The 55,981-nt window shown below is 67.4% G+C and carries 53 protein-coding genes and 1 tRNA gene (2 of these 54 cut by a window edge); 29 read left to right on the top strand and 25 right to left on the bottom strand.

Annotated elements, in window-relative coordinates; all coding sequences use genetic code 11:
* From ACIQC9_RS06070 to purM, 4 genes are all read right to left on the bottom strand, one after another.
* On the bottom strand, window positions 1-1,830 hold the 5' portion of the coding sequence (locus ACIQC9_RS06070; RefSeq protein ID WP_400613462.1) for a M13 family metallopeptidase. 231 nt of this gene lie to the left of the window's left edge; 1,830 of the gene's 2,061 nt are visible here — the first part of the coding sequence; its start codon is at window positions 1,828-1,830; its stop codon lies off the left edge, out of view.
* Between the two features lie 82 nt (window positions 1,831-1,912).
* A complete protein-coding gene (gene purN, locus ACIQC9_RS06065) occupies window positions 1,913-2,509 on the bottom strand; it encodes a phosphoribosylglycinamide formyltransferase (protein ID WP_400613460.1) in 597 nt (198 codons plus the stop codon).
* Window positions 2,506-3,885 (bottom strand): M28 family metallopeptidase, encoded by a 1,380-nt coding sequence (locus ACIQC9_RS06060; RefSeq protein ID WP_400613457.1) that lies wholly within the window; start codon window positions 3,883-3,885, stop codon window positions 2,506-2,508. The genes purN and ACIQC9_RS06060 overlap by 4 nt, the downstream gene beginning before the upstream one ends.
* 65 nt (window positions 3,886-3,950) lie before the next feature.
* On the bottom strand, window positions 3,951-4,988 hold the full coding sequence (purM, locus tag ACIQC9_RS06055; protein WP_400613455.1) for a phosphoribosylformylglycinamidine cyclo-ligase: 1,038 nt from the start codon (window positions 4,986-4,988) through the stop codon (window positions 3,951-3,953).
* A gap of 81 nt (window positions 4,989-5,069) precedes the next feature.
* On the opposite strand from purM, the gene rnd reads away from it, so the two are divergent.
* Entirely contained in the window at window positions 5,070-6,218 is a 1,149-nt protein-coding gene (rnd, locus tag ACIQC9_RS06050) for a ribonuclease D (protein ID WP_400613453.1), read from the top strand.
* Between the two features lie 35 nt (window positions 6,219-6,253).
* Here rnd and ACIQC9_RS06045 read toward each other — a convergent pair whose 3' ends face one another.
* Window positions 6,254-6,718 carry a peptidylprolyl isomerase gene (locus ACIQC9_RS06045; protein ID WP_400613451.1) on the bottom strand — a complete coding sequence of 155 codons (465 nt, stop codon included), beginning with the start codon at window positions 6,716-6,718 and terminating at the stop codon, window positions 6,254-6,256.
* A gap of 62 nt (window positions 6,719-6,780) precedes the next feature.
* Window positions 6,781-7,371 (bottom strand): SOS response-associated peptidase family protein, encoded by a 591-nt coding sequence (locus tag ACIQC9_RS06040; RefSeq protein ID WP_400613449.1) that lies wholly within the window; start codon window positions 7,369-7,371, stop codon window positions 6,781-6,783.
* A 65-nt stretch (window positions 7,372-7,436) separates the two neighbouring features.
* Between ACIQC9_RS06040 and ACIQC9_RS06035 the strand changes: the two genes are divergently transcribed.
* Window positions 7,437-8,147: an RlmE family RNA methyltransferase gene (locus ACIQC9_RS06035; protein WP_400613447.1), complete on the top strand. Its 711-nt coding sequence runs from the start codon at window positions 7,437-7,439 to the stop codon at window positions 8,145-8,147.
* Here the strand turns inward: ACIQC9_RS06035 and ACIQC9_RS06030 are convergent, their stop codons facing one another.
* Complete coding sequence (locus tag ACIQC9_RS06030) at window positions 8,148-9,695, bottom strand: cation:proton antiporter (RefSeq protein ID WP_400613444.1); 1,548 nt, start codon at window positions 9,693-9,695, stop codon at window positions 8,148-8,150. It lies immediately after the preceding gene.
* Window positions 9,696-9,725: 30 nt separating this feature from the next.
* Window positions 9,726-10,283, bottom strand: a complete 558-nt coding sequence (locus tag ACIQC9_RS06025) for a DUF2061 domain-containing protein (RefSeq protein WP_400613442.1) — start codon at window positions 10,281-10,283, stop codon at window positions 9,726-9,728.
* 130 nt (window positions 10,284-10,413) lie between these two features.
* Here ACIQC9_RS06025 and guaB point away from each other — a divergent pair, with 130 nt between their 5' ends.
* From guaB to ACIQC9_RS05960, 13 genes are all read left to right on the top strand, one after another.
* The gene (gene guaB, locus ACIQC9_RS06020; RefSeq protein ID WP_400613440.1) at window positions 10,414-11,871 is read left to right on the top strand and encodes an IMP dehydrogenase; all 1,458 of its coding nucleotides are present in this window, start codon (window positions 10,414-10,416) and stop codon (window positions 11,869-11,871) included.
* A gap of 17 nt (window positions 11,872-11,888) precedes the next feature.
* Complete coding sequence (locus ACIQC9_RS06015) at window positions 11,889-12,290, top strand: MAPEG family protein (protein ID WP_400613438.1); 402 nt, start codon at window positions 11,889-11,891, stop codon at window positions 12,288-12,290.
* Between the two features lie 8 nt (window positions 12,291-12,298).
* Window positions 12,299-13,711, top strand: coding sequence for an RsmB/NOP family class I SAM-dependent RNA methyltransferase (locus tag ACIQC9_RS06010; RefSeq protein ID WP_400613436.1), 1,413 nt, complete (start codon window positions 12,299-12,301; stop codon window positions 13,709-13,711).
* Complete coding sequence (locus ACIQC9_RS06005; protein ID WP_400613434.1) at window positions 13,708-14,421, top strand: 5'-methylthioadenosine/S-adenosylhomocysteine nucleosidase; 714 nt, start codon at window positions 13,708-13,710, stop codon at window positions 14,419-14,421. Before ACIQC9_RS06010 ends, ACIQC9_RS06005 begins: the two co-directional genes overlap by 4 nt.
* Entirely contained in the window at window positions 14,418-15,977 is a 1,560-nt protein-coding gene (gene guaA / locus ACIQC9_RS06000; protein WP_400613432.1) for a glutamine-hydrolyzing GMP synthase, read from the top strand. The genes ACIQC9_RS06005 and guaA overlap by 4 nt, the downstream gene beginning before the upstream one ends.
* 1,024 nt (window positions 15,978-17,001) lie before the next feature.
* Window positions 17,002-17,088, top strand: coding sequence for a potassium-transporting ATPase subunit F (locus ACIQC9_RS05995; RefSeq protein ID WP_303697136.1), 87 nt, complete (start codon window positions 17,002-17,004; stop codon window positions 17,086-17,088).
* A 12-nt stretch (window positions 17,089-17,100) separates the two neighbouring features.
* The gene (gene kdpA / locus ACIQC9_RS05990) at window positions 17,101-18,810 is read left to right on the top strand and encodes a potassium-transporting ATPase subunit KdpA (protein WP_400613430.1); all 1,710 of its coding nucleotides are present in this window, start codon (window positions 17,101-17,103) and stop codon (window positions 18,808-18,810) included.
* A gap of 36 nt (window positions 18,811-18,846) precedes the next feature.
* On the top strand, window positions 18,847-20,895 hold the full coding sequence (kdpB, locus tag ACIQC9_RS05985) for a potassium-transporting ATPase subunit KdpB (protein ID WP_400615401.1): 2,049 nt from the start codon (window positions 18,847-18,849) through the stop codon (window positions 20,893-20,895).
* A 29-nt stretch (window positions 20,896-20,924) separates the two neighbouring features.
* Window positions 20,925-21,662 carry a TorF family putative porin gene (locus ACIQC9_RS05980; RefSeq protein WP_400613428.1) on the top strand — a complete coding sequence of 246 codons (738 nt, stop codon included), beginning with the start codon at window positions 20,925-20,927 and terminating at the stop codon, window positions 21,660-21,662.
* Complete coding sequence (kdpC, locus tag ACIQC9_RS05975; protein ID WP_400613425.1) at window positions 21,662-22,246, top strand: potassium-transporting ATPase subunit KdpC; 585 nt, start codon at window positions 21,662-21,664, stop codon at window positions 22,244-22,246. Before ACIQC9_RS05980 ends, kdpC begins: the two co-directional genes overlap by 1 nt.
* 77 nt (window positions 22,247-22,323) lie before the next feature.
* Window positions 22,324-24,912, top strand: coding sequence for a DUF4118 domain-containing protein (locus tag ACIQC9_RS05970; protein ID WP_400613423.1), 2,589 nt, complete (start codon window positions 22,324-22,326; stop codon window positions 24,910-24,912).
* 6 nt (window positions 24,913-24,918) lie between these two features.
* Window positions 24,919-25,602 (top strand): response regulator, encoded by a 684-nt coding sequence (locus ACIQC9_RS05965; protein ID WP_400613420.1) that lies wholly within the window; start codon window positions 24,919-24,921, stop codon window positions 25,600-25,602.
* 249 nt (window positions 25,603-25,851) lie between these two features.
* Entirely contained in the window at window positions 25,852-26,196 is a 345-nt protein-coding gene (locus ACIQC9_RS05960; protein WP_400613418.1) for an ArsC family reductase, read from the top strand.
* On the opposite strand, the gene bglX is transcribed toward ACIQC9_RS05960, so the two are convergent.
* From bglX to ACIQC9_RS05945, 3 genes are all read right to left on the bottom strand, one after another.
* A complete protein-coding gene (gene bglX, locus ACIQC9_RS05955) occupies window positions 26,193-28,475 on the bottom strand; it encodes a beta-glucosidase BglX (RefSeq protein ID WP_400613417.1) in 2,283 nt (760 codons plus the stop codon). The genes ACIQC9_RS05960 and bglX overlap by 4 nt on opposite strands.
* A gap of 89 nt (window positions 28,476-28,564) precedes the next feature.
* The gene (locus ACIQC9_RS05950) at window positions 28,565-28,804 is read right to left on the bottom strand and encodes a DUF2188 domain-containing protein (RefSeq protein WP_400613415.1); all 240 of its coding nucleotides are present in this window, start codon (window positions 28,802-28,804) and stop codon (window positions 28,565-28,567) included.
* A 24-nt stretch (window positions 28,805-28,828) separates the two neighbouring features.
* Window positions 28,829-29,320 carry a hypothetical protein gene (locus ACIQC9_RS05945; RefSeq protein ID WP_400613413.1) on the bottom strand — a complete coding sequence of 164 codons (492 nt, stop codon included), beginning with the start codon at window positions 29,318-29,320 and terminating at the stop codon, window positions 28,829-28,831.
* Between the two features lie 219 nt (window positions 29,321-29,539).
* Here ACIQC9_RS05945 and ACIQC9_RS05940 point away from each other — a divergent pair, with 219 nt between their 5' ends.
* The 8 genes from ACIQC9_RS05940 to ACIQC9_RS05905 all read left to right on the top strand — a co-directional run bounded on the left by ACIQC9_RS05940 (window position 29,540) and on the right by ACIQC9_RS05905 (window position 36,195).
* Window positions 29,540-29,917, top strand: coding sequence for a DUF6249 domain-containing protein (locus tag ACIQC9_RS05940; protein ID WP_400613411.1), 378 nt, complete (start codon window positions 29,540-29,542; stop codon window positions 29,915-29,917).
* A 25-nt stretch (window positions 29,918-29,942) separates the two neighbouring features.
* Window positions 29,943-30,503: an RNA polymerase sigma factor gene (locus ACIQC9_RS05935; protein WP_400613408.1), complete on the top strand. Its 561-nt coding sequence runs from the start codon at window positions 29,943-29,945 to the stop codon at window positions 30,501-30,503.
* The gene (locus tag ACIQC9_RS05930; protein WP_400613406.1) at window positions 30,493-30,918 is read left to right on the top strand and encodes a hypothetical protein; all 426 of its coding nucleotides are present in this window, start codon (window positions 30,493-30,495) and stop codon (window positions 30,916-30,918) included. Before ACIQC9_RS05935 ends, ACIQC9_RS05930 begins: the two co-directional genes overlap by 11 nt.
* A gap of 63 nt (window positions 30,919-30,981) precedes the next feature.
* Window positions 30,982-31,818, top strand: a complete 837-nt coding sequence (gene panB / locus ACIQC9_RS05925; protein ID WP_400613404.1) for a 3-methyl-2-oxobutanoate hydroxymethyltransferase — start codon at window positions 30,982-30,984, stop codon at window positions 31,816-31,818.
* 78 nt (window positions 31,819-31,896) lie between these two features.
* Window positions 31,897-32,700, top strand: a complete 804-nt coding sequence (locus ACIQC9_RS05920) for a tetratricopeptide repeat protein (RefSeq protein WP_400613402.1) — start codon at window positions 31,897-31,899, stop codon at window positions 32,698-32,700.
* Between the two features lie 23 nt (window positions 32,701-32,723).
* Complete coding sequence (locus tag ACIQC9_RS05915; RefSeq protein ID WP_400613401.1) at window positions 32,724-34,148, top strand: PQQ-binding-like beta-propeller repeat protein; 1,425 nt, start codon at window positions 32,724-32,726, stop codon at window positions 34,146-34,148.
* 32 nt (window positions 34,149-34,180) lie between these two features.
* A complete protein-coding gene (gene der, locus ACIQC9_RS05910; protein ID WP_400613399.1) occupies window positions 34,181-35,803 on the top strand; it encodes a ribosome biogenesis GTPase Der in 1,623 nt (540 codons plus the stop codon).
* A 95-nt stretch (window positions 35,804-35,898) separates the two neighbouring features.
* The gene (locus ACIQC9_RS05905; RefSeq protein ID WP_400613397.1) at window positions 35,899-36,195 is read left to right on the top strand and encodes a hypothetical protein; all 297 of its coding nucleotides are present in this window, start codon (window positions 35,899-35,901) and stop codon (window positions 36,193-36,195) included.
* Here the strand turns inward: ACIQC9_RS05905 and ACIQC9_RS05900 are convergent.
* Genes ACIQC9_RS05900 through radA form a run of 5 tightly spaced genes read right to left on the bottom strand, consistent with a single transcriptional unit; the run spans window position 36,192 to window position 40,856 of the window.
* Window positions 36,192-36,944, bottom strand: coding sequence for an SDR family NAD(P)-dependent oxidoreductase (locus tag ACIQC9_RS05900; RefSeq protein WP_400613395.1), 753 nt, complete (start codon window positions 36,942-36,944; stop codon window positions 36,192-36,194). The genes ACIQC9_RS05905 and ACIQC9_RS05900 overlap by 4 nt on opposite strands.
* Window positions 36,945-36,982: 38 nt before the next feature.
* Window positions 36,983-37,333 carry a VOC family protein gene (locus ACIQC9_RS05895; protein WP_400613393.1) on the bottom strand — a complete coding sequence of 117 codons (351 nt, stop codon included), beginning with the start codon at window positions 37,331-37,333 and terminating at the stop codon, window positions 36,983-36,985.
* A gap of 6 nt (window positions 37,334-37,339) precedes the next feature.
* A complete protein-coding gene (gene purF, locus ACIQC9_RS05890) occupies window positions 37,340-38,845 on the bottom strand; it encodes an amidophosphoribosyltransferase (protein ID WP_400613390.1) in 1,506 nt (501 codons plus the stop codon).
* A gap of 21 nt (window positions 38,846-38,866) precedes the next feature.
* Window positions 38,867-39,463, bottom strand: a complete 597-nt coding sequence (locus tag ACIQC9_RS05885; RefSeq protein ID WP_400613388.1) for a CvpA family protein — start codon at window positions 39,461-39,463, stop codon at window positions 38,867-38,869.
* Between the two features lie 28 nt (window positions 39,464-39,491).
* Complete coding sequence (radA, locus tag ACIQC9_RS05880) at window positions 39,492-40,856, bottom strand: DNA repair protein RadA (protein ID WP_400613387.1); 1,365 nt, start codon at window positions 40,854-40,856, stop codon at window positions 39,492-39,494.
* A 141-nt stretch (window positions 40,857-40,997) separates the two neighbouring features.
* Between radA and ACIQC9_RS05875 the strand changes: the two genes are divergently transcribed.
* A complete protein-coding gene (locus tag ACIQC9_RS05875) occupies window positions 40,998-41,624 on the top strand; it encodes a Yip1 family protein (RefSeq protein WP_400613385.1) in 627 nt (208 codons plus the stop codon).
* Here ACIQC9_RS05875 and alr read toward each other — a convergent pair.
* Both alr and ACIQC9_RS05865 read right to left on the bottom strand, forming a co-directional pair.
* The gene (alr, locus tag ACIQC9_RS05870) at window positions 41,621-42,658 is read right to left on the bottom strand and encodes an alanine racemase (protein WP_400613382.1); all 1,038 of its coding nucleotides are present in this window, start codon (window positions 42,656-42,658) and stop codon (window positions 41,621-41,623) included. The two genes, ACIQC9_RS05875 and alr, sit on opposite strands and share 4 nt — an antisense overlap.
* A gap of 47 nt (window positions 42,659-42,705) precedes the next feature.
* Complete coding sequence (locus ACIQC9_RS05865) at window positions 42,706-43,788, bottom strand: ABC transporter ATP-binding protein (protein ID WP_400613381.1); 1,083 nt, start codon at window positions 43,786-43,788, stop codon at window positions 42,706-42,708.
* 200 nt (window positions 43,789-43,988) lie between these two features.
* Between ACIQC9_RS05865 and ACIQC9_RS05860 the strand changes: the two genes are divergently transcribed.
* A complete protein-coding gene (locus ACIQC9_RS05860; protein WP_400613378.1) occupies window positions 43,989-44,762 on the top strand; it encodes a PPC domain-containing protein in 774 nt (257 codons plus the stop codon).
* Between the two features lie 4 nt (window positions 44,763-44,766).
* On the opposite strand, the gene mdoH is transcribed toward ACIQC9_RS05860, so the two are convergent.
* The 3 genes from mdoH to ACIQC9_RS05845 form a co-directional block, all read right to left on the bottom strand.
* Window positions 44,767-46,656, bottom strand: a complete 1,890-nt coding sequence (gene mdoH, locus ACIQC9_RS05855) for a glucans biosynthesis glucosyltransferase MdoH (RefSeq protein WP_400613375.1) — start codon at window positions 46,654-46,656, stop codon at window positions 44,767-44,769.
* A 109-nt stretch (window positions 46,657-46,765) separates the two neighbouring features.
* A complete protein-coding gene (locus tag ACIQC9_RS05850) occupies window positions 46,766-48,568 on the bottom strand; it encodes an acyltransferase family protein (protein ID WP_400613374.1) in 1,803 nt (600 codons plus the stop codon).
* Between the two features lie 19 nt (window positions 48,569-48,587).
* Window positions 48,588-48,662 (bottom strand) — tRNA-Val (locus tag ACIQC9_RS05845).
* A gap of 107 nt (window positions 48,663-48,769) precedes the next feature.
* Between ACIQC9_RS05845 and ACIQC9_RS05840 the strand changes: the two genes are divergently transcribed.
* Entirely contained in the window at window positions 48,770-50,020 is a 1,251-nt protein-coding gene (locus ACIQC9_RS05840) for a DUF418 domain-containing protein (protein WP_400613371.1), read from the top strand.
* Here the strand turns inward: ACIQC9_RS05840 and ACIQC9_RS05835 are convergent, their stop codons facing one another.
* From ACIQC9_RS05835 to ACIQC9_RS05820, 4 genes are all read right to left on the bottom strand, one after another.
* Window positions 50,021-51,310 carry a dicarboxylate/amino acid:cation symporter gene (locus tag ACIQC9_RS05835; RefSeq protein ID WP_400613369.1) on the bottom strand — a complete coding sequence of 430 codons (1,290 nt, stop codon included), beginning with the start codon at window positions 51,308-51,310 and terminating at the stop codon, window positions 50,021-50,023.
* Window positions 51,311-51,372: 62 nt separating this feature from the next.
* The gene (locus tag ACIQC9_RS05830; protein WP_400613367.1) at window positions 51,373-52,074 is read right to left on the bottom strand and encodes an HAD-IA family hydrolase; all 702 of its coding nucleotides are present in this window, start codon (window positions 52,072-52,074) and stop codon (window positions 51,373-51,375) included.
* On the bottom strand, window positions 52,071-53,024 hold the full coding sequence (locus ACIQC9_RS05825; protein WP_400613365.1) for a glycosyltransferase family 9 protein: 954 nt from the start codon (window positions 53,022-53,024) through the stop codon (window positions 52,071-52,073). Before ACIQC9_RS05825 ends, ACIQC9_RS05830 begins: the two co-directional genes overlap by 4 nt.
* Window positions 53,014-53,394, bottom strand: a complete 381-nt coding sequence (locus ACIQC9_RS05820; RefSeq protein WP_400613363.1) for a DUF6165 family protein — start codon at window positions 53,392-53,394, stop codon at window positions 53,014-53,016. The genes ACIQC9_RS05825 and ACIQC9_RS05820 overlap by 11 nt, the downstream gene beginning before the upstream one ends.
* A gap of 277 nt (window positions 53,395-53,671) precedes the next feature.
* Here ACIQC9_RS05820 and ACIQC9_RS05815 point away from each other — a divergent pair, with 277 nt between their 5' ends.
* The 3 genes from ACIQC9_RS05815 to rpiA form a co-directional block, all read left to right on the top strand.
* Window positions 53,672-54,469, top strand: a complete 798-nt coding sequence (locus tag ACIQC9_RS05815; protein ID WP_400613361.1) for a hypothetical protein — start codon at window positions 53,672-53,674, stop codon at window positions 54,467-54,469.
* A 73-nt stretch (window positions 54,470-54,542) separates the two neighbouring features.
* Window positions 54,543-55,886: a bifunctional UDP-N-acetylglucosamine diphosphorylase/glucosamine-1-phosphate N-acetyltransferase GlmU gene (gene glmU / locus ACIQC9_RS05810; RefSeq protein WP_400613359.1), complete on the top strand. Its 1,344-nt coding sequence runs from the start codon at window positions 54,543-54,545 to the stop codon at window positions 55,884-55,886.
* A protein-coding gene (gene rpiA / locus ACIQC9_RS05805; protein WP_400613356.1) for a ribose-5-phosphate isomerase RpiA crosses the window boundary here: on the top strand, window positions 55,883-55,981 show its beginning. The gene runs 585 nt beyond the window's last position; only the first 99 of its 684 coding nucleotides appear in the window; it begins with the start codon at window positions 55,883-55,885; the stop codon falls past the right edge of the window. The genes glmU and rpiA overlap by 4 nt, the downstream gene beginning before the upstream one ends.

The following is a 55,981-nucleotide window of genomic DNA, read 5'->3' as shown; positions in this document are numbered from 1 at the left end:
CACCGGGGCCGGCTGGCCGTTCAGCGACATATGATAGGCGTCCAGCGCCAGCAGCAGGCCACCCAGATCGGCGATGTTCTCGCCCATCGTCAGGTCGCCGTTGACGTTCGCGTTTTCCAGCGGCGACAGCGCCGAATACTGGTCGCCCAACACCTTGGCCCGCGCTTCGAAGCGGGCGGCGTCCTCGGCGGTCCACCAGTCTCGCAGCACGCCGTCGCCGTCAACCTTGCGGCCCTGATCGTCGAAGCCGTGCGTGATCTCGTGGCCGATCACTCCGCCGATGGCGCCATAGTTGATGGCCGGATCGGCATGCGGGTCAAAGAACGGCGCCTGCAGGATGGCGGCCGGGAAGACGATCTCGTTGCGCGGCGGATTGTAGTAGGCGTTCACCGTCTGCGGGGTCATGCCCCACTCCAGCGGGTCGACCGGCCGGCTCAGCTTGCCGACGTTATAGGCCCACTCGAACGCAGATGATCGCTCGACGTTGCCGTACAGGTCGCCGTCCACCAGCCGCAGGCCGTCATAGCTGCGCCACTCTTCCGGATAGCCGATCTTCACGCCGAAGCGGCTCATCTTGTAGAGCGCCTGCTGGCGGGTCTCGGGGCTCATCCAGTCCAGCCGCTCGATGCGGGCGGTCATGGCCCGGCGCAGGTTGGCGACCAGATCTTCCATCTGGGCCTTGGACTCTGCGGGGAAGTGGCGAGCGACGTATTCCTTGCCCAGAGACTCGCCCAGCGAACCGTCGACCAGCGTCACGCCCCGCTTCCAGCGCGGCCGGTTCTCCGGCTGACCGCTCAGCACCTTGCCCCGGAAGTTGAAACGGGCGTCGACGAAGGCCTTGGACAGATAGGGCGAGGCCTGATCCACGATCTGGAAGGCCTGCCACGCCTGCAGCGTTTCGATCGGCGTCTCGCCATAGATGCGCGCCATGCCCGGGAAGGCGGTGTCGTTCATCGCGATCAGGGTCGGCGCAGCCTCCACGCCCGCGCCCCGAGCCCATGCCGTCCAGTCGAAGCCGGGCGCCGAGGTGGTCAGGTCCGCAACCGTGGTCGGGTTGTACATCTTGTCGATCTGGCGGCTCTGGACCTGCGTCCAGTGCTGCTCGGCGATCCGGGTCTCAAAGGCGACGATGTCAGCGGCGGACTTCTCGGGCTCGGGCCAGCCCGCCAGCGTCAGGGCTTCGGCGACGTAGGCCTGATAGGCGGCCTTCTGCGTCGCGAAGCTCGCTTCCAGATAATAGTCCCGGTCCGGCAGACCGATGCCGCCCTGGGCGATGTAGGCGCTGTATTTGTCGGGCGTCTTAAGGTCCTCGAAGATCTGCAGGCCGAACAGGCTGCCGCCGAAGCCGGCCTGGGTTTTGCCCATCAGCTCGGCCATCTTCGCATGGGTGTTCGCCGCACGAACCTCGGCCAGATCGGCCTGCAGCGGACTGGCGCCCAGGCGCTCGATAGCGGCCTCGTCCATGAAGCTCTTGTAGAAGGCGCCGATGCGGCCCGCGTCTGGGCTGGTCGTCGGGTTGGCGGCGCTTTCCTCGATCAGGGTCTTCAGATTGTCCTGCGAGCGGTCGTACAGCATGTCGAACACGCCGAACGAGACCTTGTCCGCCGGGATCGGCGAGTTCCGCAGATAGGTGCCGTTGGCGTAGCGGTTGAAGTCCGCGCCCGGCGCGACGGCCGTGTCCATGCCGGCCTGATCGAAGCCGAACTCACCGATCTCGGCCTGATCGGTGGCGGGGATTTCGACGATCGGCGGCGTCTGGGCAGTGGCCGTTGAGGCGCACAGCGCCAGCACGCCGACGGCGGCGCAGGTGAGAAGACGAAGCTTGAGCATGATGGAACCCTGATGAAGTCGCCGGAAGGTGTGACTCAGGGCGGGGCTCGTGTCTGCGACAATTTGTGCAGATTACAGATTTCTAATCCAGCGTTCGGCAAAACGCGGAGAGGGCGTGGGGGTAGAGCCGGTGCTCCGCTTCGAGCACGCGCTGCGCCAGACCGGGCGGTGTGTCTCCAGCGACGATCGGTACGCTCGCCTGCGCCAGTATCGGCCCTTCGTCCACGCCTTCGGTGACCAGATGGACGGTGCAGCCCGCTTCGGCGTCGCCCGCTTCAAGTGCGCGAGCGTGCGTATCAAGGCCGGGATACTTCGGCAGCAGGCTGGGATGGATGTTCAGCATCCGCCCGGCCCATCGTCCGACCAGCCACGGCGTCAGCAGGCGCATATATCCGGCCAGAGCGACCACCTCCACGCCATGCCGTTCCAGCTCGGCGTGAACGGCGCGCTCGTGCGCCTCCCGATCCTTGTCGAAAGGGCGATGGTCCATGGCGACGGTCGCGACGCCCTTGGCCTCGGCGACCGCCAGACCTCCCGCGTCCGGCTTGTTCGACAGCACGAGCGCGATCTCGAACGGCGCACCCGGCGCACGCGCGGCGTCGATCAGTGCGGCCATGTTCGATCCCGCGCCGGAGATCAGGACCGCGACGCGAACGGGGGAACGCGGGGAGGGGCTCACCGCGCGGGCGGGGCCGGATCACCGACCGAGACGAAGGCGCCCGGCGCGCCGGGGAAGACCACCGGGCTCTCGTAGCCGTCATCCGAGATGGCGGACACGCCGAAGAAGTAGTCGTCGATGACAATGCCGGGCAGAACCATCTGGGTGTCGTCTGCACCTGCGTTGCGGCTGAAGCGCCATTGCGGATCGGTCGTCGAGCGCCACCACACGCGATAGCCCGCCGCACCCGGCACAGCCTGCCACTTGACCGTGGTGTCCGGCTTGACCGCGCCCTCGATGGTCACGCCCGCGGGGGCCATGGGCGCGCTGGCCAGGGCCGCCATCGAGACGATGTTCAGCCGGGCCACCTGTCCAAGATAGTCGAAGTCCACACCGTCGACGGTGTCGCCATAGTGGACGCCGTTTTCGGTCCGCAGATCCTGATGCTGACGGTCGTAGTTTTCTGCGCCCTCCGAGATGCGCACGGCCGGGAAGCCCGCGCGCAGCATCTCGACCTGATCGCCGCCCCGGCCATAGCGATCGGTGCGGTAGATCATCTCGACATCGAAGTTCGCCAGATAGCGCTCAGCCAGTCCGTCGACGAAGCGCGCCAGATTACGGGACGAGGAGTCGACCTCGCCCCCGTTGTAGCGACGGCGCTCGGCCTGGGCCGCCGTCTCGACCGTCTTGGTGCCTTCCGAGAAGACCCGCACCCGGGTGGTGTCGCGCACGCCGGACTGGCCCTCTGAGTTGCCGACGATGTCGTTGTTCAGATTGGCCTCTACCACCCAGCCCTGCGTCTTGGCATAATCGGCCAGTATCTTGCCGCCCAGCAGACCCTGCTCCTCGCCCGACAGGGCGGCGTAGACCAGAGTGGCGTCGAAACGGTGCTTGGACAGCACCCGTGCGGCTTCCAGCACCGCCGCAACACCGGAAGCATCGTCGTTGGCGCCCGGCGCGTCGGCCGTGAAGTCCATGACGTCGGTGACGCGGCTGTCGATGTGGCCGGAAATGATGATGACGCGGTTGGGATCGCCGGTCCCGCGCTGGATCGCCAGCACGTTCACGACCCGCGTCGGCGTCGGCACCCGGTTGCCCGTCACCGTATCCTCAGGCAGGGCGATTTCGAGACAGCCGCCACAGCCCGCTCCGATCTGGCGGAACTCCCGCTCGGCCCAGCGGCGCGCCGCACCGATGCCGCGGGTCTCGGAGACCTGATCCGACAGGGTGTGGCGAGTGCCAAAGCTGACCATGCTCTCGATGTCGGCGCGCATCCGCTCCGGCCGGACGTCGGACGCCAGCTGATGCAGCAGTGGCTGTTCGGTCGCAGCCGGTGTCTGGGCCATCGCCGGCGCGGCGGCGAGCATCAGGGCGGCGGCGCTGGCAAGGATTCGCATGGACGACCTCGTTCGACGAAAGCGGCCGGACCTTGCAGACCGTGACGGCCCCGGTCAATGCGCGGTCAGACGGCTTCCAGCTGTCCGCAGATGAAGGCGACCTCGCCCGCGTTCAGCAGGGCTTCAAGCACCGGCTCGGCGTTCTCCGGCGCGACCACCAGCATGAAGCCCACGCCGCAGTTAAACGTCCGGCGCATCTCATGATCGGAGATGCCGCCCGTCTCGGCCAGCCACTGGAACACCGCCGGCATCGGCCAGGCGTCCCAGTCGAACGTCGCCTTCAGCCCCTCGGCGATGCAGCGCGGCGGGTTCTCGATCAGGCCGCCGCCCGTGATGTGGGCCGCGCCCTTGACCAGTCCGGCCTTCATCACCGGCAGGACGGTCTTGATGTAGATGCGCGTCGGCTCCATCAGCGCCTGCGCCAGTGTCCGGTCCTTGGCGAACGGGGCGTCGTCACCCCAAGCCAGCCCCGACTTTTCGACGACCTTGCGGATCAGCGAATAGCCGTTCGAGTGCGGCCCCGACGACGCCAGACCGATGATCACGTCACCCGCAGCCTGCCGGTCGAGATAGGGCAGGGCCTGTCCACGCTCCAGCGCGCCCAGGCTGAACCCGGCCAGATCGTAGTCGCCGCCACCGTACATGCCGGGCATCTCGGCCGTCTCGCCGCCCACGAGCGCACAGCCCGCCTGACGGCAACCGTCGGCGATGCCGGTGACCACGCGCTTGGCCGCGTCCACATCCAGCTTGCCGGTGGCGTAGTAGTCGAGGAACAGCAGGGGCTCGGCGCCCTGCGCCAACAGATCGTTGACGCACATGGCGACCAGGTCGATTCCGACCCCGTCATGCCTTCCCGTCTCGATCGCGATCTTCAGCTTGGTGCCCACGCCGTCCGTCGTGGTGACGATCAGCGGATCTTCAAAGCCCGCCGCCTTCAGATCGAAAAGGGCCCCGAACCCGCCCAGCGACGGCTCCGAACCGGGGCGCGCCGTGGACTTGGCCAACGGCTTGATATGCTCGATCAGGCTGTCCCCGGCGTCGATATCCACGCCCGCATCCGCATAGGTCAGACCGTTTTGCAGCCTGTCGGGGGTGTCGCTCATCGGTCACGGGCCTGAATCAGTGGGCGGAAATACGTCGCTCGCTCTTGCCACGACGCCGTCGCGCGGGGCTATAGCATTCCAATGACGCCGATCACCACCACCGAGGCGCTGCGCGCGTTCTGCGACGGCCTGAAAAACCAGCCCTTCATCACCGTCGATACCGAATTCATGCGGGAGACGACGTACTGGCCGAAGCTGTGCCTGATCCAGGCCGCGTCGCCCACGGATGCGGCGATCATCGATCCACTGGCCGAGGGTCTCGATCTCGAGCCGTTCCTCGACCTCATGCGCGACGAATCGATCCTCAAGGTTTTTCACGCCGCCCGTCAGGACGTCGAAATCTTCGTGAAGCTGGGCGCGATGCCCAAGCCGATGTTCGACACACAGGTCGCCGCCATGGCCGCCGGCTTTGGCGATCAGGTCTCCTATGAGGCGCTGGTCCGTCAGATGCTGCGCCAGGAAGTCGACAAGGGCAGCCGTTTCACAGACTGGGCCCGCCGTCCCCTCTCGGACGCGCAGCTGATCTACGCCCTTGGCGACGTAACCCATCTGGCCGCCCTCTATCCCAAGCTCCGCGACCGTCTGCAGAAGGACGGCCGTCTCGATTGGGTCATGGCCGAGATGGAGGATCTGACCGATCCCGCGATTTACGACACCAATCCCGAAAACGCGTGGAAGCGTCTGAAGCCGAAGAAGTATGCGGCCAAATATCTGGCTGCCTTCAAGGCCACGGCGGTCTGGCGTGAGCGCGCTGCGCAGGAACGAGACCAGCCACGCGGCCGCATTCTGAAGGACGAGGCAATCGACGAGATCGCGACCCAGGCCCCGACCGATTCCGACGCCTTCAACCGTCTACGCTCAGTGCCCAAGGGCTTCGGCGCCTCACGGCTGGGTCTGGAGCTGACCGAAGAGCTGAAACGCGTGCTGGCCGATCCGGAGGCGCATGCGCCCAAGCTGGAGCGGCCGTCGCACAATCAGCCCGCGCCGCCATCGGTGGTCGAGCTGCTGAAGGTCCTGCTGAAGGCGAAGAGCGACAACGCGGGCGTGGCCACCAAGCTCATCGCCAATGTCGCCGATCTGGAAAAGATCGCCCTCAGCGACGACGCCGACGTCGAGGCGTTGCACGGCTGGCGTCGTCAGCTGTTCGGCGAGGACGCGCTCAAGCTCAAGCGCGGCGAGATCGCGCTGGTCCTTAACGGACCCCGCGTCGAGGTCGTCGAGATCGAATAGAAAAAGGGCCGCTCGATCGAGCGGCCCTTTTGCTGTCAGGCGACGGTCGCCTTGACGATCTTGCCCGGCGAACGGGGCGGCTCGCCCTTTGGAAGGGCGTCAACGTGCTCCATGCCTTCGATCACCTGACCCCAGACCGTGTACTGGCGGTCGAGGAAGCTGGCGTCGTCGAAGACGATGAAGAACTGGCTGTTGGCGCTGTTCGGGTCGGAGGTGCGGGCCATGGAGCAGACACCGCGCACGTGCGGCTCGCTCGAGAACTCCTGCTTGATGTTCGGCTTGCTCGAACCAGATGTGCCGGTGCCGGTCGGGTCGCCGCCCTGGGCCATGAAGCCCGGGATCACGCGGTGGAAGACCACGCCGTCGTAGAAGCCTTCATTGGCCAGTTCGGTGATCTGCCTGACGTGGTTCGGCGCCAGATCAGGGCGCAGCTTGATCACCACGTCGCGCTGTTCGCCGTCGCCGGTGTCCAGGGTGAAAGTCAGGGTCTGGTCGGCCATCGAGGGCTCCTTTCGAATGTTCCGGGGTCATCTACAGGCCGTAGAGGCGCTGTGAAAGAGCTTCAGAGCAGCCCGGGCTCTTCAGGAGGAAACACGCGTTCGACGTTGAGGCTCCCTGCCGGCAGCGGTCCAAGGAGGTCGCTCTCCGGCTGGCTGAGGTCCAGCCAATCCGAACCCGCCTCGGGTCTCAAGAGAACGACCTGCCGGTTGTGATAGGGCTCGATGTCGGGTCCCGGGCCGGTCGTCAGAAGGGCAAACCCGCCGTCACGGACGATTCCTGCAAGCCAGAACCATGACGCATCCGTCAGGGTGAACTCCCATTTTGTCTTCCGTCTCTGGCCCGGCTGGGGATCGGTGAACTCATAGAAGGCGGATGCCGGGACCAGGCAACGGCGGGAATCTGTGAAGCTTCGCTGGTCCGAGCGGAAGTTGAAGACCGGCCTCCCGCCCGGGCCCTTCCAGGAGAAGGGAAGGGTGCGCAGCTCGGGCCCCGCGTCACCCGACAGGATCAGGGGCGCAGCGTCTCCGATCGTTACCTGGTCGCGCGGTTCGAAATTGGGTCTGCCCTCAGGAAAACGCAGCCGAAAGCGGGTGTGGCTGAACGATTGTTCGACCACATGGAGAGGCAGTTTGATTTGGTACTGGCTGCACATGCAGCCATCACAGCACGAAGCGGCCGCCCTTTCACCCGCCTTCGGGCGATGACATAAGCCCTTGCATGTCCGACGACGAACCCAAACCCGAACGCCGCCGCATGGTGCGCCCGCCCTCGGGCGGGACCGCGGCCGGGCGCGGCATGGGCCAGAAGATCAAGACGGCGGACAAGAAGTCGATGTCCAGCCAGCAGTGGATCAAGCGCCAGCTGTCCGATCCCTGGTCCGAGCGCGCCCGAGCAGAGGGTTGGCGCTCGCGCGCCGCTTTCAAGATGATGGAAATCGATGACAGGTTGCGGTTGATCAAGCGCGGCTCGCGGGTGATCGATCTGGGGGCGGCGCCCGGTGGCTGGGTGCAGGTGGCGCTGGACCGCGGCGCGGCCGAGGTGGTGGGCGTGGACCTGCTGATGATCGAACACATTCCCGGCGCACACCTGATCCAGGCCGACTTCACCCACCCCGGCGTGGATCAACAGCTGATCGACGCGCTTGGCGGCCCGCCCGATCTGGTCCTGTCAGATATGGCCCACAACACCGTCGGCCACCGCCAGACCGATCACCTGAAGATCATCGCCCTCATCGAAATCGCCGCTGACTTCGCCATCCGCACGTTGAAGCCGGGCGGTTCGTTCGTGACCAAGAATTTCCAGGGCGGCGACGCCGGCGGCGTTCTGGCCCGACTCCGCGACGAGTTCGAGGATGTCCGGCCTATCAAGCCCGAGGCCAGCCGCAAGGGCTCGTCGGAGGTCTATCTCGTGGCGACGGGCAAGCGCTGATCAGCGCACCACCGGCGTCAGCGCCAATTCGCGCCGGTCCAATTCTTCCTCGATCTGATAATAGGCCGCGTCGCTGATCTCTCCGCCCAGTCGCATGGCGAGCAGGCGTTCGCGCTTGGCCTCCAGAACGCGTTCGGCCAGCTCATCGACCGGCATCACCACACGGCCGTCGCCTTCGCCAGCCAACTTCAGGGCCGCCTGCCTCTCCCTGTACTCGGCGCGGAGCCGTTTCGCCGGAGCATCGTCGCGACCCTCTACAGTGGTGATCGCGGCATCTGCGATCGCCTCGCGCGCCTTGCGGATTTCGCCGGCCAGTATGCCGTCATCACCCAGTCCGACGGCCTTGATCAGCGGCCCCAGCGTCAGGCCCTGAATGACCAGCGTGCCCATCACCACAGCGAAGACCGCCAACAGGATCAGATCCCGCTCGGGGAAGGACGGCGGCAGGGCGTAGGCGGCGGCCAGACTGACCACGCCGCGCATGCCCGCCCAGGACACCACGAGGCCAGATCGCAACGTAGGGGGCGCTGCGCCGGGCGGCAGGTTGACGCCCAACAGGCGATTCTTGACGCGCACCGCCGCGCCGTAGCTCATCACCCAGGCAATGCGCACGCCGACGCAGACGCCCAGCACCGCCAGCGCAAATAGAGCGTATTCCTCGCGCTGAACCGGTTCGAGGTCGCGCCAGATCGGGCCGATCTGCAGGCCGACCAGCATGAAGGCGAGAACGTTCAGACCGAACACCACCGTCTCCCACACCGCATAGGCCGGCGCGCGGATCTCGGCCGGGCTGCGCGCCGCCAGCCGGGCGGCGGTGAGGGCGAAGACCACGATGGTGACGATGGCCGACAACCCCATTCGTTCGGCCGCGATCCAGACGCCAAATCCGCCGATGAACTGCAGGATAATCGCGGGCGGGGCTTCCTTGAGCAGGCTCATCACCCGGGTCTGGACCCAGGCGGCGGCGAAGCCGAAGGCCACGCTGCCGACCAGCGCCCAGGCGATCGACCCGGCCAGCATCCAGCCCTGCGGCATCGCCGCCAGCGTCGCCGCGACCGCAAAACGGTAGATCAGCAGGGCGCTGGCGTCGTTGAACAGGCTCTCTCCCTCAAGAATGTTGCGCACCCGGAACGGCGCCGGGATGATCCGCAGTACGGCCGTCGCCGCCGCCGCATCGGGCGGAGCCACGATGGCTCCCAGTGCAACCGCAGCGGCCCATGGCAGGGCGGGGACCAACGCCTTGGCGGTGAATGCCACGGCCACCACCGTGATCCCGACCGCGACGAGGCTGAGGAAGGCGATGGGAACGACGTTTCGCTTCAGGTCCCGCAACGAGCTGTCGAAAGCGGCGTCGAGCAGCACGGGCGCGACGAACAGGGCCAGCACAAGTGCGGGATCCAGCTGGATCTCGGGCGCGAAGGGCAGGAAGGCCGCACCGGCGCCGGCCAGAGCCACGAACGGCGGGAACGGCGCCTTCAAGCGTTGCGCCACCAGCGACAGGACGACCGCCGCCGCCATCACGATCAGGATCGTTTCGAAGCCGTGCATGCGACACGCTAACGCATCACGGCGCCTGCGTCAGGCCTCGGCCAGCTCCGTCGCCCGCCGCGCCTTCCGCGCTTCGATCCGGGACCAGATCCGGTCATGAACCGTGAAGAAGACCGTCTGCACCAGAGGTTCAATGATGCCGATCGCCAGGGCGATGCGAAGATCCCGCGTCAGGGCGAAGGCCACCGTCACGGCGACAGCGAAATGCATGACGCCATAGGTCACAGTCTTCAGCGCGACCTGCCGGAACGATCTGGGCAGGGCGTGAGTGTGTCCGTGATGGCCATGACCGCCGTGGGCGCGCATCTGCTCTTCGGGCGTCATCACGCCCAGGCGGGCGGTGACGGCCTCGGAGGCTTCCTCCACGCCGGACAGCATCCGCCGCCGCTCTATCCGGTGCCAGACGCGGTCGTGGATTGAATAGGCGATGGTCTGGAACACGGGCTCCACCGCTCCCACGGCCAGCGCCATCCGCCAGTCGCGGGTGATCGCCCAGGCCACCAGCATGGCGACGATCAGGTGCATCGCGCCGTAGCTGGCGATCTTCAGTGCGAGCTTTCGAGCGGTATCGAGGAGGATGCGGACCATCGGCCTTCACGGTCGGAGGAGTGCGGCATTCCCGCAAGCCAATTGTTCTTATCGTGACGATAGGTCCGACAGGGCCTTGCGGTTCCGCGCCGGTCGCGGTTATACGCGGCCCGCAAAACGGAGACTCCTCATGGAGATACGCGAAGGGCTCACCTTCGACGATGTTTTGCTGGAACCCGGCCCGTCAGAGATCATGCCCGCAGACGCGGACGTCTCGACGCAGCTGACCCGCGACATCAAGCTGAACATCCCCCTGCTGTCGTCCGCCATGGACACGGTGACCGAAAGCCGGCTGGCCATCGCCATGGCGCAGGCTGGCGGTCTGGGCGTCCTCCACCGCAACATGACGGTGGACGAACAGGCCGAGCAGGTCCGTCAGGTCAAGCGCTACGAAAGCGGCATGGTCGTCAATCCGGTGACCATCCACCCTGAGACGACGCTGGGCGAGGTCCGCGAAATCGTCGCCCGCAAGAAGATCTCGGGCTTCCCGGTCACTGATCGCAAGACCGGCAAGTTGGTCGGCATGCTGACCAACCGCGACATGCGGTTCGAGAGTGACGCCAGCATCAAGGCGGCGGACCTGATGACCACCGGTGATCTGGTCACGGTTCGCGAGGGCGCCGGGCGTGATGAGGCCCGCGAACTTCTGCGCACCCGAAAGATCGAGCGCGTCATCGTGCTGGACGAGGATCGTCGCGCCGTCGGACTGATCACCATGAAGGACATCGAGAAGGCGCAGGCCTTCCCGAACGCCGCCAAGGACGAGCAGGGTCGCCTGCTGGTCGGCGCCGCCTCGACCGTCGGCGACAGCGGCTACGAACGCGCGATGGCTCTGGCCGAGGCCGGGGTCGATGTGGTGGTGATCGACACCGCTCACGGCCACTCTGCCCAGGTCGCCCGCGTGGTCGAACGTATCAAGCGCGAGAACAACCGCCTGCAAATCATCGCCGGCAACATCGCCACCTACGACGCCGCGCGCGCCCTGATCGACGCCGGCGCAGACGCGGTGAAGGTCGGGATCGGCCCGGGCTCCATCTGCACCACCCGCATCGTCGCGGGCGTCGGCGTGCCCCAGCTGACCGCCATCCTCGACGCCGCTCGCGCCGCCAAAGACAGCGGGACGCCGGTCATCGCCGACGGCGGCATCAAATATTCGGGCGATCTGGCCAAGGCCATTGCGGCCGGCGCCTCGGTCGCCATGATGGGCTCGATGTTCGCCGGCACGGACGAAAGCCCCGGCGAGGTCTTCCTGTACCAGGGCCGGTCCTACAAGTCGTACCGCGGCATGGGCTCGGTCGGGGCCATGGGCGCCGGCTCGGCCGACCGTTATTTCCAGAAGGAAGTGGAAACCCAGAAGCTGGTGCCCGAAGGCATCGAGGGGCAGACGCCCTACAAGGGTCCGATCTCGCCGGTTCTGCATCAGCTTGTCGGCGGCCTGCGCGCCTCCATGGGCTATGTCGGCGCCGGGACGATCGAGGACTTCCAGACCCGCGCCCGCTTCGTGCGCATCACCGGGGCCGGTCTGCGCGAAAGCCACGTCCACGACGTGATGATCACTCGGGAAGCGCCGAATTACCGGCAGGGCTGAGCAGGGGAGGGTTAGCCATGGATATGACGCCTGAGTTCATCGTTCTGGCCTTCACCCTCGTCCTCGCCCTGATCCAGATCGGCGCGGCGGGTGCAACCCGCACCGCCGAGCTGGGCGGCAAGTGGAACGCCGGCCCTCGCGACGGCGAGACCGCGCCTCCGGGAAAGCTGGCGGGGCGTCTCATGCGTGCGCAGGCCAACCTGTTTGAGACCCTGCCGCTGTTCATCGGCGCCGTGATCATGGCGCATGTCGCGGGCAAGGATGGGACGACCCTGACCTTGCTCGGCACGCACCTCTACTTCTTCGGGCGGCTGGTCTATGTGCCGCTCTACGCCTTCGGTGTTCCCTATATCCGCTCGCTTGTCTGGATGGTCGCGACCGCCGGTCTGGTGATGGTGATCGCCGCCCTGTTCGCCTGAAAGCTCCCGTGACCCCAGCCGCCCGTCTCGCCGCCGCCGCCTCCGTTCTGGACTCCATCGCCCAGGGTCGCCACCCGGCCGAGGCCGTCCTCAAGGCCTGGGGAACCCAGAACCGCTACGCCGGCTCCAAGGACCGCCGCGCCATCGCGGACCGGGTCTACAAGGTTCTGCGCGCTCGCGGCCGTCTGGTCTGGGCTATGGGCGGCCGCGAGGACGGCCGGGCGCTGGTCATCGGCTCGCTGAGCCTTATCGACGGTCTGCCGCTGGAAGAGATCGAGGCGCTGCACGCCGGCGACGGCTACGGGCCACGCCCCCTGTCGAAGCAGGAGCGCTCGCGCCTGACGGCCGGTGAAGGGGATCTGCCCGGTTGGGTTGCGGCCGGATTGCCCGAATTCGTGGTCAAGGACTTCAAGACGAGCTTTGGCGACCGCTGGGCTGAAGAAGCCCGTGAGCTTATGGCCCCCCGCGCGCCGATCGACCTCCGGGTCAACAGCGCCAAGGCCACGGTCGACGCCGTCCGGGCCGAGCTGAAGGCCGCCGATCTGTCGCCAGAACCGACGCCCTTCTCGGCCTGGGGCCTCCGCCTGCCCTCGGAACCACCGCCCAATGTACAGGCGCAGGACGCCTTCAAGGCCGGCCAGATCGAGATTCAGGACGAGGGAAGCCAGATCGTCACCTGGCTGGCCGGCGCCGGGATCGACTTCAGGCCGGGCGCCATCGTCGTAGACTACTGCGCTGGGGGCGGCGGCAAGACGCTCGCTCTGGCCGCTCAGGCCTTGCCGGTGGTCAAGCCGGGCAAGACGGTCGCGAAACCTTCCGCCTGGTCTCCGACCGGCGGCGACGAAGGCGCCGGCGGCGCCCCGAAGGTGGAACTGGCCTCGGGCATGACCCTCATCGCCTGCGACGTGGTGCAGAAGCGGCTCGACAACATCCGCCCGCGTCTGCAGCGCGCCGGCGTGGCCGCGGACCTGCGACTGCTCGGCCAGAACGGCGGCGGGGTCGAGGACGTCAACGGCAAGGCCGATCTCGTCTTCGTCGACGCGCCCTGCAGCGGCTCAGGCACCTGGCGTCGCCGGCCGGAGGACGCGTGGCGTCTCAAGGCCGACGAGGTCGAACGTCTGCACGCGTTGCAACTGCGCATCCTCGGTCAGGCCGTCCAGCTCGTGAAGTCCGGCGGCCGACTGGTTTACGTCACCTGCTCCATGCTGACGCAGGAAAACGAGGCCACGGTCGACGCCTTCGAGGCCGCGCATCCGGATTTCCGCCCGGTGGAGGTCTCCGACCTTCTGACCACCTCCGCGCTGACCGACTCCGCCCGCACCGAACTGGCGGACAAGGCCTCCGGCACCCGCCTGCGTCTGTCTCCGGCCTCCACCGGCACCGACGGCTTCTTCTTCGCCGTGTACGAGAAGGCCGCGTGAGCGAGGGCTGGGCCCTTCAGCGATACGGCCCTCTTTCCGTCCTGTGCGTCATGGCGGCCCCGGCTGAGTACGGCGCGCATCTGCAGGCCCGCATCCGGCCTCTGATGACCGGCGTGGGTCCGGTCGAGGCGGCGGTCAGCCTGACGGCCGCTCTGGCCCGGCTGGAGGCGAGGGGGCAGCTTCCGGACCTGATCGTTTCTCTCGGCTCGTGCGGCTCGCGCGATCTGGAGCATGCGGCGGTCTACCAGGCCCTATCTGTCAGCTATCGCGACATGGACGCCAGTCCGCTGGGCTTCCCGAGGGGCGTTACCCCGCTGCTGGACCTGCCCGCCGTCCTGCCGCTGCCGTGCCCCGTTCCGGGCGTGCCGACGGCAAGTCTCTCGACCGGCGCGAACGTCGTCTCCGGCGCCGCCTATGACGCCATCGACGCCGACATGGTCGACATGGAGACCTGGGCGTTGCTGCGCGCGGCGCAGACTTTCGGCCTGCCCCTGATCGCCCTGCGTGGCGTCAGCGACGGCCGTTCGGAGCTGACCAGGCTCGAGGACTGGACCTCGACCCTGCACCACGTCGACGAAAATCTCGCCCGGGCGCTGGACCGGCTGATCGAACGGTTGGAGGCCGACGGCCTCGCCGCCCTTGATCCCGTCGCGCCAACGCTTCAAGACCCCGCCCATTCCACGCCCCCACCGGAATCGCCTGCGCCATGACCCAAGACGCCCACCAGAAGGTCCTGATCGTCGACTTCGGCAGCCAGGTCACCCAGCTGATCGCCCGCCGCCTGCGCGAGGCGAGCGTCTATTGCGAGATCCATCCCTATGCCAAGGCGGAAGCGGCGCTGGCGACAATGAGCCCGGCGGCGATCATTCTGTCCGGCGGCCCGGAGAGCGTGCACGAAGAGGGCAGTCCTCGCGCCCCGCAAGCGGTGTTCGACGCCGGCGTTCCCGTCCTCGGCATCTGCTACGGCGAGATGACCATGTGCGAACAACTGGGTGGGAAGGTCGAGGGCGGCCACACCCGCGAGTTCGGCCGCGCCGAAATCACTGTTCGCAAGAGCTCGCCTCTGCTGGCCGATCTGGCTCCGGTCGGCGAGGAAGAGACCGTCTGGATGAGCCACGGCGACAAGATCGTCGCCATCCCGGATGGCTTTGACGTCGTCGCGACCTCCGCGGGCTCGCCTTACGCCGTCATCGCCGATGAGACCCGTCGCTTCTACGGCGTCCAGTTCCACCCCGAGGTGATGCACACCCCGCGCGGCGCGACCATGCTCAGGAACTTCACCCACGGCATCGCCGGGCTGAAGGGCGACTGGACCATGGCCGCCTATCGCGACGAGAAAATCGCCCAGATCCGCGAACAGGTCGGCGACGCGAAAGTCATCTGCGGCCTGTCCGGCGGCGTCGACAGCTCGGTCGCGGCCGTCCTGATCCACGAAGCGATTGGCGACCAACTGACGTGCGTCTTCGTCGACACTGGCCTCCTGCGCAAGGACGAGGCGAAACAGGTCACGACCCTGTTCCGGGATCACTACAACATCCCGCTGATCCACGTTGATGCGTCGCAGGAATTCCTCGGCGAACTGGTCGGCCAGTCGGACCCCGAGACCAAGCGCAAGACCATCGGCCGCGTCTTCATCGAGATCTTCGACCGCGAGGCCAACAAGATCGACGGCGCCGAATTCCTCGCCCAGGGCACCCTCTATCCCGACGTGATTGAGAGCGTGTCGTCATCCAGCGGCAAGGCTCACGTCATCAAGAGCCACCACAACGTCGGCGGTCTGCCCGACTATATGAAGCTAAAGCTGGTCGAACCCCTGCGCGAGCTGTTCAAGGACGAGGTCCGGGCGCTCGGCCGCGAACTGGGTCTGACCGACGCCTTCGTCGGCCGCCACCCGTTCCCCGGACCGGGCCTCGCCATCCGCATCCCCGGCGAAATCACGCCCGACGCCGTCGCCACGCTGCAGGACGCAGACGCCATCTATCTGGAAGAGATCCGCAAGGCGGGCCTCTATGACGACATCTGGCAGGCCTTCGCCGTCCTTCTGCCCGTCAAGACCGTCGGGGTCATGGGCGACGCCCGTACCTATGAAAAGGTCCTCGCCCTTCGCGCCGTCACCTCGACCGACGGCATGACGGCCGACTTCTTCGAGTTCCCCTGGGACGTCCTCGGCCGCACCGCCACCCGCATCGTCAACGAGGTCCGGGGCGTGAACCGCGTCGTCTACGACGTGACCTCCAAGCCGCCCGGCACCATCGAGTGGGAGTGAAGGGTGGCCGGCATGTGGGTGCCACCTCTGACCAAAGGCTTTCGTTGATGGCGGAGAGGCTCGACCTTTCGTGCGTTCTCAGGGTCTGCTTCTGGCGCACTGCAGGCACTGATCTGGGCCTCTGCGCCTTCGGGGGCCCTGTCCGAAGGTCTCACGATCTTCGGCGAAGCCTCGGTTCTATATAGACCACTGACAAGTCAGCCCTTTCGTAAGGCCACGCCTCGCTAATCCTGCACAACGAGGTCTGGAAGCGTTGGTCATGGCCTGTTGTTGGCGCGCGTCGAGTTCGTTAGCCGCTTCGCGCAGGGCAAGCCGACGATCGACGAAGACACCCTCAAACAAGCCGTCGGTTCGGGTGACTCGCCAAAGGTCTCCGATGCGCTCGATGGTAATACTCGGGGGAGAAGAAGGCAGGTCGATCATCTCCGCCCCCGCAGTCGATCCGCCTGTCGCTGCAACGTGGCCGCGATCCGTTCGGCCGCGGTCTTGTCCGCGAACGGGCGAGTGCAGGCGCCGTTGACGGAGACGCTCCAGCCGTCGGCGCGAGGCACGACGGTGTAGCGGCGGCGAGGATCGACGGCCGGGCTGCATCGGTCCGAGCAATAGCCCTCCATCATCGCCGAGGATCCCGGCGGGCCGAGGGCGCGCCAAATGCTGCGCCGAGGACGTTCATGGTCATGCGCCAGACGGTGACCTCTCCGGCCGGACGCGGGCGCATCGATAGTTTGAGAAGATGATTTCGGGTCATGACGGACCTCCTTTCGAGGGCGTCAATCGACACCTGCGGGGCGTAAGCGCGCCATGCGGATCGCGGGCAAGCGAGTAACGGGGCCATAAAGCCGCTCTTATGTTTTCCTTATGCGCCGGCCCGAAAACCGAATGGCGTTCTTACGCGGTTCGGTGACCCTATCCCGCCTCCAACAGTCGGAGGCGTCGGCATGGCCGATCTGATCTTTCTGGCGATCGGCGGCGGAGCCTTTCTGGCTTTCGCCGCCCTCGCCGTTTTCCTGAAGCGGGTGTGACGATGCTGGTCTCCATACTCTGGGGCGTCGGCGCTGTCGTCGTCGCCGTCTATATGGTCGCGGCGCTGTTGCGCCCCGAGCGGTTCTAGGGAGCCGCCGCCATGACCATTCAAGGCTGGGCGGAAATCGCCCTGACCCTCGGCCTGTCCGTGCTGATCGCATGGCCGCTGGGGATTTATCTCTCACGCGTCTGGAACGGCGAACGGACCTGGCTGGACCCGGTCCTGCGTCCCGTCGAGGGGGTCTTCTACAAGGCCTCGGGCGTCGATCCGGCGCGTAGCCAGGGCTGGCTTGGCTACGCCGGCGCGCTGCTCGCCTTCAACCTGGCCGGCTTCGTTGTGCTGTACGTTATCCTCCGCCTGCAGGGCGTGCTGCCCTTGAACCCGCAAGGGTTTGCGGGCGTACCGCCGCACCTCGCCTTCAATACCGCCGTCAGCTTCGTCACCAACACCAACTGGCAGAGCTATGGCGGCGAGACGACGATGTCGACGCTAACCCAGATGGTCGGCCTGACGACCCAGAACTTCCTGTCGGCCGCCACGGGCGCAGCCATCGCGGCGGCTCTGGCGCGGGCCTTCATCGCCAACCGCGGCGAGGGCGTCGGCAACTTCTGGGCGGACATGACCCGGACCACGCTCTGGCTGCTGCTGCCGGCCTCGCTGGTGCTGGCCGTCGTCCTGGCCGGCCTCGGCGTGGTGCAGAGCCTCGCCGCTTCGGTTTCGGCGACGGGCGTCGAGGGGGGGCAGCAAACCCTGTCCCTGTTCCCGGCCGCTTCGCAACTGGCGATCAAGCAACTCGGCATCAACGGCGGCGGGATCTTCAACGTCAACTCGGCCCACCCGTTCGAGAACCCGTCGGCCCTGACCAATCTGATCACCGCCGTGTCGATCAACGTCCTTGGCTGGGCCGCCTTTTTCGCCTTCGGGCGCAGCGTTCTGGCGAAGAAGGACGTGCGCGCGCTCGTCGTCGCAGCGTTCGTGCTGCTGGCGACCTGCACCGCCGGACTCTACGCCGTAGAGAGCCAGCCGGCGCCGGCCCTGGTCGCCAGCGGTATTGAGCAGCCCGTCAATATGGAGGGAAAGGAGGTCCGCTTCGGCGTGCCGTCGTCCGTCGCGTGGGCGGCCCAGACGACAGGCGCGTCCAACGGGTCCGTCAACTCGATGCACGCCAGCTACATGCCGCTTTCGGGCGGGCTGCAGATGTTCCTCATGCAGCTCGGCGAGATTCTGCCCGGCGGGATCGGCTCGGGTATCGCGATCATGGTCGTCATGGCCATGCTGGCGGTCTTCGTGGCGGGCCTCATGGTCGGACGGACGCCCGAGTATCTCGGCAAGAAGATCGAGGCGCGTGAGATCCAGTTCGCCATGATCGCCGTGCTGGTGCTGCCACTGGCCATCCTCGGATTTACGGCGATCGCGGCGGTGCTTCCGACGGCGATGGAGGGGCTGCTGAACCACGGGCCGCATGGCCTGTCGGAGATGCTTTATGCCTACACCTCCGCCGCCGCGAACAACGGATCCGCCTTCGCCGGCCTGACCGCCAACGCGCCCTGGTGGAACACGACGCTGGGCCTCAGCATGCTGATGGGTCGGTTCATCCCGGCCGTCGCCGTGCTGGCCATAGCCGGCGCGCTAGCGGCCAAGCCGAAGCTTGCGCCGTCGGCGGGCACCCTGCCGACCCATGGGCCGCTGTTCATCGGCCTTCTGATCGGCGTCATCCTCATTCTGGGCGGCCTGCAGTTCTTCCCCGCCTTGGCCCTCGGTCCGATCGTCGAGCATTTCCAGATGCTCGCCGGTCTGGCCGGGTCGTGATCGGACATCCGGACCATGACATTCGCAAATCCTGAAATGCCGGGCGCATCGCCCCGTCAGCCTTCGCTCGCAGGCGGCCTGACAGGGGCCATGATCGGCCGCGCCGTCGGCGAGGCTTTCATCAAGCTGAATCCCCGTCATCTGCTGCGCAATCCGGTGATCTTCGTCACCTGGATCACGGCCTTGCTGGCCACGGTCTCGGCCGTCGCCGCCATCGTCGGCGGGCAGTCGGCCGGCTTCGCCATCCAGCTGGCCTTGTGGCTCTGGGCCACGGTCCTGTTCGCCAACATCGCCGAAAGCGTCGCCGAAGGGCGGGGCAAGGCGGCGGCCGACAGCCTGCGCGCCACCCGCGTGACGACGAAGGCCAAGCTCATCGTCGACCCGCAGACCGGCACGGTCGTTCCCACGCCGGCGCATGAGTTGATGGTCGGCTCGATCATTCTGGTCGAGGCGGGGGACGTGATCGCCTCGGACGGCGAGATCATCGAGGGCGTGGCCTCGGTGAATGAGGCGGCCATCACCGGTGAGAGCGCGCCGGTAATCCGCGAGGCGGGCGGCGACCGATCGGCCGTGACCGGCGGCACCACCGTGGTGTCGGACTGGATCAAGGTCCGCATCACCTCGGCGCCCGGCTCGACCTTCCTCGATCGCATGATTGCGATGGTCGAGGGCGCGAACCGTCGGAAGACGCCCAACGAGCTGGCGCTGTCGGTGCTGTTGGCCGGGCTGACGTTGGTGTTCCTGATCGCCGTGGTGACCCTGCTGGGGCTCGGCGCCTATTCCGGCGTGAAGCTGGACCCGATCGTGCTGGGCGCGCTGTTCATCACCCTGATCCCGACAACCATCGGCGGTCTGCTGAGCGCGGTCGGCATCGCCGGCATGGATCGCCTGCTGAAGGTGAACGTGCTGGCGACCTCGGGCCGCGCCGTCGAAGCGTCGGGCGATGTCGACACCCTGCTGCTCGACAAGACCGGCACCATCACTTTCGGCAACCGCATGGCCACAGAGGTCATCCCGGTCCCCGGCGTTCGGCCTGAGGTCGCCTTGCGCGCGGCAGTGACCGCCTCGCTGGCCGACGAAACTCCGGAAGGCCGTTCGATCATTGAGTTAGGCCGCAATGCTGGCGTCGTGGTCGAGCAGCCGGAAGGCTCGAAGGCGATCCCGTTCAGCGCGGTCACACGCCAATCCGGGCTCGAGGCCGGCAAGGCGTCGTGGCGCAAGGGCGCGGTGGACGCCGTGCTGAAGTCGCTGGACCTCAGAGACGGCGATGCGCCGGCCGAGTTCAACGCCGCCGTAGATCGCATCGCCCGCTCGGGCGGAACGCCTCTGGCGGTGACGCAGGATGACAGGCTGGTCGGCGTCATCCACCTGAAGGACGTGGTCAAGCCGGGCGTGAAGGAGCGGTTCGCCGACCTTCGCCGCATGGGCCTGCGCACCGTCATGATTACCGGCGACAATCCAGTGACGGCGGCGGCCATCGCTTCGGAGGCAGGTGTCGACGACTACCTCGCGGAGGCCACGCCCGAGGACAAGCTGCGGCTGATCCGCGAGGAGCAGGCCAAGGGCCGCTTGGTCGCCATGTGCGGCGACGGCGCCAACGACGCGCCCGCGCTCGCACAGGCCGATGTCGGTGTGGCCATGCAGACCGGCGCCCAAGCTGCTCGCGAGGCCGGCAACATGGTCGACCTCGACAGCGACCCGACGAAGGTCATCGAGATCGTGGAGGTGGGCAAGCAACTGCTGATCACCCGCGGCGCCCTGACCACCTTCTCGATCGCCAACGACGTGGCCAAGTATTTCGCCATCATCCCGGCGATGTTCGTGGTCGCCCTGCCGGCGCTCGGCGCGCTGAACGTCATGCGACTGGGCTCCCCTGAGAGCGCCATCCTGTCGTCGGTGATCTTCAACGCCCTGGTCATCGTGGCGCTGATCCCGCTGGCGTTGCGCGGGGTGAAATACCGGGCCGTGGGCGCCGGGAAGCTGCTGAGCCGCAACCTGATGATCTACGGGCTCGGCGGTCTCGTCGCGCCGTTCGTCGGCATCAAGCTGATCGATCTGGTCATCTCGGGGCTGGGCCTCGGGTGACCGATATCTCTTTCAAGGAAGTACAGCCCATGACCCACAAGTCTCAATTCCGCGCGTCCGGTCGCAACGACGTCTGGTTTGCCGCAGCCTGCCTGATCGGCGTCGCGGTCTGGGGTGTCGCCAGTAGCGTGAAGGCGCAGGAGGCGAGCGGACCGCAATGGTCCGCCAACGTCGCCGCGACTTCGGACTACGTCTTCCGGGGCGTCAGCCAGACGGAGGAGGAGGCTGCGATTTCGGCCGGCGTCGATATGACGAACGGCGCCTTCTACGCCGGCGCCTGGGCCTCCAACGTCTCCTTCTCCGGCGACGACGATACCGGAATGGAGGCGGACCTCTACGCGGGAGTCCGTCCCGAATTCGCCGGTTTCGCACTCGATTTCGGCGTCGTCGGTTACCTGTATGACGAGCCCGAAGCCCTCGATTACGACTATGTGGAGTTCAAGGCCGCCGCCTCGCGGGCGGTCGGCCCCGCCACGTTGGGGGCCGCCGTCTATTACTCGCCGGATTTCTTCGGCGCGGCGGAAGACGAGGCGACCTATGTCGAGGCCAACGGCGCCTTCGCTCCCGCTGATCGATGGACAGTGTCAGGCGCAGTGGGGCGGCAGTTCGTGTCTTCGGACTTCGACTACACGACGTGGAATATCGGCGCGGCCTACGCCCTGACCGACAATCTGGCGGTGGACGTCCGCTACCACGACACCGACGAGCACGACTTCGGTCAGGTCTATGAAAGCCGCGCCGTCGCAACCCTGAAGGCGACTTTCTGATGCTTCGCTCCATCCGCCCTGCGATCGTCATGGTCGCCTTCTTCACCCTGCTTCTGGGTCTGGCTTATCCGCTGGTCGTGACCGGCGCGGCGCAGGCGTTGTTTCCGGCACAGGCGAACGGCAGTCTGGTGCGTGGTCCGAATGGTCAGGTCGTCGGGTCCGCCCTGATAGGCCAGCCGTTCGCAGACGCCCGCTATCTGCACCCGCGCCCCTCGGCGGCGGGCGACGGTTACGACGCCGCCGGCTCGTCGGGCTCTAACCTCGGTCCGCTCAACGAGGACCTGAAGGCGCGGGTCGCCGGGGACGCGGCCGCCATTCGGGCCGCGGACGGATCGGGCGTGGTTCCCGCCGACGCCGTGACGACCTCAGCCTCGGGTCTCGACCCGGACATTTCTCCGGCCTACGCTCGACTTCAGGCCCGACGCATCGCCGCTGCGCGGGGCGTCCCGGTTCAGGAGGTCCAGAGCGTGATCGACCAGCAGGCGAAGGGGGCCCTTCTCGGCTTCATCGGTCAGCCTCGCGTCAATGTGCTGCTGACCAACCGGGCGCTCGACGCGCGCTTCCCGACAGCCGGAGCCGGGTGACATTGCCGGACGCGCCGCCTTCCGATCCTTCGAAGCCGGTCTCGCGCAAGCGGGGCCGGCTGAAGGTTTTTCTCGGCATGTCGCCGGGGGTAGGCAAGACCTACGAAATGCTGCGCGCCGCCCGTCGCCGGAAGGCCGAGGGCGGCGATGTGGTGGTCGGGGTGGTCGAGACGCATGGCCGACGGGAGACCGAGAGCCTGCTGCGCGGGCTGGAGGTGATGGCGCGCCAGCCCATCGACTACAAGGCGCGCGTCCTGATGGAGTTCGACATCGACGGCGCCTTGGCCCGGCGGCCGGACCTGCTTCTGGTCGATGAGTATGCGCACTCGAACGTCCCGGGCTCGCGCCATCCGAAGCGCTGGCAGGACGTCGAGGAAATCCTCGCCGCCGGGATCGACGTCTGGACGACGCTGAACGTCCAGCATCTGGAGAGCCTGTCCGACCTCGTGCTGCGCGTCACCGGGGTGCGCCAGCGCGAGACGGTGCCGGACGGAGCGTTGTCGAAGGCCGACGACATCGAGGTCGTGGACATCACGCCCGAAGAGCTGCGGAAGCGGCTGGCGGAGGGCAAGGTCTATGTGCCCGAGACGGCTCGACTGGCGTCGGACAATTTCTTCCGGATCGAGAACCTGACGGCCCTGCGTGAAATGGCCCTGCGCCGGGCGGCGCAGACGGTGGACGATCACCTCGTCGCGACGCTGCGTGAAAAGGGCATGCCGGGGCCGTGGGCGGCGGGTGAGCGGATACTGGTGCTGATCGGCGGCGACGGCGTGGCCGCCGATCTGGTGCGGACGGGGCGGCGGTTGTCCGACACCATGATGGATGCGCCGTGGACCGTGGCGCATGTGGATCGACCCAGCGCCTCGGCGGCCGACCCCGCCCGCGCCGCCCGGCTGGCCGGGGCGCTGAAACTGGCCGAACAACTCGGCGGACGGACTGTGGTGCTGAGCGGCGACGATGTGGTCCGGACGGTGATGGACCATGCCCACCGCAACAACGTCACCCAGATCGTTCTGGGCAAGGGCAGGGGCGGCCGGCTTAGCGAACTGTTCGGCCGGTCGCTGGCGGCCGAACTGCTGCGGTCGTCGCAGGGGGCGGCGATCCATATCGTGACGGAACGACCCGGCGAGTGGGTCGCGATGGCGCCTCGACGCGCCACTGGCCCTGGTGGCTGGTCCGGCTATGCGATTGGGGCGGCCTTCGTCGCGGTCGCCACAGGGCTGGCGCTATTGCTGGACCAGTCGTTCGAGCGAGTGGATCTGGGGGTCGTCTATCTGTCGGCGGTTCTGGCTGCGGGCGTGCTCTACGGCCTGCGCCCCGCTCTGGCGGCGGCGACGGCGGCCTTTCTGATCTACAACTTCCTGTTTCTGGCGCCGCGCTACAGCTTCTCCATCGGCTCGCCGACCGACATCCTGACGCTGCTGGTCTTCTGGGCCGTGGCGCTGGTGACCGGCTATCTGGCGGGGCGGGTGAAGGAGCAGGCGCGGCGGGCGCAGCGGCGGGCGTCGGCGGTTTCGGCCCTGCTCGCCGCGAGCCAGATCCTGACCGACGCAGACGGCGTGCAAGAGACGGCGCGCGCACTCGCCGAACAGACGGCGGCCGCGGCGAGCGCTAAGGCCGTGGTGTTGTTGCCGGAGGGGGAGGGCATCGTTCTCGCCGCCAGTGCGCCGGGGACCGAGACCCTCGGCTCCGCCGCCATGGCCGCCGCGCGCTGGGCCTGGGAGCACGGCGAGCCTACGGGTTACGGAACCGGCACCCTGCCGCAGACCAGCTGGATCTTCCGGCCGCTGCAGGGCGTGCAGGGACGGGCAGGGGTGGCCGGGATTGAGGCCGAGGCGCTGGCTCCGGGCTCGGACGAGGAGCGGCTGGCGCTGGCCTTGCTGGATCAGGGCGCTGTGGCGCTGGAGCGTGCGAGACTGGCGGGCGAGGCGGTCGAGACCGAGAGCCTGCGTCGGGCCGACCGCTTCCGGGGCGCGCTGATGAACTCGGTCAGCCACGATCTGCGGACGCCGCTGTCGACGGTGCTGGGCGCCTCAACCACCCTGATTGACTACGGCGACACGTTGAAGCCGGAGGTACGCGACGACCTCCTGCTGAGCATCCGCGAGGAGGCCGAGCGGCTGAACCGCTATGTCGGCGACCTGCTGGACATGACGCGGCTGGAGGGCGGCGGGCTGAACGTCCGTTCTGACTGGGTCGATGTGCGGGACGTATTGAACGCCGCCGCCGAGCGCGTGGCGCGGAGGCTGGAGACCCGGTCGATGAGCCGGGATTTCCCCGCGCAACTGAGCCTCGTCATGCTGGATCAGGGGCTGCTGGAGCAGGCCGTGGTCAATATCCTCGAAAACGCCATCGCCTACAGCCCCGACGGCTCGGCGATTGAGCTGGCCGCCTATGAGGATCGGGGCTCGGTCGTCATTTCGATCGAGGACGAGGGCAAAGGCATACCGACCGCGGAGCTGGAGCGGGTCTTCGACAAGTTTCGCCGCATGGAGGAGCCGTCGGACCGCTCGAACGGTGCGGGTCTCGGCCTCGCAATATCCAAAGGGTTCGTCGAGGCGATGGGAGGCCGCATCGCCGCCGCCAGCCCCATCGCCGACGGCAAAGGGACTCGCATCCTGATCAGCCTGCCCAAGGCGATCGCCACCCACCGCCACCTGCTATAGAGCGCCATGTCCGCCGTCCGCCCCGTCATCCTCGTCATCGACGACGAACCCCAGATCCATCGGTTCCTGTCGCCGGCGCTGGATGCCGCCGGTTATGAGCCCAAGCGCGCCGACAGCGGGCAGGAGGGCCTGCGCGGCATAGCCCTGTGGTCGCCCGACGCCGTCGTGCTGGACCTCGGCCTGCCCGACATGGACGGCAAAGACGTCCTGACCCGTGCCCGGGAATTCTACGTCGGGCCGATCATCGTCCTGTCCGCGAGGGACAAGGAGGCGGAAAAGATCACCGCCCTCGACCTCGGCGCCAACGACTACGTCGAGAAGCCGTTCGGCGTAGGCGAGTTACTGGCGCGTCTCCGCGTCGGCCTGCGCGCCTCGATGCCGGAATCCGTCGGAACCATCGACGTCGCCGACGTCTCGATCGACGTCGAACACCGCCGTGTCCGGCGTGCCGGTGATGTGGTGAAGCTGACGCCCAAGGAGTTCGAGGTTCTCGCTCATCTCGCTCGCCACCGGGGCAAGGTAATCGGGCACGGCGATCTGCTGACGGCCGTCTGGGGCGCGGCGCATGCGCATGACACCCAGTACCTGCGTGTCGTGATTGGGCAGCTGAGGCAGAAGCTTGAGGCGGATCCTTCGAGCCCGGCGCTTCTTCTTACCGAGGCCGGCGTCGGCTACCGCTTGGAGGCGTGACGTCTGATTTGTGGAGCCACTGCTATTGTCGGGACTATTCGCGGGCAAGGAGAGCCTGATCGATTAGCTGGACTGATGTCGCCTATGGACGGCTGCCGATCGTGATCGTTGATCAGGACCATGTGCGCACCGGCCCGTGATGATCCTCGTGGCCATATGGGCGAACGCGCTGTATCGCGGGTGCTGCTCAGAGGGCTTCCGGGTTGATCATGCCCTTCGCCAGGGCGTCGACCCTACAGGACTCATCGAATGACTACGCTCTACGGCATTCCCAACTGCGACACGGTCAAGAAGGCCCGCGTCTGGCTGGACCAGCACGGCGTCGCCTTCGCTTTCCATGACTACAAGAAGCTGGGAATCGATCGTGACCATCTGCAGGCGTGGGTGGACGCACATGGCTGGGAGACGGTGCTGAACCGCGCAGGCACGACGTTCCGCGCCCTGCCGGATGCGGACAAGGCGAACCTCGACGCGGACAAGGCCATCGGCCTGATGCTGGCGCAGCCGTCGATGATCAAACGGCCGGTGCTGGACCTCGGCGACCGGACGCTGGTCGGGTTCAAGCCGGACGCCTACGCGGCCGTTCTGACCTAACGCGTCAGGGTGAACTGGGCCGGTTCGCCGGCCTGCGCGCTCGGCGCCAGCCAGACGTCGAACAGGCCGGGCTCGGCGCGCATCTGATAGTCGCCGCCCATGAACCGCACGTCGGCGAAGGTCAGGGGCATGTCGACCTCGACGGAGCCGCCCGCAGGCACCTCCACCCGGCGGAAAGCCTTCAGCAGGCGCACCGGCTGGGTGATCGAGGCGGCGCGGTCGCGGATGTAGAGCTGGACCAGCTCCGACGCCGCCCGCTCCCCGGCGTTGGTCAGGGTCACCGACACCGTCAGTTGCCCGTCCCAGGCCATGGTGGGGGAGGAGACCCGCACCGGCGAATACTGGACCGCGCCATAGGTCAGGCCGTGGCCGAAGGGATAAAGCGCAAGATGCGGCACGCCGCGGAACTTGGCGGTGAACTCACGATCCTCGGGCCGCGACGGCCGGCCGGTGGCCTTGTGCGCGTAATAGAACGGCGACTGGCCCGACTTGTAGGGGAAGCTGACCGGCAGGCGGCCGGTCGGGGCATGATCGCCGAACAGGATGTCGGCGACCGAGTTGCCGGTTTCCGATCCCAGGAACCACGTCACCAGAATGGCTTCAGCCTCGGCGACGGGGCCGGACAGCTCCATGCCGCGCCCGTTGCGCAGCAGGACGACCACCGGCTTGCCGACTGCCGCCACAGCCTGCGCCAGCTTCAGCTGGGCGTCGGGGATGGTGATTTCGGTACGCGACTTGGACTCAGCCGACATCTCCTGCGACTCGCCGATGGCGAGGATGACGACGTCGGCAAGGGACGCGGCCTCGCGCGCGGCCTCGACGCCGCCCTCGATGCTGGCCTCCACCTCGCTGCCCTTGACCACGGCCAGGGTCGAGCCTTCACCCAGCTGGGCGCGCAGGCCCTGTTCCACCGACACCGCCAGCTTGGTGTCCTTGAAGATCGACCACGGGCCGAAGGTGTCGGCCGTGTCCGCGCCGAAAGGTCCGATCAGGGCGTAGCGCTTGCCGGTCTTCGACAGCGGCAGCAAGTCGCCGTCGTTCTTGAGCATCACGATCGACTTGCGCCCGGCCTCGCGGGCCAGCGCCAGATGCTCGCGGCTGCCGGTCACGCGGCGCTCGGTGCGCACGTCCGAGCCGCGATAGGGGTTGTCGAACAGGCCGAGCGCCGCCTTGGTCAACAACACCCGCCGCACCGCCTCGTCGACCCGCGCCACCGGCACGTCGCCCGACTGAACCAGCTCCGGGATATGCTTCAGGTACAGGCCGCTCTTCATCGACATGTCGACGCCGCCCATCAACGCCAGCCGCGCCGCGTCGCGTCCGTCGGCCGCATAGCCGTGGGCGATCAGCTCCTGTTCCGAAGTGTAGTCGGACACCACGAAGCCGGCGAAGCCCCACTCGCCACGCAGGATGTCGGTCAGCAGCCATTTGTTGCCGCTGGTGGGCACGCCGTTCAGGTCGTTGAAGGCGCTCATCACCGACAGGGCGCCGGCGTCGAACGCGGCCTTGAACGGCGGCAGATAGACCGAGCGCAGCTCCAGCTCGCTCATGTCGGTAGAGTTGTAGTCCATGCCGGCTTCGGCCGCACCATAGGCGGCGAAGTGCTTGGGACAGGCCAGCAGGGACGACCACTCGGTCAGGTCGTCGCCCTGGAAGCCTTTCGTCCGCGCCACGGCGAACAGATTGCCCAGCAGCACGTCCTCGCCCGCGCCCTCAACGACACGGCCCCACCGCTGGTCGCGGGCCACGTCCACCATGGGGGCGTAGGTCTGGTGCACGCCTGCTGCGCCGCCCTCGACCGCCGCCGCGCGTGCGGTGCGTTGGGCCAGATCCAGATCCCAGCTCGCGGTTTCGCCCAGCGGAACGGGGAAGGTGGTCTTGAGGCCGTGGACGATGTCGGCGGCGAACAGCAGCGGGATCTTCAGCCGGCTTTCCTTGATCGCCATGTCCTGGACCAGTCGCGTCGTCGCCGCGCCCACGCCGTTGAACAGGGCGCCGACCTGACCCGCACGAATCTGGCCGGCGATGCGCGACTGGTTGTCGTCCAGTGCGTCGCCGGGGTTCACGCCCTCGGGCCGCCAGCGGAACGGATCGTTCTCGAGGTTCAGCTGGCCGGCCTTCTCCTCGATCGTCATCTGCGCGATCAGGGCATTGACCCGGTCCAGATGCGCCTGGGCCTGCGCCGCCGCCATCCGGGGCGCCATCATCAACCCGGCGGTCGCCGCGCCTCCTGCCAGAAACAGACGGCGGTTGTGCGAGGGCAGGGGCTTGTGGCGCATGTAACCGGTTCCAACTCGAAGATGCCGCAGGACTAACCGCAGCGTCGGCCCGCGCCTACCCTTGGGGGATCACAACCGGTTGCGACAGATCAGCCTTCGACCACCGCATCCGGCCGATCGTTCCCGTCGGCCCGCTCGGTGCGCCAGTTTCCGGACGAGTCCTCGAACTCGATATAGGCGTCCTCGTCCGGGACCTTCTGCTCCTTGGCGGCGGCCACTGCGGCGGCGCGGGCGGTGTCGTGGGTCGGATAGGTCTCCGAATAGGTGCCACACAGCTGGTAGGCCCAGCCTCCGTCATGCTCGACGATGCGGTAGGTGATCTGGACCATGTGAGCTCCTTGCGGGCGAGACCGTCAGGCGGCCGCAGTCAGGCCAACGCGGCGGCGGCTGCGCAGTTGCAGGGTGATGACCACGATAAGGGCGACCAGCAGCGTCAGCTGGAACGCCACCACCAGCGGCGCCTGCGGACTGTCAGCGACCGGATTTCCGGCCGGCAGGCGGGTCAGGGTCTCGGTCACGCTGGGCAACAGCAGTGTGAACAGCGATGTGCTCATGGCCACGGTCTCGATCCAGCCGCGATGCCGACCCAGCGGCGTCGCGAAACGGACCAGCGATCCGACGACCAGCGACCCCAGCGACAGGATGGAGATCGCCACGCCCGGCGCGTCACGGATCACCAGCACGCCGCTGATTGCGCCGATGAACATGAACAGCAGATAGATCTTGCCCCAGAGACTGGCCGGATCGATGCGGCCGTGCCGGATCATCAGGGCCAGACCGATTGGAACGGCGGGCAGGCTGCCCAAGGTGTGGAACCAGCCGAGCGGAGACAGTTCAGGCAACATGGCGACCTCAGGGTTGGAGTGACAACAGGCTGGGTACGCGAGACGACACAGTGAAGCTTCCTCCCGAAACGGCCGGATGTCGAATCGCGTCTGCGAGCCCCGTTTGCGCCTTACGAAAGTTTCACGTCCGTAGTCGCATCCGTACGCCCCGGTCGCCGCCTCTTGTGATCAGAAGCCCGCGGCATGAAGCTGGGGCGAAGGTTTCAACAGGGGTTTGAGATGGACGGAATTATGGTGCCGATATCGCTGTTCGCGATGATCGCGGCGATCGTGATCGTTCCGACGTGGCTGCGGAGCCGGGAACGCAAGGAAATGCAGGCCAGCCTGCGCGCATCGATCGAAAAGGGGCAGCAACTGCCGCCCGAGGTGATCGAGGCCCTGACCCGCGACAACATCAAGCCCGTCGCCACGGCGGCCAAGGATCTGCGGGTCGGCGTCATCATGCTGGCTCTCGCGCTGGGCATCGGCCTGACGTTCGCCATCCTGGGCTACAACTACGACGACGACATCTTCGGCTTCGGCGCTTGGGCCGCCATTCCGGGCATGATCGGTCTGGCCTTCATCATCCTGAGCTTCTTCAACAAGAACAAAGGTTGAGATCGGCCGGACAGGGGAACCGATCATGACCAAATCTCTGGTCGACCGGCACGACGTCGAGCTCGCCGCCCTCGCGGCGGCGGGCGGACGGCGCGAGTTCGGGGAACTTGTGCGCCGTCACGGCTCTGCGGTCCGCGCGCTTCTGCGCCGTATGGGCGCGCAGCCCTCGCTGGCCGACGACATTGCGCAGGACGCCTTCATCCAGGCTTTCCAGCGGTGCTCCGAGTTCAGGGGCGAAGGCACCTTCGCCGCCTGGGTCAAGCGCATCGCCGCCCGGCTCTACATAAAGCGCAACCAGAAGGAGGCGCGTTATGTGGCTGAAAGTGAAGTCGAAGACGCGGCTCCGGTCGCGGATCACGCAGGCCGCGTCGATCTGGACGAGGCGTTGAAGTCCCTCAGCGAACCGGAACGCCTGTGCGTCTCCCTGTGCCATGGCGCAGGGATGGCGCACCCGGAAATCGCGGCTGCCCTGAATCTGCCACTCGGCACGGTGAAGTCTCATGTCAAACGTGGTCTGGATAAACTCCGCGCGCGGCTACAACCCGAACCCGCGCAACCCTTGGGGAGGGCTCAACATGTCGGTTGATGAGTTTGATCCCGAGATCGAGCGCCTGTTCGCGCGAACGCCGGCGATGGCGGATGCGGCCGCGTTCACGGCCGGTGTCGAGGGACGGCTTCAGAAGGGCGGGCGCGCTCGTGTTCTGGCCTTGTCGCTGGCCGGACTTGTCGGCGGCGTCGTGGCCGTGCGCGAGACGATGAGCGTCAACGTCAATATCGGCGGCGCGGAAACGGAAGGTGTCGTGGCCGGTCAGGCAATCGGGCACGGGCTTCAGAGCGCCTCGCTCAGCACCCAGAACCTGTTCCAGTCGGGTCTCGATCAGGCCGGCCTGTCCAACATCGATCTGTCGTCGATGGGCGGAATGCAGCTGTTCTGGATCGCCGCAGGCCTGCTGATCGCGGCGGCGGCTGCGGGCGTAATGCGACTGTCGCAGAACATCTAGCCTCCTGAAGCGTGACGTTCGGGGTTCGTGGCCTTATCTAGTCTGCGAACCCCGGAGGCCGCCATGTCCAGCCAGAAACAGGAAACCTTCCGCCGCCTCGCCGCGCCGGACATCCGGGCCCGAAAGGGCGGCGAGCCGCTGGTCTGCCTGACCGCCTATGACGCGCCCACCGCCGAGATCCTGGACGCCCACTGCGACGTCCTGCTGGTCGGCGACAGCGTCGGCATGGTGGTGCACGGCCTGCCCAACACCGTGGGCGTCACGCTCGAGATGATGATCCTGCACGGTCAGGCCGTCATGCGGGGCTCGAAGCGGGCCATGGTCGTCATCGACATGCCGTTCGGCAGCTACGAGGGCGGCAAGGAGCAGGCCTACGAGAACTGCGCCCGCGTGATGAAGGAGACGGGCGCACAGGGCGTTAAGCTGGAAAGCGGTCCGACGGTCGCCGAAACCATCGCCTATCTGGTCCAGCGCGGCATCCCCGTGATTGGCCACGTCGGCCTGCGGCCGCAGGCGGTGCTGACGGACGGCGCATTCAAGGCCAAGGGCAAGACCGACGAGGAACGGCTGCGCGTGCTGGCCGAGGCCGAGGCCACCGCCGATGCCGGCGCCTTCGCGGTGGTGGTCGAGGGCGTGGCCGAGCAACTGGCGCGCGACATCACCGCAGCCATCGACAAGCCCACGATCGGCATCGGCGCGTCGTCGGCCTGTGACGGCCAGATCCTTGTCGTCAACGACATGCTGGGCATGTTCGACTGGACGCCGAAGTTCGTGCGCCGCTACGCCGATTTGCGCGGCGAGATCGGCCGGGCGGCCGCTGGCTATGCCGAAGACGTCCGGGCCCGCCGTTTTCCTGCCGAAGTCGAGACCTACTTCTCGAAAAAGCCCGCGACGACCTGACTGTCGCGTTGCGGGGGGCCGGCCTTCCCTCTAGGGTCCGCGCCGGTTTGAATTTCAGCGCTTTGGGGCGACATTTCCGTGGTTGATGTCTTCGATCAGGTCGAGGAGGAGCTTCGCTCCGACCGATACAAGCGGCTGGCCCGCACCTGGCTGCCCGTCGTGGGCGGCGTCCTGCTCATCGCGCTGGTCGCGGCTCTGGGCTGGTGGGGGTACCAGAGCTGGCAGACCTCGAAGGCCGACAAGGCCTCGATCGCGTATCAGCGCGGCCTCGAATCGCTTCAGGCCAACAACTCCGTCGGCGCCGACGCCGCCTTCGCCCAGGCGGTGAAGGAAGGGAACCCGGCCTACAAGGCGCTGGCCCTTAACCATCGCGCCGGCATCGCCGCCGCCGACAACCGCATTCCGGAAGCCGTGGCCCTGTTCGACGAGGCCGCCAAGACCGCCCGCGATCCGCTGCTGGCCGACTACGCCCAGCTGAAGGCCGTCTGGCTGCTGATGGACACCGCGTCCTACGACGATATCCGCACGCGTCTCGAGCCGCTGACCAAGGAACATCGTCCAGTTCGCGCCTGGGCGCAGGAAGCCCTCGCCATGGCCCAGCTCCAGCATGGCCGCATCGACGAGGCCCGCTCGACCCTGGTCGTGCTCAAGAACGGTCTCGACACGCCCCAGATCGTCGGCCAGCGCGCCGCCGCCGCCCTCGAGTCGATCGAGGCGGGCACCGCCGGTAACCTCAAGGCTATCGACGACGCCCAGAACGCCGCCGAGCAGCAGGCCCGCGCCGCTGCCGAGCAGCTTCGCGAGCGTCAGGCCGCTGGTCCGGCTCCGACCGGTCCGGCCGCTTCAGCCGCACCCGCCCAGGCCCCGGCGGCCGCCCAGTGACGATCGCTTTCAGGACGCCCGCCATGACCCGCGCATTCAAGATCGCCCTTCTGTGCGGCATGGCCGTCACGGTCGCCTCGTGCAGCACCGTTCGCCGGGCCATCCCGTTCGGCCTCGGCGGTCGCGAAGAGCCTCAGGCCACGGCCAGCGAAGGCCAGCGCATCTCGGTGCTCGAGTTCGAACAGCAGCTCGCCCCCTCGGCGGCGCTCTCGGGCCGCGACTTCTTCCTGCCGGGTCCCGTGGCTGCGACCTCATGGACCCAGCCGGGCGGCAATATCGAAAACTCGCCCGAGCACGTCATCGCCGCGCCGAACTTCACGATCGCCTGGCGCCATGACATCGGCGCCGGCTCGGCCAGCAACCGTCAGGTCATGGCTCCGGTCGTCGCTGATAACGGGCGCGTCTTCGTCATGGACGGCGAGGCCCGCATCACCGCCGTGGACGCCAACACCGGTGCCGAGGCGTGGCGCGCTGACGTCAAGAAGGCCGAGACCGAGAAGGGCTCCAGCTTCCTCGGCATCAGCATGGGCGGCGGCGGATCGCGCGGCGGCGGCTTCGGCGGCGGTCTCGCGGTCGGCGGCGGCAAGGTTTTCGTGGCCTCGGGCTATCGCAGCGTCACGGCGCTGGACCAGAACACAGGCGCCGTCCTGTGGTCGACCCCGTCCGACGTGCCGATCCACGGTGCCCCGACCGTGGCTGGCGGCCGGGTCTACGTCGTCGACGTCGAGAACCAGATTCAGGCCTTCGATGTGAACACCGGCCAGCAGGTCTGGTCCTATCGCGGCATCCCCGAGCCGGCCCGCATCATGCGCGCGTCCAGCCCGGCCGTGACCGGCGACACCGTCATCGCCCCGTTCTCGTCGGGTGAAGTCATCGCTCTGCGCGCCCAGACGGGCCAGCAGCTCTGGACCCAGACCCTGTCGCGCACCAGCCGCACCAACGCCCTGTCCGAACTGCGCGACATCGCCGGTCGTCCGGTGATCAGCCGCGGCACCGTCTACGCCGTCGGCCACTCCGGCGTCATGTCGGCCATTGACGCCCGTTCGGGCGAGCCGCGCTGGCAGCTGCCGATCGCTGGCGTCAACGCCCCGCTGCCGGTGGGCGACGTGGTCTATGTCGTGTCCAAGGCGGGCGAGCTGACCGTGGTCAACCGCGATTCGGGCCAAGTGTACTGGAGCCGTGACCTCAACGAGGGCCGCGTGCGTCAGGAAGGGGGCTTCCTCGGCTACTGGGACCGCACCGTGCGCCCGATCTGGGCGGGTCCGCTGCTGGCGTCCAACCGTCTGGTGCTGGCCAACTCGGACGGCGATCTGATCGCCTACGATCCCAAGACCGGTCAGGAAACCGCGACGCTGAAGCTGGGCGCCGCGACCTACGTCGCCCCAGCCGCCTATAACGGCGCGCTTTATGTGCTGACCGACAAGGGTCAACTGATCAGCATCCGCTGACGGAAACTCGCGAACTGCGTTAGAAGGCCGACATGGCTCTGAAGGTCGCCATCGTCGGCCGCCCCAATGTGGGCAAGTCGACCCTGTTCAATCGCCTCGTCGGCAAGCGCCTTGCGCTGGTCGACGATCGCCCGGGCGTGACCCGCGACCGCCGCTATGCGGACGGGAACATCGGCGACATGGACCTGACGCTGATCGACACCGCCGGCTATGAGGACGTCACCGACGAAAGCCTCGAGGCCCGGATGCGCGAGCAGACCGAGGCCGCGATCGACGACGCCGATCTGATCATGTTCATGATGGACGCCCGCGAGGGCGTCACGGCGCTCGATCGCATCTTCGCCGACCGCCTGCGCCACCAGCACAAGCCCGTCATCCTGCTGGCCAACAAGTCCGAGAGCCGTGAAAGCGGCGGCGGCATCGGCGAGGCCTATGCGCTGGGCTTCGGAGAGCCGGTCGCCATCTCCGCCGAGCACGGCGAAGGCATGGCCGATCTGTACGCCGCCATCGTCGCCGCCTCGGCCGACATCTTCATCGAAGAGGTCGAGGAAGCCGACAAGCCGATCCGCATCGCCGTCATCGGCCGCCCGAACGCCGGCAAATCCACGCTGGTGAACCGCCTGCTGGGCGAAGACCGTCTGTTGGTGGGCCCCGAAGCCGGCATCACCCGCGACTCCATCTCGGTCGACTGGGAATGGGAAGGCCGTCCCATCCGCTTCGTCGACACCGCCGGCATGCGCCGCAAGGCCCGCGTGCAGGAGAAGCTTGAGAAGCTGTCCGTCGCCGACACCATCCGCGCCATCACCTTCGCCGAGGTGGTGATCCTGATGATGGACAAGGACCACGCCTTTGACATCCAGGACCTCCAGCTGGCCGATCTGGTCGAGCGTGAGGGCAGGGCGCTGATCTATGTCGCGTCCAAGTGGGACCTCGAGGAGGAGCCCCAGTCGCGGATGGCCAAGCTGAAGATGCTCGCCGAGGACAAGCTGCCCCAGCTCAAAGGCACGCCCTTCGTCGTCCTGTCGGCCCACTCGGGGCGTGGCGTCGAGCGGCTGATGCCCGCCGTGATCCAGGCGTATGAGACCTGGTCGGTGAAGGTGAAGACCAAGGATCTGAACACCTGGCTGGCCATGGCCACCCAGCGCCACCCGCCGCCCGCCGTCGACGGTAAGCGCATCAAGCCCAAATACATCGCCCAGACCAAGGCCCGTCCGCCGACCTTCGTGCTGATGGCGAACCGCGCCGAGGCGATGCCGGATCACTACAAACGCTATCTGGTCAACTCGATCCGCGAGAGCTTCGACCTGAACGGCACGCCCATCCGTCTGATCGTCAAGTCGGGCGCGGCGAACCCCTATGCCGAGGGCGGCGCCAAGTCGGGGCCGGAACGCTACAAGGGCGACGCCAAGACCGCGCCGCGCCGCGTGATCAAGAAGGCCGAAAAGGCCGAGATGCTGTCCAACCTGCCCGGCAAGGCGCTGGAACAGAAAAAGACCCGCAAGCACCAGCCGAAGGTCGTCTCCGGCGTGAAGGCCAGTGCGTCCAAAAAGGCCGGCTCGTCCATCGCGGTTCAGAAGGGAGCCCGCGGCGGCGCTCGTCAGGTCTCGCGCTCCGGCCGCATCCGGACGGGCCAGAAGCACGCGCCGAAGAAGTAGCCGCGCCATACGCGGACGGAATGTCGCACCTCTCACCGTCGGTTGCAGGGGCCTGACATCCGCGTCACAGTGTTCTTTCACGTGGAGGGTGAGCGATGCTGATGACTGTGATGGCGGCCCTGGCGCTGCAGACCGCCAGCCCGCAGGCGGCCGAGCCGGCTCCGGCGCCGACAACTGCCGCCCAGCCGCGCAACTCCCGTCGCCAGGGCAATGACAGGCTGGTTTGCGAGAACCGCGCGCCCACGGGGTCGGTGACTCGTCGAAACATGTGCCGCACTGAGCGCCGCGCCCAGGCGGACGCCCGCACCGCGCAGGACTATCTCGCCAACGTCACACGCGGCACGGCGAACGAGCCGATGCCGCTGGGCGGCGAGGGGCCCGCTACATCCTAGACCAGTGCAGCGGCGGACGGCGCACCGCGCCAGTCCGGAAAACTGACCGTCAGCGGCGGCGTCAGGTCTCCGCGCGCCAGCTCGAGCACCAGGGGGCCGATCTCTGACGGATGCGGGAGATCCATCGGATCCTCGCCCGGATATGCCTGGGCCCGCATTGCCGTGCGCATCCGGCCCGGATCGACGATGGACACGCGGACCGGCGTGCTCTCGATCTCGTCAGCCCACACCTTCATCAAAGCCTCGGCGCCCGCCTTGGTCGCCGCATAGGCGCCCCAGAACGCACGGGGCGTACTGGCCAGACTGGTGGTCAGATGCACGACACGGCCCGCGTCTGAAGCCTTCAGCAGCGGCTCAAGCGACCGGATCAGGCGATACACAGCCGTCAGGTTCGTTTTCTCGACCTTGGCCCAGACGCGCGGGTCCGCATGGCTGACCGGCGTGAGGCCCGAGGCGCCCAGCGTCGCCGCCGTCTGCACCCAGATGTCCAGCCGACCAAAGCGCTCATACAGCGCCCCGCCCATCCGATCGATCGCGCCGCCGTCCACCAGATCGAACGGGATCAGGGACGCATGTCGACCGGTCGCGGCGAAGATGGCGTCGTCCAGCTCCTCCAGCCCGCCCTGCGTTCGGGCCGTGGCGATCACGTGGGCGCCGGCCTTCGCCAGCGCGAGCGCGCTCTCATAGCCAATGCCGCGCGAGGCGCCGACGACGAGGGCGATGCGGTCTTTGAGGGGTTGATCAGTCATGGCCGCCTGATAGCGCGGCCCGGTCTGTACCGAAAGCGTCAGAAACCCGCAGCCGGCTGCCAGACGCTGAAGCTGACGCCCTGATCGTCACAGACCACGGCCGACAGGCCCGAGGCGCTCTCGGAAGGCACCGCCGCCTTGCCGCCCAGCTCGGTCACTCGCGCGCAGGCGGCGGCGACGTCGTCGACCTTGAAATACAGGTGGGTGGAATCCCTGGCTCGCTCGACCTTGGTGAATCCGAATGCCGGATCGCTGTCGGCGACATGCGCATAGGTCGGTCCCGAGGCCGCCTCATCGAACGTCCATCCGAACAGCGCGCCGTAAAACGCCTTCGCTTTCGCGATGTCGAGGGTGTCGATCGTGAAGTAGGCGAGCTGAACCTGCGCCATAACGGCTTAAGCGCTGACCAGCAGGGAAAGTTGCCGAACCGCGTCGTCCCGGCCGCTCTCCTCGATCTCGCGATCCAGCAGGCGGGTAGGGTAGTCGCCGGTGAAATAGTGGTCGGTGAACTGCGGATGCGCCGCGTCGCGCGGACCGGCCTCCATCGCCTGATACAGACCGTCGACCGACAGGAAGCCCAAGCTGTCGACTTCCAGATGCGCCCGCATCTCTTCCAGCGTCTTGTTGGCGGCGATCAGCTGGTCCCGCTCCGGCATGTCGATGCCGTAGAAGTCCGGATACAGGATCGGCGGCGAGGCCGAGCGCAGGTGCACCTCTTTCGCGCCGGCCGCACGCACCGCGCGCACCAGCTTGATCGAGGTCGTGCCGCGCACGATGGAGTCGTCGATCAACACGACCCGCTTGCCCTCCAGCACCGCGCGGTTCGGGCTGTGCTTCATGCGCACGCCTTTCTGCCGGGCGCCCTGGCTGGGCTGGATGAAGGTGCGGCCCAGATAGTGGCTGCGAATGATCCCCATCTCGTAAGGGATCCCGCTTTCGTGTGCGTAGCCCAGCGCGGCGGGCACGCCGGAGTCCGGAACCGGCACGACAACATCGGCCTCGACCGCGTGCTCGCGCGCCAGTCCCGCGCCCATCCGCTTGCGCACGTCATAGACGGATTTGCCGTTCACGATGCTGTCGGGGCGCGAGAAGTAGACGTACTCGAACAGGCACGGCCGCGCCGCGCGGGTAGGGAAGGGCTTCAGCGAGCGCAGGCCCTCGTGGTCGATCACCACGATCTCGCCGTGCTCGACGTCGCGCACGAAGGTCGCGCCGATGGTGTCCAGAGCACAGGTCTCGGACGCCAGCACCCAGCTGTCGCCCAGTTGACCCAGCACCAGCGGGCGGATGCCCAGCGGGTCGCGCGCGCCGATCATCTTGGTCCGCGTCAGACAGACCAGCGCATAGCCGCCCTCGATCCGGCCGATCGCATCGATGAAGCGGTCGACGATCTTGGCCTTACGGCTGCGGGCGATCAGGTGGAGGATGACCTCCGAGTCCGACGTCGACTGGAAGATCGCGCCTTCGCCGACCAGCTGGCGGTGCAGATAGTGGAAGTTGGTGAGGTTGCCGTTGTGGGCGATGGCGATGCCGCCCTGATCCAGATCGGCGAACATCGGCTGGATGTTGCGCAGGAAGCTGCCGCCGGCCGTCGAATAGCGTGTGTGCCCCACTGCCGCCGAACCCGGCAGGCGCTCCGCCAGATTGGAGCCGCCGAAGGCCTCGCCCACCAGACCCATGTGCCGTTCGGTGTGGAAGCGCTGTTCGCGAACGCTGGCGATGCCGCAGGCTTCCTGACCGCGATGCTGCAGGGCGTGCAGGCCCAGCGCCACGATGGAGGAGGCGTCGTCCTGATCCGCCCCCCAGACGCCGCAGACGCCGCACTCGAGGCGCGGGTGGTCATCATCGGCGTCGCGCCAGTGTTCGCGGTGAACGACGGGGTCGGCGATCAGGTGGGACATCGTGGGGCTCCGATGACCAGGTTATTCGGGGGCGGCGGGCCGGGACGTAGTCGCCGATTGCGACGGGGGCAAGGCTTCGTCGTCGTTAAAGCCTCTGCTTACGGAGGATTCGACGACGGGGGTGACGGCGTCTGCGCCCCGACCCAGCGTCGGCAGCACGATCTGGATCAGCCGCGCGGCGGCGGCCGTCAGCGGTCGCGCCTTGGCCTCGGCCAGCCAGCGCGGCGTGCTGTCGCCCGGCATGGCCGCCATGACGACCAGATGCAGCGCGCCCAGCAGCACGAAGCCTCGCGCGAGCCCGATCACCACACCGCCGATCCGGTCGACGGCGCCCAGAGTCTTGTGGTCTCGCGCGCCCTTCGACAGGGCCGAGCCCGCCATGCGCAGCCCGAAATGCAGCAGGAAGAAGCTGACGATCACCGCCGCCAGCACTCCCATCCAGTCCGGATTGATCAGCCCCCGGCCGATCGGCGCCGTCACCGGCATCGCGATCAGGGCGATGAAGGCCGCCAGCGCGAAACTGAACAGCGAGACGATCTCACGCACCGCCCCGCGCACCCAGCCTGCCGCCGCGGAGCCCAGCATGACGACCAGTACAAGGATGTCGAAGCCGGTCATGCGTGCTCGGAACCAGAGGGACCCGACATCAATACCGGTTCTGCGAGATTCGTTCGACGGCTTCCGACAGCCGCGTCACTGTGGTCGTCTTCACCCCGCCGTCCTTGACCGTCAGCGGAGGCGTCAGCGCCTGATCGAAACCCAGCTTCTGCGCCTCTCTCAGCCGCGCCTCGGCCCGGCCGACGGCCCGCACCTCTCCTGACAGGCCGATCTCGCCGAACACCACGCAACCCTGCGGAAGAGGCATGTCGGTCGCCGAGCTGATCAGCGCCGCCGCCGCCGCCAGATCGGCCGCCGGTTCATTGATGCGTAGTCCGCCCGCGACGTTCAAATAGACGTCCTGATCCCCGAAGCCGAGGCCGCACCGCGCCTCCAGCACGGCCAGCACCATGGCCAGACGGCCGGTGTCCCAACCCACGACCGCGCGGCGCGGGGTGCCGTAGGCCGACTTCGACACCAGGGCCTGCATCTCGACCAGCACCGGCCGCGAGCCCTCGATGCCGGCGAAGACCGCCGCGCCGGGCGCACGCTCCTTGCCCTCGCCGAGGAACAGGGCGGACGGGTTGGCCACTTCGCGAAGGCCCGCGTCGCCCATCTCGAACACGCCGATCTCGTCGGTCGCGCCGAAGCGGTTCTTGCCCGCGCGCAGGATGCGGAAGGGATAGCCCCGCTCGCCCTCGAAACTCAGCACGGCGTCGACCATGTGTTCGACCACCCGCGGCCCGGCCACCTGACCATCCTTGGTGACGTGGCCGACCAGAACTACAGCCGGCCCTCCCGCCTTGGCCAGACGCACCATCTCGCTGGCGCAGGCCCGGACCTGCGTCACCGAGCCTGGACCAGCCTCGTGCGCGTCGGACCAGAGCGTCTGGATGGAGTCGACGATGACAATGTCGAACTTCTCGCGCTTCAGCGTGCCGAGGATTTCCCGCAGCGCCGTCGCCGAGGCCAGCTCGACCGGGGCCTTTTCCAGCCCCATCCGCCGTGCCCGCGAGCGGATCTGTTCGACCGCTTCCTCGCCGGAGATATAGGCCACCCGTCGTCCCGCCAGCGCCGCTCGTCCGGCGACGTCCAGCAGCAGGGTCGACTTGCCCACGCCGGGATCGCCGCTCAGCAGGATCGCCGAGCCCGGCACCACGCCGCCGCCGCATACCCGGTCGAACTCTGCGACCCCGGTCATGATGCGTGGCGGTTCGGGCGTGTCGGACTGCAGCGTCTCGAACTGGACGCCGCGCGACCGGCTGGTCGTCGCGGGCTTCAGCGCGCCGGGCGGGGCGCTGCGGCTCTCCTCGACGATCGAGTTCCATTGGCCGCACGCGCCGCATTGCCCGGACCATTTTCCGTGCACCGCCCCGCAGGACTGACAAACATAGATCGCACCGTCTCGAGCCATTCGTCCCGCCTACACCGGTCCGGCCGGTGAGGGGAGAGGCCCTCGTCGTCCCTACGACCGCTTTTGTCGCCTCGATCCCGCCCCGCCATTGTCAGGCTTGAGCGGCGGCGCCCATAACGTGAATCGACACCGGAGACCGACATGACCGACACCGAATCCGCCCCCGTCCTCGCGCCTTCACTGGTCGCGCGCGTGCAGGGCATCCTGTTCCGCCCCACCGCTGAGTGGGCCGTCATCGAGCGCGAACCCGCGACGGTGAAGGGCCTGTTCACCGGCTATGCAGCCATTCTCGCCGCGATCGGGCCGCTCGCCAGCCTGATCGGACAGACTGTCTTCGCCACCGGCCTGTTCCGCGCGATGTCGCCCGTGGGCGCCGTCGCCGGCGCCCTGGCCGCCTACGTCATGTCGTTGATCGGCGTCTTCGTTCTCGGCTTCCTCATCGACGCCCTGGCCCCCAGCTTCGGCGGCGTCTCCAATCGCCTGAACGCCATGAAGGTGGCCGTCTATTCGTCGACGGCGTCCTGGCTGGCGGGCGTCTTCAACATCATTCCGCTGCTGGCGATCCTCGGCATCGTCGGTCTTTACAGCTTGTACCTGCTGTACCGCGGCCTGCCGGGTCTGATGAAGACGCCCGAGGACAAGAGCCTTGCCTACACGATCGTGGTCATCCTTGCCGCCATCGTGATCTGGATGGTGATCGGCGTGGTCACCGCCTCGATCATCGGCAGCTTCGCCATGGCCGGCGCGGTCGCGGCCGGCGGCTTCTAGCCCACGTAGACGCGCGGCACGCGAGCCGTGATCGAGGTCAGCAGCTCATAGCTGATGGTCCCGGCCGCCGCCGCCGCATCATCAATCAGGCGACGAGGGCCGAACAGCTCGACCTCGTCGCCGACGGCGACATCCACACCTGTCGCATCCACGGCGCAGACGTCCATCGAGACCCGGCCCAGCAGGGACCGGATCTCGCCGCCGATTATGGCCTGACCTTTGGGGCTGTAGGCTCGCAGCACGCCATCCGCATATCCCGTAGCGCAGGTCGCGATCCGGCGCGGCGCATCGGCCACGAAGCCGCGGGAATAACCGACGCTTTCGCCCGCCGGCACGTCCCGGACCTGCAGCACCTCGGCCGCCAGCGTCGCGACCGCCCGGACCCGGTCGTCGGGCCGCCCCTCCGGTCCGCCGCCGTACAGGCTGATGCCCGGCCGCACCGCATCGAAGGCGAAATCCGGACCCAGAAAACAACCGCCCGAGTTGGCAAACGACCGCACCGCGCCCGGATACCGCGCCGCGACCTCGGCGAAAACATCGCGCTGACGCCGGTTCATGGGCTCGGCCGGATCGTCGGAACAGGCGAGATGGCTCAGAACCAGCTCAAGCCCGTCGAACGCGTCGGGCGCGTCCTCGACCCGGAAGCCCAGCCGGTTCATCCCGGTGTCGATCTGCACCCCGCACAGACCGCCGCCGGCGTCCCGCCACGCCTGCAGCTGCGCCGGCTGGTTCAGCACCGGCCGCAGCTCTGCCGCCTTCAGGATCGCCGCCGCGTGGCCGACGCAGCCGTCCAGCACATAGATGACCGGCTCGATGCCCAGGGCGCGACGCAGGGCCACGCCTTCGTCCGTCCGCGCCACGAAAAAGGTCCGTGCGCCCTCGGCCATCAGCCGCGCCGCGCATCGCGCCGCGCCCAGCCCATAGCTGTCCGCCTTGACCACCGGATGCACACGGGCGCCCGAGACCGCTTCCAGCGTGTGGAAGTTGGCCGCGAGGGCGTTCAGATCAACGGTAAGCCGGGCCGGGGAGGGCATTCCGACATCTAGAAGGCTCTGCTGTTGCGATGCAACACGCGTCGCACTCAGGCGCGAAGGAAGGCCTCGCCCGACGCGTCGAAGAGATGCGCCTGATCCGGCGCCGCCCGCAGCGTCAGGGCGCCGCCGGCGGCAGGGCGCACATCGCCCGGCAACTGCACGGTCAACTGCGCGTCGCCGTAGGCCACATAGGCGTAGGTCGCGTGGCCGAGGGTTTCCACGAACGTCGCCGTGGTCGCCAGCGTCCCCGCCTTGCCGCCGGTCGTCAGGTGCTCTGGTCGGATCCCGACCGTGACGGCGTCCCCGGCTTCTGCGCACGACGCATCCACGGCCACTTCAATCCGGTCGCCCTGCGCGGTCTCGACCGTCGTGTGCTTCGCTGTCGCCGTGATGATCTTCGCGGGGATCAGGTTCATCTTCGGACTGCCGATGAACTCGGCCACGAACAGGTTGCGCGGGTGTTCATAGAGCTCCATCGGCGCACCGACCTGTTCGATCACGCCGCCGTTCAACACGACGATCCGGTCCGCCAGCGTCATCGCCTCGACCTGATCGTGGGTGACGTAGATCATGGTCGTTTTCAGCCGCTCGTGCAGCGACGCGAACTCGTAACGCATCCGCACCCGCAGCGCCGCATCGAGGTTCGACAGCGGCTCGTCGAAGAGGAAGACCTGTGGCTCGCGCACGATGGCGCGCCCGATCGCTACCCTCTGGCGCTGTCCGCCGGACAGGGCCTTGGGCTTGCGGTCCAGATAGTCGGTGATGTTCAGGGTCTCCGCCGCCGCACGCACCCGACGATCAATCTCGGCCCTGTCGGCCTTCGCCAGCTTCAGCCCGAAGGCCATGTTCTCGTAGACGCTCATGTGCGGGTAGAGGGCGTAGGACTGGAACACCATCGCGACCCCCCGCTCTGCAGGCGAAAGGTCGCCCACCGCGCGTCCGCCGATCTCGATCTCGCCGCCCGAGGCCTCTTCCAGGCCGGCGATGGTGCGCAGCAGGGTGGACTTGCCGCATCCGGATGGGCCGACGAAGACCACGAACTCGCCGTCAGCCACTTCCAGATCCACGCCCTTCAGCACCTCGGTCGTCCCGAACCGCTTCGTCACGCCGGTCAGCCGGACGTCCGCCATGCTTCCAATCCCAAGCTTGTTGTTCTTGATTTTGTGGTCACCGTAAACGGTTACGAGGCCGGATCAATGGGCTCCCCGAGCCGGCTTTCGTCGATACGTCGACGCTTCGCCGCGCCGTTCATCGACTTGGTCGCATAGTCGCTGACGGGTCTTTCGATCCGTGCTGTGGGGCAGGCATTCAACGGGGAATGAAACCAATGATGCTTCGCACCTGCCTGTCCTGCCTCGCCGCCGCCTCCATGCTGTCCGGGCCCGCAATGGCCCGCCAGCAAGTCGCCGAACTCAAGCTCAACCAGACGCTTTCCGGCTCTCTCGCCGAGGGCGATGACGCTCTGAAGTCTGGCGAGAAGATCGACAACTTCACCTTCCAGGTTCGGGAGGGCGAGACCTATCAGGTCTCCATGACCTCCGGCGCCTTCGACACCTATCTGATCGTACGCGGTCCGGCCGATCTGTCGGTGGACAATGACGACGAGGCGCAGGGCACGCTGAACAGCCGCGTTCGTTTCACCGCTTCGGCCTCGGGCGAAGTGAAGGTCGGCGCCACCAGCGCCGAGGCCGCCAAAACCGGCGCGTATGAAATCACGGTTGTGAGCGGAGACGCCGCCATGGCCGGCCCCGCTCCGGTCGACAACGCGAACCGGCCCAGCCTTCTTGTTTCCGGCCAGCCGGTCGACGGCGTTCTCGAAGCCAGCGACCGTCCCCTGCCCAGCGGTGAGTTCGTCGATGGGTACGCCTTCATGGCCACGGCCGGACGCACCTATGAGGTGACGATGACCTCATCCGCCGTCGACAGCTATCTGATGGTCCGCAACTCTGACGGACTTTCGTTGGACAACGATGACGAGGCGCAGGGCGTCCTCAACGCCAAGGTGACGTTCACCGCCCAGACGGACGCTCAGATTACGGTCGCGGCCACCACCGCGGAGCCGGCGAAAACCGGCGCCTATCAGGTCACCATGACCGAGCGGTAGAGGTTCAGCGCCCGCCGGCGATGGCGTGCAGGACTTGCGGACGGGGGGCGTGGACGGTCGGAACCGCCACGCCTTCGTCCTCAGCCGGAACGACCAGCAGGCCCTTCCTCTCGAACGCCGCACCCGACGACACGCGCGACGTCCACACCGCGATCCACGGCGACAGCAGTAGCGGCAGGACGATCGGCAGGAAGAAGGCCGTCAGATCCGGACGCACGCACAGGGCGCCGACGAAGCCGAAGCCCGCGACCAGCTGCCAGCCCATGGCGCGCACCGCATCTCCAAACGCCAGACCGTCGGCCTCGCGCTGCTGCGGGGCCCAGCCGGCGTCACGGCCACGCGCAAACTGCATCACGGCCACGGTGTTCGCGATCATCAGGATCGGCGCGAGGATGGCCGACAGGCCGATCTCGGCCAGCATGCCCTTGACCACCTGACGGCCGCCGCCGAACGCGCGACGCTCGCGCGGGCGGCTCAGCACCACTACAGCGCCCATGACCTTCGGGCCCATCAGCAGCAGGCCCGACAGCAACGACGCCAGCATGAAGGGCGAGAACTTCGGGTTCAGGAAATAGAAGAAGGAGGTCCAGTCGACCGGGTACTGCAGCTCGATCGCCAGACCGGCGATCAGCGAACCTAGCCACAGCGGCGAGGCCAGGTAGGCCATGCAGCCCATGGCCAGTTGCAGGCGGCTCATCGGGTGAAGGCCCTTGGCGAACAGGAAGCGCAGGTGCTGCAGGTTGCCTTGGCACCAGCGGTGCTCACGTCGGATGAAGTCGGTGATGGTCGGCGGGGTTTCCTCGCACGATCCGTCCAGCGCAGCGGTGACATGCACGGCCCAGCCGGCGCGGCGCAGCAGGCCGGCCTCGACCACGTCGTGGCTCAGCACGTGTCCGCCCCATGGCTTGATGCCGGACAGTTCGGGCAGGCCCGCGGCGTCGGCGAACGCCTTCACGCGCAGGATCGCGTTGTGGCCCCAGTAGCTGCCTTCCGAGCCCGTCCACCACGCCAGACCGGCGGCGGCGACGCGGCCGTACAGGCGCACGCCGAACTGGGACACGCGGGCGAACAGGGTCTGGGCCTTGACGATGGTCGGGGCTGTCTGGATCAGGCCCACGCCCGGATTGCGCTCCATAGCGTCGACCATGCGCAGCACGGTGTCGCCGGCCATGGTCGAGTCGGCGTCCAGCACGACCATGAAGTCATAGGCGCCGCCGAAACGACGGGTCCATTCGGCGACGTTGCCGGCCTTGGCCTCGGTGTTCGCCTCACGCCGGCGGTAGAAGGCGCTGGAATGGGCGCGCAGGCGCAGCAGGGTGAAGGCGGTCTGTTCGGCGGCCACGGCGGGCGCCTTGCGCGAGTCGCTCAGCACGAACAGGTCGAAATGCTCCGACACGCCCAGCTTGTGGAGCGAGGCGTCCAGCGCGGCGAGACGGTTCAGGGCCGCGGTCGCGTCCTCGTGATACAGCGGCATCAGAAGTGCGGTGCGCGTGACGGGCTGCGGCGGCCAGGCCGAGAAATCCAGATCTTCCTGATCGCGATTTCGCAGGAGCAGCGAAAGGCCGACGGCCGAGTTCACAAACCAGCAGGCGATCGCCGTGATCAGCAGGGCGAACAGGCCGAACGCGATCATCTCCAGCGGCTGGAAGCCGTCGCGGGCGTACATGACGACCGGCGTGATGGCGGCCAGAGCGGTGATGACGAAAGTGCCGAGCGCGAGCAGGCGACGGCGACGGCTGATATTGGCCGGCGAGGTGACGGGCGTTTCAGCCGCCATCGGGTCGTTCATCGACTGACGCGGCATGGCCAGCGGCGCCTCGAGGGGCAGCCACTCGTCGCCGGTCAGTTCGACCGCGTTCGCACGCAAGTCCTGGAAACTCGCCAGTCGGTTCATCCACACGTCCTCGGGGGCATGCGGAGGGAGCCGCCTGCTGCGGTGCAGCATGACAAACTTCGAAGGCTTTGTCATCACGAACTTGTGAGCGCGTGTGATAATTCGCGGCTCAGCTTGGCGGCGTACCCGCCAAATCCCCGTCGGGCGTGGCTTCCGCCTTCAGGCGGCGATTCAGGGCATGCGCCGCCACGCCCACCCATCCAACCAACACGATCGCATAGACCCGCTCCCACCAACCGACGTTCGAGTCGTTGACGGTCCCCGGGAAGATGACGTGCTTAGTATAGAGAGTCAGCACGGCCATCACCACAAACACAACTGCCAGAAACACCTGCAGCCGCCGCGTGTCCCTGTGCGCCGCCAGCCCCCAGAGCAGCAGCAACGGCGCGATCTGGATGCCCAGACCCAGATTGATCACCATGTGCCGCGGGTCCGGCCATGGCCACAACGTCGACAGTGACAGCCCCGCGCCCGCCAGGATGAAGGTCATCGCCGTCAGTCCGCCCGCGATCGGCGCACGGCACGAATGCGCCAGCGACAGCCCGAACCCGAGGCCTGCGATCGCCGCCATAATCCCGGCGATGAAAACCCCGGCGTTGAAGATCATCGGCCATCGGGCCGTGTGCCCGCCCAGTTCGCTCAGATACTGGGTGGCGTTGTCGAAACCCGGATAGGCGAGCGCCGCCGCCGCCACGATGGTCATGGCTATGACGGGCGCCGCCACGCCTATATGCAGCATCGCATGGTGGTCACGGTACCGGCCCGGCGTCTCCGGCGCGGGCGGGGGCAGGGGCTTCAGTCCCCAGATCGGCCGGATCAGCGGGATCCGTCGCACGATCTCATAGACCAGCAGACTGCCCCCAAGCGTGATCGCCACCAGCGTCACCGCCTCGACCGGCGCGGGCATGACCACGTCCCGCATCAGCCAGATCGCCATCACCAGGATCGTCTGGTGCGCCAGATACAGCGGGAAGATCGCGTCGGTCAGATACCTCAGCACCGGGCTCTCCGCGTCGCGCAGGTGCTTCGATCCGAACCCCAGCAGGGCGACGATCACCGCCCACTGGTCGATCGCCACCACCGCATTGCGCGGCACGCCGAGGAACGCGCCTCCGCCCGGATGCCAGACCTGCGCCATCATCAGCGGCAGGGCGACGGCCGCGATCCCGACCGCGACCCAGCGGAACCGCTCGATATCCTTCCAGATCGTCTCGCGCCCCACGATCAGGAAGCCGAACAGGAAGGCCGCCAGCGACGAGGCGTGATTATACCAGTCGACCGGCAGGTTGTTTGTCAGGCCAAAAATCGGGAATAGCAGCACCCTGATGACGATCAGATACGCCATCGGCACGGCCAGCACCCGCCAGCCCGTCAGGTTCCGCTCCAGCCATCCGCCCCAGCTCTCGATCAGATTCGGCCGGCTCATCAGCCAGACAGCGATGAGGCTGTAGACCGCGATATAGAGCACGAACCACAGGTGATTGAACGGCACCCCGTTGGCGATGCCCGACGGGCTGAACTCCCGCGCCAGCCAGGCCAGATAGCCCCCGCTGAAGCCGCCCTTGTCCAGCGCCTCGATCCACGACTGGATCGTCACCAGCACCAGCACGCCGAACACCAGCGGCGGCCCCAGCCGCTCCAGCCGTTGGCGCAGCACCTGTCCCGCGCTCCGCCGCATCGACATGAACCGCAGCGCCGCGCCGGATACGAGGAACAGCAGCGTCAGCCGCCACGGATTGGTGACCAGCACCGCCTCGCGCACCCATTCAAAGGTATAGCGGCTGTGGACGTGCCAGTCGTACGGTCCGTAGGCCAGCATGACGTGGTACCCGATCAGCAGCCCGAACGCGCCGACGCGCAGCCAGTCGAGGTCTCGGCGTCTGACGGAGGAAACCGGGGCGGCGGCGGTCACGCGGGCAGGCCTCGGGAAATGGTGGATGCGACAGGGATTGAACCTGTGACCCCCTCGGTGTGAACGAGGTGCTCTCCCGCTGAGCTACGCATCCATCAATCGGGGAGGCGGCGACATAGCTTGGGCCGCGCGCGGTGGCAAGCGGCAACGGCATCGACAGCGCCTCGCGGCTGACGCATCCTGCCGGTGGCTGACGGGGGGATGCTGATGTCGAGCAATGCGGATGTGGCGACGGACCGGATGGTTCCGGTGGCGGAGCGACTGGTGGTGATCGACACCTTGCGGGCGATCGCCCTCTTCGGCGTCATCGTCATGAACCTCACGGCCATGGTCATGATCTTCAAGGCGCCGCAGGTGATGGCGACGGCCGGACCGCCCGATCTCGCGACGGGGCTGTTCGATCTGGTGTTTCTGCAAGGCAAGGCGCGCTCGGCCTTCGCTTTCCTGTTCGGCGTCGGGTTCGGGATACTGATGCAGCGGGCCCAGGCCAGGGGGACGGGGTTCACCGGCTTTTATCTGGGCAGGGCTTTCGTCCTGCTGATCATCGGCGTGTTCAATCTCGCCTTCCTCTACTGGGGCGACATCCTCATCGTGTACGCGCTGCTGGGCATGGTCCTGCTGTTGTTCCGCAACGCCAGTCAGCGCCTGCTGTTGACCCTCGGGCTCGCACTGGTGCTGGCGCCGCCGGTGATCGCCGGCCTGATCGAGGCCGTGACCGGTGCGCCTTTGCCCAACCTCGCGGGTCTCGCGCCAGATGCGGTCGAGGCGGGGTATGGCGCCTTGGCCCCGGCCTACACGGGCGGAGACTATTGGGCCTTCGTCTCGGCCAACCTGCGCTACTACCTGTTCCACAACGCCGCCGAGACCAGCTACGTGGTCATGTACAATCTTGGCGTCCTCGGCCTGTTCATGCTGGGGCTCTGGAGCAGTCGGCAAGGCGTGTTCGAGGACATCGAACGTCACCGTCCGCTGCTGCGCCGTCTGGTCTGGACAGCCCTGCCGATCGGGCTGCTGCTCAGTCTGGCGCACGCCACTCGCCGGCTTGGCGTCCCTGCGGACGGGGCCTTCTACGGCTTTGTCACCGCCGCCTACATCGGCCTGCCGATCATGGCGTTCGGCTACCTGTCCATTCTCGGCCTGTACATCAGCCGGAAAGGCCGCTGGCTCACCACCCTGCTCGCACCGATGGGGCGGATGGCGCTGACTGGCTATCTGGCGTCCAACGCGATCGGCGCCTTCGTCTGGTACGCGTGGGGTCTGAACCGCATCAGCAATGACGGATGGATGACGATGGCGGGCATGAACCTGTTTGCGCTCGGGGTCTTCGTGGCGCTGTGCGTCTTCAGTGCGGTCTGGTTGAGATACTTCCGCTTTGGACCTGCGGAATGGCTCTGGCGCAGCTTCACCTACGGCCGCCTGCAACCCCTTCAAAGGCGGGCGCCGGCGGTCTGATCAGATCCCCGCCGCCTTGACGCCCTCGATGGTCTCCGCATCCGGATCACCCGGCAGCCAGGCCACCCGCCCGTCATAGATGCCTTCGTCGAGGATATTCTCCTCCTTGGCCACCAGCACCGGGACCAGCATCTGGCCGGTGACGTTGGTGGCTGTCCGCATCATGTCGATGATCCGGTCGATGGCGACGATGTAGCCGATGCCCTCCAGCGGCAGGCCCGCCGTCGAGAGGGTGAGGGTCAGCATCACGATCGAGGTGCCGGGCACCCCCGCCGTTCCCAGCGATCCCAGAACCGCTGTCAGTCCGATCAGGACGTACTGGGTCAGCGTCAGGTCGATCTGGAAATACTGGGCGATGAAGATGGAGGCGATGGCCGGATAGATGGCCCCGCAACCGTCCATCTTCACATTGGCGCCCAGTGGCACCGCGAACGCTGCATAGGCCTGCGGGACGCCCAGGCGCTCCACCGTCTGGCGTAGGGTGATCGGCAGGGTCCCCAGCGAGGAGGACGTCGCAAACGCCGTCTGCTGCGCCGCGAACGCGCCACGGAAGAAGCTGGTGACCTTCAGCCCGTGCAGCTTCAGCAGGCCGGAATAGACCACCAGAATGTGGAACAGGCAGGCGGCGTAGATGGCGAAGATGAACTTGCCGAGCGGCAGCAGCGCCTCCCAGCCATAGCCCCCGACCACCGAGCCGATCAGGCCGAACACCCCGAACGGCGTCAGCTGGATCACCCAGCGGGTGATGCGGAAGATTATGGACGCGCCTTCGTCGACCAGCCGTCGCACGCCCTGCGCCCGGTCGCCCAGCGCCACCAGCGCCACACCAACCAGCGCCGAGAAGAAGATGATCTGCAGCACCTTGCCTTCGCTCAGAGCCGCGAACGGATTGGTCGGCACGATCCCGATCAACACCTCCAGCGGCGTCGGGATGTCCCGCTCGCGCACCGTGCCCAGCGGCAGGTTCTCAAGCCCCAGACCCGGATTGATCAGGTGTCCGAACGCAATGCCGACCAGCACGGCCAGCAGCGAGGTGATCGCGAACCAGACGATGGTCCTGACCCCAAGCCGCACCGCGCCCACGCCTTCGCCCAGTTTGGCGATCGAACTGGCGATGGTGAACAGCACCAGCGGCGCCACGACCATGCGGATCAGGTTCAGATAAACGTCGCCGATCGGCTGAAGCCAGACTTCCGCCTGATCACGAAGGATCAGGCCGGCGATGATCCCCAATACGAAGCCGGCGGCGGTGCGCTGCCACAGGGGGATGGCGAAGAAGCGTCTAAGCATGTCGGGCCTTGGGGAGGAGGGCGTCGCCCAACATGTTGCCTCATCTCGTTATCCGCAACGGTTCAGGATGCGGTTTCCAGCCTTGCCGCCTGCATCAGCCCGACCAGAGCCTCCGGCAAGGTGTCGAAATGATCGATCGCGACATCCCCGCCCAGTTCCGCCGCGGGCGGATCGGAATAACCGAAGGTCACCAGCACGCAGGGCACGCCGGTCGCCCGGGCGGCGTCCAGATCGGTGATGCTGTCGCCGACCATGATCGCACGCCCGGGATCGCCGCCGGCCGACAGCACGGTCTCGCGGATATGGGCGGCGTCGGGCTTGCGCGCCGTAACCGAGTCCGGTCCGAAGATCGCGGCGAACCGGTCCGCCAGGTTCAGCGCTTCCAGCAGTGCGACCGCGAGATGCGTGGGCTTGTTCGTCGCAACGCACAGGATCGCGCCGCGTGCGATCAGATTGTCGAGCACCGCCCGTGCGCCGGGGTAGACGCAGCTCTCGTCGGCGATGTGGATCAGATAGTCGTCCAGAAACGCCTGCAGCAGCGTCGGCGTCTCCGCCTCATCCCAGATCGCGCCAGCTCGCTGGAAGCCGTGTTTAAGCAGGGCGATAGCGCCGCGGCCGACCAGCACCCTCGCGTCCGATGTCGCCGCGACGGGCAGGCCGCGTTGCTCCAGCAGGCGATTGAGCGTTCCGATCAGATCGGGCGCCGTCTCCACCAGAGTGCCGTCCAGATCGAAGGCGATCGTCCAGCCGGCTAGATCCTTCATCGGACAACTGCTCGCAGAGCGCCCGCGGCCGTTGCAACCTGATCCACCGATAGGTCGGTCATCTGGCATTCGTCCTTGCTGACGGTTTTCGAGATCTTGCCGAAGGCGAACGTCACGCCTTCCGGCCGCACCGCCGTCGCATGCTCACCCCACGGGCCGTACAGCCGGTCGTCGGTCGGACCGAACAGGCCTAGCGTCGGCGCGCCTGACGCCGCGGACAAATGCATCATTCCGGAGTCGTTGCCCACGAACAGGTCAGCCCGCGCCATCGCCGCGGCGGTGATCAGCAGGTCGGCGCCGGTCATATCCAGCACGCGCTCGTGGGGAAGGGCGGCGGCGATGGTCTCAGCCGCCTCGCGATCGCCGGGCCCGCCGGTGATCACGACCAGCCCGTCAGCCAGCGCCCCGTCCTTCGCCGTCAGTCGCGCCGCCAGCTCTCCGAACCGCTTCGCCGGCCAGGTCTTGCCCACTCGCGTCGCGCCCGGCCCTAGCGTCAGCACCTTCCGCGCCGCCAGCAGTTCGGCCGGCAGGGTGTTTGCCGTCTCCGGCCCGAGCCACAGCTGCGGTGACAGCGGCGGCGTTTCCCCAAGAATCGACGAAGCTTCGATGACCTTGTGCCGAATCTCGCCCGCCGCCCGCCGCGGCGTATGTCTCGGCCCCTTCAGGAAGCGCGAGAAGACCGTGTCGCGGAAGTCGTAGATCGCCGCCCAGCGCCGCGCGCCGAGTCGGCGGTGCAGGTCGAACCAGTGCCCGCCGCGCTTCTTCTTCTCCAGCGGAATGACCTCGACCTGGCCGGGCGCATGCCGGAACAGTATGGCCGTACCTTTCGAGCAGACGAGGGTGATCCGCGCGCCCGCATGCCGGTCAAGAATCTCCGCGAGGGCGCCCGTCGACAGGATCACGTCCCCGATCATGCTGCCGGTGATGATGAGGATACCCTCACCCGGCATGGGACTTTTCCTCCATCAGGGTCGAGCCCGTCAGTTCGTTGATCCGGCGCTTGATCGCCGCCCGCTCGTCGTTCTCCTTGTAGACCCGCCGGGCGAGGGTGATGAAGGCGTCGTCGAACCGGCCTTCGCGCTCATGCGCCCGCTTGCCGTCCTCGACATCCCAGAGCCCTGCGTTGATCGCGGTCAGCTCGGCCACAAGACCGTCCAGCTGTTCCGAAGCCGGAACATCGCGCGCCACGGCCTCCAGCGCCTCCAGCTCGCGCCGGACATTCGCGACCTTGGCCGGATCGACGAGCCGATCCGCCTTGATTCGCAGGATGGTGATCTTGTCGAACAGTTCGCCGACGGCGACAGGCACGTTGACCAGCATGATAAATTCTCCTCGGGACGCCTTGATATTCCAGCGTTCTCCCGGTGTCTCCGCCCTCGCTCCAGTCTTGTCGCGAGACGGGCCGGTTTGATCGAAACGCCATCCCCAACACTGATTTCACCGGTCTGAAAAGGAATTTGATCAGTTCCTCCTGCGTTCGGTTGCCCGTTCCATGTCGCCCTACCTTCGCTGGCTCTCCGCGCGTTTTGCGGAACACGCGGCGCCCGATGTCCGGTTCCAGACCGCGTCGAGGCATGTCATCGGTTATGCGGCCGGCGTGTCCGCAGAGGACCTCGGCCCTTTCGTCCGCTCCCTGAGGACATGGTTTGACGACGAGGTGACCCTTGTCGTGGATCCCGACCCGGATGTTCGCGATTTGCTGGACGCCTTCGACGTCCGCGCCTTCGTCTTTCCCCGGATCATCGGCTGGCTGCCCGATCTCGCCACCTCCCGTCTCGCCAGCTTCGAGCATCTGCTCAGACAGGCGGGCGCCGGAGCTTCGGTGCTGCTGACGGACGTCCGCAACGTCGTCTTCCAGGGCGATCCCCTGTCTCCTGTCCCGGCGGCGATTGAGCCCTTCGCCGCTGAGGATGGACATCTCGAGGGTGGAGCGCCTCCGGACACGACCTGGCTGGACGCCGGCGCCGGTCGCAAGGTGGCGGCCCTGCTGGGTCAGACGTCGGCGCTCTGCGCCGGCGTGGTCGCGGGTCCGGCCGCCAGCCTCGGCCGTCTGTGCCGGACGATGCTGATGCAGTCGGCGCAGCCTCGAAGCGGCGCCGAAGCCCTGCTTCAGCTGAACCTCACCGACGTCGATATTCAGCCCACGCCCTACCGGGTCGCGGTCGTCGCGTCGGCCGCCGAGACGAGGGTGCGGGTCGTCGACGGCATTGTCGTGAACGCCGACGGGACGGTCAGTCCGGTGTTGGGCGGCTATCACCGGCACCCGCGAATTCTCGACGCCGTCGGCCGGCGCTGGAGCGGCCAGAACCCCCGCCGTACGCGCCGGCACGGACGCCGTGTTCTGATTCCGCTGGAGACCCCTCCGGAACCCGCGGACCCCTGCGCCTGCCAGTAGCGGACCGGGACCGCTTTCGAAGCGGAAGGGGATGGGCTATCCGCTGGTCCGTTACCGACCGCCGGAGTCCCGCATGACCGCTCGCGCCGCCATCATCCTCGCCGCCGGGCAGGGCACGCGCATGAAGTCGCCCCTGCCCAAGGTGCTGCACCCGGTCGGCGGCCGCGCCATGCTGGACCACGCCATCGACGCCGCCGAGGCGCTCGGCTGCGAGCGGATCGTGGTTGTCGTCGGCAATCACTCGCCCGAGGTGCGCGCCCATGTCGTGAAGCGGCTGGGGGAGGGCGCTATCGCCGTTCAGGATCCGCCTATCGGCACAGGTCACGCCGTCCGCTCGGCCGAGGCCGCGCTGGCCGGCTTCGAGGGTCAGGTGGTCATCACCTACGGCGACGTGCCTCTGCTGAAAGCCTCTGACATCGAACCCGTCTTCGGCTCGACCAATGGCGTCACCGTCATCGGCTTCGAGGCCCGCGACCCCGGCGCCTACGGACGTCTGGTCATGGAGGGCGACACGCTGGCCGCCATCACCGAAGCCAAGGAGGCATCCGCCGAAGTCCTCGCCATCACCGCCTGCAACTCCGGCGTCATGGCGGCGCCGTCCGGCCTGCTGTTCGAGCTGCTGGCCGAGGTCCGCAACGACAACGCGAAGGGCGAATACTATCTGACTGACGTGGTCGAACTGGCCCGCAAGCGCGGCGCCCCGACCCGCGCCGTCTTCGCCGACGAGGACGCCGTCATGGGCGTCAACGCGCAAGGCGAACTGGCGCAGGCGGAGGCCCTGTTCCAGAAGGTTCAGCGCGAGACCTTCCTCGCCGCGGGCGTCACCATGGCCGCGCCCGACACCGTCCACTTCTCATGGGACACCGAGATCGGCGGCGGATCGACCATCGAACCCTTCGTCGTCTTCGGCCCCGGAGCCCGGATCGCCGGCGGGACCCGCATCCGCAGCTTCAGCCATATCGAGGGCGCCACCGTCGCCTCCGGCGCCGAGGTCGGGCCTTACGCCCGCCTCCGTCCCGGCGCGGCGCTGGCTGAAGACGTGAAGGTCGGAAACTTCGTGGAGGTGAAGAACGTCTCGATGGCCCGCGGCGCAAAAGCCAATCATCTGGCCTACCTCGGCGACGGCGAGGTTGGGGCCAAGGCCAATATCGGCGCGGGGACCATCTTCTGTAACTACGACGGCTTTTTCAAACACCGCACCGTGGTGGGCGAGGGGGCCTTCATCGGCTCCAACAGCGCGCTGGTCGCGCCGGTGACGATAGGCGAGGGCGCCATGGTCGGCTCCGGCTCGGTCATCACCCGTGATGTCGGCCCCGGCGACCTCGCGCTCGGCCGCGGCGATCAGATATCCAAACCCGGCTGGGCCGCCCGGTTCATCGACACCATGCGCGCGAAGAAGGCGGCGAAAGCGAAATGAACGACGATCAGAAACGCCGCGCCGGCGAGGCCGCCGCCGAACGCGTGGAGGCCGGCATGATCGTCGGCCTCGGGACCGGCTCCACCGCCGCCTGG

The organism is Brevundimonas sp. NPDC092305, from assembly GCF_044755415.1.
GTDB lineage: Bacteria > Pseudomonadota > Alphaproteobacteria > Caulobacterales > Caulobacteraceae > Brevundimonas.
The sequence above is the reverse complement of the archived record's forward strand: the minus strand, read 5'-3'. Positions and strand labels throughout refer to the sequence as shown.

Coding starts and splice junctions, on each gene's coding strand:
- ACIQC9_RS06060 (WP_400613457.1), bottom strand. CDS start 3,885: ATGCGAATCCTTGCCAGCGCCGCCGCCCTGATGCTCGCCGCCGCGCCG.
- purM (WP_400613455.1), bottom strand. CDS start 4,988: ATGAGCGACACCCCCGACAGGCTGCAAAACGGTCTGACCTATGCGGAT.
- rnd (WP_400613453.1), top strand. CDS start 5,070: ATGACGCCGATCACCACCACCGAGGCGCTGCGCGCGTTCTGCGACGGC.
- ACIQC9_RS06045 (WP_400613451.1), bottom strand. CDS start 6,718: ATGGCCGACCAGACCCTGACTTTCACCCTGGACACCGGCGACGGCGAA.
- ACIQC9_RS06040 (WP_400613449.1), bottom strand. CDS start 7,371: ATGTGCAGCCAGTACCAAATCAAACTGCCTCTCCATGTGGTCGAACAA.
- ACIQC9_RS06035 (WP_400613447.1), top strand. CDS start 7,437: ATGTCCGACGACGAACCCAAACCCGAACGCCGCCGCATGGTGCGCCCG.
- ACIQC9_RS06030 (WP_400613444.1), bottom strand. CDS start 9,695: ATGCACGGCTTCGAAACGATCCTGATCGTGATGGCGGCGGCGGTCGTC.
- ACIQC9_RS06025 (WP_400613442.1), bottom strand. CDS start 10,283: ATGGTCCGCATCCTCCTCGATACCGCTCGAAAGCTCGCACTGAAGATC.
- guaB (WP_400613440.1), top strand. CDS start 10,414: ATGGAGATACGCGAAGGGCTCACCTTCGACGATGTTTTGCTGGAACCC.
- ACIQC9_RS06015 (WP_400613438.1), top strand. CDS start 11,889: ATGGATATGACGCCTGAGTTCATCGTTCTGGCCTTCACCCTCGTCCTC.
- guaA (WP_400613432.1), top strand. CDS start 14,418: ATGACCCAAGACGCCCACCAGAAGGTCCTGATCGTCGACTTCGGCAGC.
- ACIQC9_RS05995 (WP_303697136.1), top strand. CDS start 17,002: ATGCTGGTCTCCATACTCTGGGGCGTCGGCGCTGTCGTCGTCGCCGTC.
- kdpA (WP_400613430.1), top strand. CDS start 17,101: ATGACCATTCAAGGCTGGGCGGAAATCGCCCTGACCCTCGGCCTGTCC.
- kdpB (WP_400615401.1), top strand. CDS start 18,847: ATGCCGGGCGCATCGCCCCGTCAGCCTTCGCTCGCAGGCGGCCTGACA.
- ACIQC9_RS05980 (WP_400613428.1), top strand. CDS start 20,925: ATGACCCACAAGTCTCAATTCCGCGCGTCCGGTCGCAACGACGTCTGG.
- kdpC (WP_400613425.1), top strand. CDS start 21,662: ATGCTTCGCTCCATCCGCCCTGCGATCGTCATGGTCGCCTTCTTCACC.
- ACIQC9_RS05970 (WP_400613423.1), top strand. CDS start 22,324: ATGTCGCCGGGGGTAGGCAAGACCTACGAAATGCTGCGCGCCGCCCGT.
- ACIQC9_RS05965 (WP_400613420.1), top strand. CDS start 24,919: ATGTCCGCCGTCCGCCCCGTCATCCTCGTCATCGACGACGAACCCCAG.
- ACIQC9_RS05960 (WP_400613418.1), top strand. CDS start 25,852: ATGACTACGCTCTACGGCATTCCCAACTGCGACACGGTCAAGAAGGCC.
- bglX (WP_400613417.1), bottom strand. CDS start 28,475: ATGCGCCACAAGCCCCTGCCCTCGCACAACCGCCGTCTGTTTCTGGCA.
- ACIQC9_RS05950 (WP_400613415.1), bottom strand. CDS start 28,804: ATGGTCCAGATCACCTACCGCATCGTCGAGCATGACGGAGGCTGGGCC.
- ACIQC9_RS05945 (WP_400613413.1), bottom strand. CDS start 29,320: ATGTTGCCTGAACTGTCTCCGCTCGGCTGGTTCCACACCTTGGGCAGC.
- ACIQC9_RS05940 (WP_400613411.1), top strand. CDS start 29,540: ATGGACGGAATTATGGTGCCGATATCGCTGTTCGCGATGATCGCGGCG.
- ACIQC9_RS05935 (WP_400613408.1), top strand. CDS start 29,943: ATGACCAAATCTCTGGTCGACCGGCACGACGTCGAGCTCGCCGCCCTC.
- ACIQC9_RS05930 (WP_400613406.1), top strand. CDS start 30,493: ATGTCGGTTGATGAGTTTGATCCCGAGATCGAGCGCCTGTTCGCGCGA.
- panB (WP_400613404.1), top strand. CDS start 30,982: ATGTCCAGCCAGAAACAGGAAACCTTCCGCCGCCTCGCCGCGCCGGAC.
- ACIQC9_RS05915 (WP_400613401.1), top strand. CDS start 32,724: ATGACCCGCGCATTCAAGATCGCCCTTCTGTGCGGCATGGCCGTCACG.
- der (WP_400613399.1), top strand. CDS start 34,181: ATGGCTCTGAAGGTCGCCATCGTCGGCCGCCCCAATGTGGGCAAGTCG.
- ACIQC9_RS05905 (WP_400613397.1), top strand. CDS start 35,899: ATGCTGATGACTGTGATGGCGGCCCTGGCGCTGCAGACCGCCAGCCCG.
- ACIQC9_RS05900 (WP_400613395.1), bottom strand. CDS start 36,944: ATGACTGATCAACCCCTCAAAGACCGCATCGCCCTCGTCGTCGGCGCC.
- ACIQC9_RS05895 (WP_400613393.1), bottom strand. CDS start 37,333: ATGGCGCAGGTTCAGCTCGCCTACTTCACGATCGACACCCTCGACATC.
- purF (WP_400613390.1), bottom strand. CDS start 38,845: ATGTCCCACCTGATCGCCGACCCCGTCGTTCACCGCGAACACTGGCGC.
- ACIQC9_RS05885 (WP_400613388.1), bottom strand. CDS start 39,463: ATGACCGGCTTCGACATCCTTGTACTGGTCGTCATGCTGGGCTCCGCG.
- radA (WP_400613387.1), bottom strand. CDS start 40,856: ATGGCTCGAGACGGTGCGATCTATGTTTGTCAGTCCTGCGGGGCGGTG.
- ACIQC9_RS05875 (WP_400613385.1), top strand. CDS start 40,998: ATGACCGACACCGAATCCGCCCCCGTCCTCGCGCCTTCACTGGTCGCG.
- alr (WP_400613382.1), bottom strand. CDS start 42,658: ATGCCCTCCCCGGCCCGGCTTACCGTTGATCTGAACGCCCTCGCGGCC.
- ACIQC9_RS05865 (WP_400613381.1), bottom strand. CDS start 43,788: ATGGCGGACGTCCGGCTGACCGGCGTGACGAAGCGGTTCGGGACGACC.
- ACIQC9_RS05860 (WP_400613378.1), top strand. CDS start 43,989: ATGCTTCGCACCTGCCTGTCCTGCCTCGCCGCCGCCTCCATGCTGTCC.
- mdoH (WP_400613375.1), bottom strand. CDS start 46,656: ATGAACCGACTGGCGAGTTTCCAGGACTTGCGTGCGAACGCGGTCGAA.
- ACIQC9_RS05840 (WP_400613371.1), top strand. CDS start 48,770: ATGCTGATGTCGAGCAATGCGGATGTGGCGACGGACCGGATGGTTCCG.
- ACIQC9_RS05835 (WP_400613369.1), bottom strand. CDS start 51,310: ATGCTTAGACGCTTCTTCGCCATCCCCCTGTGGCAGCGCACCGCCGCC.
- ACIQC9_RS05830 (WP_400613367.1), bottom strand. CDS start 52,074: ATGAAGGATCTAGCCGGCTGGACGATCGCCTTCGATCTGGACGGCACT.
- ACIQC9_RS05825 (WP_400613365.1), bottom strand. CDS start 53,024: ATGCCGGGTGAGGGTATCCTCATCATCACCGGCAGCATGATCGGGGAC.
- ACIQC9_RS05820 (WP_400613363.1), bottom strand. CDS start 53,394: ATGCTGGTCAACGTGCCTGTCGCCGTCGGCGAACTGTTCGACAAGATC.
- glmU (WP_400613359.1), top strand. CDS start 54,543: ATGACCGCTCGCGCCGCCATCATCCTCGCCGCCGGGCAGGGCACGCGC.